55 protein-coding genes and 1 pseudogene (1 of these 56 only partly in view) are annotated in these 55,737 nt (G+C 73.5%); 37 read left to right on the top strand and 19 right to left on the bottom strand.

Annotated elements, in window-relative coordinates:
• From ACH5HR_RS11280 to ACH5HR_RS11375, 20 genes and pseudogenes are all read left to right on the top strand, one after another.
• The coding region (locus tag ACH5HR_RS11280) for an adenosylhomocysteinase (protein WP_416477908.1) at positions 1–1,234 on the top strand (1,234 nt) is incomplete at its 5' end.
• A gap of 440 nt (positions 1,235–1,674) precedes the next feature.
• A complete protein-coding gene (locus tag ACH5HR_RS11285; RefSeq protein WP_416477909.1) occupies positions 1,675–3,132 on the top strand; it encodes an FAD-dependent oxidoreductase in 1,458 nt (485 codons plus the stop codon).
• Positions 3,129–3,785: an HAD family hydrolase gene (locus tag ACH5HR_RS11290; RefSeq protein WP_416477910.1), complete on the top strand. Its 657-nt coding sequence runs from the start codon at positions 3,129–3,131 to the stop codon at positions 3,783–3,785. The genes ACH5HR_RS11285 and ACH5HR_RS11290 overlap by 4 nt, the downstream gene beginning before the upstream one ends.
• Positions 3,785–4,213, top strand: coding sequence for a type II 3-dehydroquinate dehydratase (locus ACH5HR_RS11295; RefSeq protein WP_416477912.1), 429 nt, complete (start codon positions 3,785–3,787; stop codon positions 4,211–4,213). The genes ACH5HR_RS11290 and ACH5HR_RS11295 overlap by 1 nt, the downstream gene beginning before the upstream one ends.
• Positions 4,210–5,070 (top strand): ROK family protein, encoded by an 861-nt coding sequence (locus ACH5HR_RS11300; protein ID WP_416477913.1) that lies wholly within the window; start codon positions 4,210–4,212, stop codon positions 5,068–5,070. Before ACH5HR_RS11295 ends, ACH5HR_RS11300 begins: the two co-directional genes overlap by 4 nt.
• Positions 5,067–6,359 (top strand): hypothetical protein, encoded by a 1,293-nt coding sequence (locus tag ACH5HR_RS11305; RefSeq protein WP_416477914.1) that lies wholly within the window; start codon positions 5,067–5,069, stop codon positions 6,357–6,359. Before ACH5HR_RS11300 ends, ACH5HR_RS11305 begins: the two co-directional genes overlap by 4 nt.
• Positions 6,356–6,859, top strand: coding sequence for a shikimate kinase (locus ACH5HR_RS11310; protein ID WP_416477915.1), 504 nt, complete (start codon positions 6,356–6,358; stop codon positions 6,857–6,859). The genes ACH5HR_RS11305 and ACH5HR_RS11310 overlap by 4 nt, the downstream gene beginning before the upstream one ends.
• A complete protein-coding gene (locus ACH5HR_RS11315) occupies positions 6,849–8,024 on the top strand; it encodes a DegT/DnrJ/EryC1/StrS family aminotransferase (protein ID WP_416477917.1) in 1,176 nt (391 codons plus the stop codon). The genes ACH5HR_RS11310 and ACH5HR_RS11315 overlap by 11 nt, the downstream gene beginning before the upstream one ends.
• Entirely contained in the window at positions 8,021–9,094 is a 1,074-nt protein-coding gene (locus tag ACH5HR_RS11320; RefSeq protein ID WP_416477919.1) for a Gfo/Idh/MocA family protein, read from the top strand. Before ACH5HR_RS11315 ends, ACH5HR_RS11320 begins: the two co-directional genes overlap by 4 nt.
• Before the next feature lie 2 nt (positions 9,095–9,096).
• Complete coding sequence (locus ACH5HR_RS11325; RefSeq protein ID WP_416477920.1) at positions 9,097–10,074, top strand: phosphatidylglycerol lysyltransferase domain-containing protein; 978 nt, start codon at positions 9,097–9,099, stop codon at positions 10,072–10,074.
• A gap of 37 nt (positions 10,075–10,111) precedes the next feature.
• Entirely contained in the window at positions 10,112–11,296 is a 1,185-nt protein-coding gene (locus ACH5HR_RS11330) for an acyl-CoA dehydrogenase family protein (RefSeq protein ID WP_416477921.1), read from the top strand.
• Positions 11,286–12,212 (top strand): hypothetical protein, encoded by a 927-nt coding sequence (locus ACH5HR_RS11335; protein WP_416477924.1) that lies wholly within the window; start codon positions 11,286–11,288, stop codon positions 12,210–12,212. The genes ACH5HR_RS11330 and ACH5HR_RS11335 overlap by 11 nt, the downstream gene beginning before the upstream one ends.
• The gene (locus ACH5HR_RS11340) at positions 12,202–14,166 is read left to right on the top strand and encodes an SDR family NAD(P)-dependent oxidoreductase (RefSeq protein WP_416477925.1); all 1,965 of its coding nucleotides are present in this window, start codon (positions 12,202–12,204) and stop codon (positions 14,164–14,166) included. The genes ACH5HR_RS11335 and ACH5HR_RS11340 overlap by 11 nt, the downstream gene beginning before the upstream one ends.
• Positions 14,167–14,170: 4 nt before the next feature.
• Positions 14,171–15,298 carry an MFS transporter gene (locus ACH5HR_RS11345; RefSeq protein WP_416477927.1) on the top strand — a complete coding sequence of 376 codons (1,128 nt, stop codon included), beginning with the start codon at positions 14,171–14,173 and terminating at the stop codon, positions 15,296–15,298.
• 38 nt (positions 15,299–15,336) lie between these two features.
• Positions 15,337–16,656, top strand: a complete 1,320-nt coding sequence (gene aroA / locus ACH5HR_RS11350) for a 3-phosphoshikimate 1-carboxyvinyltransferase (RefSeq protein ID WP_416477929.1) — start codon at positions 15,337–15,339, stop codon at positions 16,654–16,656.
• A 43-nt stretch (positions 16,657–16,699) separates the two neighbouring features.
• On the top strand, positions 16,700–17,215 hold the full coding sequence (locus ACH5HR_RS11355; protein WP_416477930.1) for a flavin reductase family protein: 516 nt from the start codon (positions 16,700–16,702) through the stop codon (positions 17,213–17,215).
• Positions 17,216–17,222: 7 nt separating this feature from the next.
• Positions 17,223–18,455 (top strand): annotated as a pseudogene (locus ACH5HR_RS11360) (adenosylhomocysteinase); the annotation flags it as partial.
• A gap of 101 nt (positions 18,456–18,556) precedes the next feature.
• A complete protein-coding gene (locus ACH5HR_RS11365; RefSeq protein ID WP_416477931.1) occupies positions 18,557–19,921 on the top strand; it encodes a sensor histidine kinase in 1,365 nt (454 codons plus the stop codon).
• Between the two features lie 44 nt (positions 19,922–19,965).
• Positions 19,966–20,643 (top strand): response regulator, encoded by a 678-nt coding sequence (locus ACH5HR_RS11370; protein ID WP_402375917.1) that lies wholly within the window; start codon positions 19,966–19,968, stop codon positions 20,641–20,643.
• 123 nt (positions 20,644–20,766) lie between these two features.
• The gene (locus ACH5HR_RS11375; protein WP_416477933.1) at positions 20,767–21,960 is read left to right on the top strand and encodes an acyltransferase family protein; all 1,194 of its coding nucleotides are present in this window, start codon (positions 20,767–20,769) and stop codon (positions 21,958–21,960) included.
• A 19-nt stretch (positions 21,961–21,979) separates the two neighbouring features.
• On the opposite strand, the gene ACH5HR_RS11380 is transcribed toward ACH5HR_RS11375, so the two are convergent.
• Entirely contained in the window at positions 21,980–22,402 is a 423-nt protein-coding gene (locus ACH5HR_RS11380; RefSeq protein WP_402375843.1) for a hypothetical protein, read from the bottom strand.
• A gap of 67 nt (positions 22,403–22,469) precedes the next feature.
• Positions 22,470–23,291, bottom strand: a complete 822-nt coding sequence (locus tag ACH5HR_RS11385; RefSeq protein ID WP_402375841.1) for an RDD family protein — start codon at positions 23,289–23,291, stop codon at positions 22,470–22,472.
• 73 nt (positions 23,292–23,364) lie between these two features.
• Between ACH5HR_RS11385 and ACH5HR_RS11390 the strand changes: the two genes are divergently transcribed.
• Positions 23,365–24,354, top strand: a complete 990-nt coding sequence (locus ACH5HR_RS11390) for a stage II sporulation protein M (protein WP_416477934.1) — start codon at positions 23,365–23,367, stop codon at positions 24,352–24,354.
• 142 nt (positions 24,355–24,496) lie between these two features.
• Here ACH5HR_RS11390 and ACH5HR_RS11395 read toward each other — a convergent pair whose 3' ends face one another.
• From ACH5HR_RS11395 to ACH5HR_RS11415, 5 genes are read right to left on the bottom strand one after another with little or no spacing between them, the layout of a single operon-like run.
• Positions 24,497–25,870, bottom strand: coding sequence for a DUF58 domain-containing protein (locus ACH5HR_RS11395; protein ID WP_416477935.1), 1,374 nt, complete (start codon positions 25,868–25,870; stop codon positions 24,497–24,499).
• 1 nt (position 25,871) lies between these two features.
• Positions 25,872–27,014: an AAA family ATPase gene (locus tag ACH5HR_RS11400; RefSeq protein ID WP_416477937.1), complete on the bottom strand. Its 1,143-nt coding sequence runs from the start codon at positions 27,012–27,014 to the stop codon at positions 25,872–25,874.
• Positions 27,011–28,225, bottom strand: coding sequence for a DUF4350 domain-containing protein (locus ACH5HR_RS11405; protein ID WP_416477939.1), 1,215 nt, complete (start codon positions 28,223–28,225; stop codon positions 27,011–27,013). Before ACH5HR_RS11405 ends, ACH5HR_RS11400 begins: the two co-directional genes overlap by 4 nt.
• On the bottom strand, positions 28,222–28,899 hold the full coding sequence (locus ACH5HR_RS11410) for a DUF4129 domain-containing protein (RefSeq protein ID WP_416477941.1): 678 nt from the start codon (positions 28,897–28,899) through the stop codon (positions 28,222–28,224). Before ACH5HR_RS11410 ends, ACH5HR_RS11405 begins: the two co-directional genes overlap by 4 nt.
• Positions 28,896–30,110 carry a DUF7847 domain-containing protein gene (locus ACH5HR_RS11415; protein WP_416477942.1) on the bottom strand — a complete coding sequence of 405 codons (1,215 nt, stop codon included), beginning with the start codon at positions 30,108–30,110 and terminating at the stop codon, positions 28,896–28,898. The genes ACH5HR_RS11410 and ACH5HR_RS11415 overlap by 4 nt, the downstream gene beginning before the upstream one ends.
• Before the next feature lie 121 nt (positions 30,111–30,231).
• On the opposite strand from ACH5HR_RS11415, the gene mtrA reads away from it, so the two are divergent.
• The 7 genes from mtrA to secA all read left to right on the top strand — a co-directional run bounded on the left by mtrA (position 30,232) and on the right by secA (position 40,444).
• Positions 30,232–30,912 carry an MtrAB system response regulator MtrA gene (gene mtrA / locus ACH5HR_RS11420; RefSeq protein WP_402375827.1) on the top strand — a complete coding sequence of 227 codons (681 nt, stop codon included), beginning with the start codon at positions 30,232–30,234 and terminating at the stop codon, positions 30,910–30,912.
• A complete protein-coding gene (mtrB, locus tag ACH5HR_RS11425) occupies positions 30,899–32,599 on the top strand; it encodes an MtrAB system histidine kinase MtrB (protein WP_416477943.1) in 1,701 nt (566 codons plus the stop codon). The genes mtrA and mtrB overlap by 14 nt, the downstream gene beginning before the upstream one ends.
• Complete coding sequence (locus tag ACH5HR_RS11430) at positions 32,599–34,320, top strand: LpqB family beta-propeller domain-containing protein (RefSeq protein ID WP_402375823.1); 1,722 nt, start codon at positions 32,599–32,601, stop codon at positions 34,318–34,320. The genes mtrB and ACH5HR_RS11430 overlap by 1 nt, the downstream gene beginning before the upstream one ends.
• A gap of 89 nt (positions 34,321–34,409) precedes the next feature.
• Positions 34,410–35,168: a ComF family protein gene (locus ACH5HR_RS11435; protein WP_402375821.1), complete on the top strand. Its 759-nt coding sequence runs from the start codon at positions 34,410–34,412 to the stop codon at positions 35,166–35,168.
• 187 nt (positions 35,169–35,355) lie between these two features.
• Positions 35,356–36,015 carry a ribosome hibernation-promoting factor, HPF/YfiA family gene (hpf, locus tag ACH5HR_RS11440; RefSeq protein ID WP_402375819.1) on the top strand — a complete coding sequence of 220 codons (660 nt, stop codon included), beginning with the start codon at positions 35,356–35,358 and terminating at the stop codon, positions 36,013–36,015.
• A 47-nt stretch (positions 36,016–36,062) separates the two neighbouring features.
• Positions 36,063–37,346 carry a winged helix-turn-helix domain-containing protein gene (locus ACH5HR_RS11445; RefSeq protein WP_416477945.1) on the top strand — a complete coding sequence of 428 codons (1,284 nt, stop codon included), beginning with the start codon at positions 36,063–36,065 and terminating at the stop codon, positions 37,344–37,346.
• A gap of 155 nt (positions 37,347–37,501) precedes the next feature.
• Positions 37,502–40,444 (top strand): preprotein translocase subunit SecA, encoded by a 2,943-nt coding sequence (gene secA / locus ACH5HR_RS11450; RefSeq protein ID WP_416477947.1) that lies wholly within the window; start codon positions 37,502–37,504, stop codon positions 40,442–40,444.
• Positions 40,445–40,479: 35 nt separating this feature from the next.
• Here secA and ACH5HR_RS11455 read toward each other — a convergent pair whose 3' ends face one another.
• Both ACH5HR_RS11455 and ACH5HR_RS11460 read right to left on the bottom strand, forming a co-directional pair.
• A complete protein-coding gene (locus ACH5HR_RS11455) occupies positions 40,480–41,022 on the bottom strand; it encodes an Rv3235 family protein (RefSeq protein WP_402375814.1) in 543 nt (180 codons plus the stop codon).
• Between the two features lie 53 nt (positions 41,023–41,075).
• Positions 41,076–41,948 (bottom strand): LysM peptidoglycan-binding domain-containing protein, encoded by an 873-nt coding sequence (locus ACH5HR_RS11460; RefSeq protein WP_416477949.1) that lies wholly within the window; start codon positions 41,946–41,948, stop codon positions 41,076–41,078.
• Positions 41,949–42,099: 151 nt separating this feature from the next.
• Between ACH5HR_RS11460 and ACH5HR_RS11465 the strand changes: the two genes are divergently transcribed.
• Positions 42,100–42,651 carry a hypothetical protein gene (locus tag ACH5HR_RS11465; RefSeq protein WP_416477950.1) on the top strand — a complete coding sequence of 184 codons (552 nt, stop codon included), beginning with the start codon at positions 42,100–42,102 and terminating at the stop codon, positions 42,649–42,651.
• 18 nt (positions 42,652–42,669) lie between these two features.
• Here the strand turns inward: ACH5HR_RS11465 and ACH5HR_RS11470 are convergent, their stop codons facing one another.
• Positions 42,670–42,879 (bottom strand): helix-turn-helix domain-containing protein, encoded by a 210-nt coding sequence (locus ACH5HR_RS11470; RefSeq protein WP_402375808.1) that lies wholly within the window; start codon positions 42,877–42,879, stop codon positions 42,670–42,672.
• 199 nt (positions 42,880–43,078) lie between these two features.
• Between ACH5HR_RS11470 and ACH5HR_RS11475 the strand changes: the two genes are divergently transcribed.
• Genes ACH5HR_RS11475 through ACH5HR_RS11485 form a run of 3 tightly spaced genes read left to right on the top strand, consistent with a single transcriptional unit; the run spans position 43,079 to position 45,551 of the window.
• Entirely contained in the window at positions 43,079–43,729 is a 651-nt protein-coding gene (locus tag ACH5HR_RS11475) for an SAF domain-containing protein (RefSeq protein WP_416477952.1), read from the top strand.
• Entirely contained in the window at positions 43,729–45,027 is a 1,299-nt protein-coding gene (locus tag ACH5HR_RS11480; protein ID WP_402375915.1) for a CpaE/TadZ family protein, read from the top strand. The genes ACH5HR_RS11475 and ACH5HR_RS11480 overlap by 1 nt, the downstream gene beginning before the upstream one ends.
• Positions 45,028–45,053: 26 nt before the next feature.
• The gene (locus ACH5HR_RS11485) at positions 45,054–45,551 is read left to right on the top strand and encodes a DUF6912 family protein (protein WP_416477953.1); all 498 of its coding nucleotides are present in this window, start codon (positions 45,054–45,056) and stop codon (positions 45,549–45,551) included.
• 54 nt (positions 45,552–45,605) lie between these two features.
• Here ACH5HR_RS11485 and hisN read toward each other — a convergent pair whose 3' ends face one another.
• The 5 genes from hisN to ACH5HR_RS11510 all read right to left on the bottom strand — a co-directional run bounded on the left by hisN (position 45,606) and on the right by ACH5HR_RS11510 (position 49,611).
• Positions 45,606–46,325 (bottom strand): histidinol-phosphatase, encoded by a 720-nt coding sequence (gene hisN, locus ACH5HR_RS11490; protein WP_402375913.1) that lies wholly within the window; start codon positions 46,323–46,325, stop codon positions 45,606–45,608.
• Positions 46,326–46,427: 102 nt separating this feature from the next.
• A complete protein-coding gene (rsgA, locus tag ACH5HR_RS11495; RefSeq protein ID WP_416477955.1) occupies positions 46,428–47,477 on the bottom strand; it encodes a ribosome small subunit-dependent GTPase A in 1,050 nt (349 codons plus the stop codon).
• Complete coding sequence (aroA, locus tag ACH5HR_RS11500) at positions 47,477–48,799, bottom strand: 3-phosphoshikimate 1-carboxyvinyltransferase (protein WP_416477956.1); 1,323 nt, start codon at positions 48,797–48,799, stop codon at positions 47,477–47,479. Before aroA (ACH5HR_RS11500) ends, rsgA begins: the two co-directional genes overlap by 1 nt.
• Before the next feature lie 50 nt (positions 48,800–48,849).
• Complete coding sequence (locus ACH5HR_RS11505) at positions 48,850–49,395, bottom strand: DoxX family protein (protein WP_416477957.1); 546 nt, start codon at positions 49,393–49,395, stop codon at positions 48,850–48,852.
• Between the two features lie 69 nt (positions 49,396–49,464).
• A complete protein-coding gene (locus tag ACH5HR_RS11510; RefSeq protein WP_416477959.1) occupies positions 49,465–49,611 on the bottom strand; it encodes a hypothetical protein in 147 nt (48 codons plus the stop codon).
• 94 nt (positions 49,612–49,705) lie between these two features.
• Here ACH5HR_RS11510 and ACH5HR_RS11515 point away from each other — a divergent pair, with 94 nt between their 5' ends.
• Genes ACH5HR_RS11515 through rsrA form a run of 3 tightly spaced genes read left to right on the top strand, consistent with a single transcriptional unit; the run spans position 49,706 to position 51,724 of the window.
• Positions 49,706–50,671 carry a helix-turn-helix domain-containing protein gene (locus tag ACH5HR_RS11515; protein ID WP_416477960.1) on the top strand — a complete coding sequence of 322 codons (966 nt, stop codon included), beginning with the start codon at positions 49,706–49,708 and terminating at the stop codon, positions 50,669–50,671.
• Between the two features lie 49 nt (positions 50,672–50,720).
• Positions 50,721–51,446 carry a sigma-70 family RNA polymerase sigma factor gene (locus tag ACH5HR_RS11520; protein ID WP_416477961.1) on the top strand — a complete coding sequence of 242 codons (726 nt, stop codon included), beginning with the start codon at positions 50,721–50,723 and terminating at the stop codon, positions 51,444–51,446.
• A complete protein-coding gene (gene rsrA, locus ACH5HR_RS11525; protein WP_416477963.1) occupies positions 51,443–51,724 on the top strand; it encodes a mycothiol system anti-sigma-R factor in 282 nt (93 codons plus the stop codon). Before ACH5HR_RS11520 ends, rsrA begins: the two co-directional genes overlap by 4 nt.
• A 152-nt stretch (positions 51,725–51,876) precedes the next feature.
• Here the strand turns inward: rsrA and ACH5HR_RS11530 are convergent, their stop codons facing one another.
• Positions 51,877–51,951 carry a 50S ribosomal protein bL37 gene (locus tag ACH5HR_RS11530; RefSeq protein ID WP_402375911.1) on the bottom strand — a complete coding sequence of 25 codons (75 nt, stop codon included), beginning with the start codon at positions 51,949–51,951 and terminating at the stop codon, positions 51,877–51,879.
• 100 nt (positions 51,952–52,051) lie between these two features.
• Between ACH5HR_RS11530 and ACH5HR_RS11535 the strand changes: the two genes are divergently transcribed.
• Positions 52,052–52,846 (top strand): DUF4097 family beta strand repeat-containing protein, encoded by a 795-nt coding sequence (locus ACH5HR_RS11535; RefSeq protein ID WP_416477964.1) that lies wholly within the window; start codon positions 52,052–52,054, stop codon positions 52,844–52,846.
• Positions 52,847–52,849: 3 nt separating this feature from the next.
• On the opposite strand, the gene ACH5HR_RS11540 is transcribed toward ACH5HR_RS11535, so the two are convergent.
• Both ACH5HR_RS11540 and ACH5HR_RS11545 read right to left on the bottom strand, forming a co-directional pair.
• The gene (locus ACH5HR_RS11540) at positions 52,850–53,461 is read right to left on the bottom strand and encodes a GDSL-type esterase/lipase family protein (RefSeq protein WP_402375787.1); all 612 of its coding nucleotides are present in this window, start codon (positions 53,459–53,461) and stop codon (positions 52,850–52,852) included.
• Positions 53,462–53,638: 177 nt separating this feature from the next.
• Positions 53,639–54,571, bottom strand: coding sequence for an aldose 1-epimerase family protein (locus ACH5HR_RS11545; RefSeq protein ID WP_416477966.1), 933 nt, complete (start codon positions 54,569–54,571; stop codon positions 53,639–53,641).
• Positions 54,572–54,646: 75 nt separating this feature from the next.
• Here ACH5HR_RS11545 and ACH5HR_RS11550 point away from each other — a divergent pair, with 75 nt between their 5' ends.
• A complete protein-coding gene (locus tag ACH5HR_RS11550; RefSeq protein ID WP_402375783.1) occupies positions 54,647–55,642 on the top strand; it encodes an aldo/keto reductase in 996 nt (331 codons plus the stop codon).
• A gap of 71 nt (positions 55,643–55,713) precedes the next feature.
• Here ACH5HR_RS11550 and ACH5HR_RS11555 read toward each other — a convergent pair whose 3' ends face one another.
• Positions 55,714–55,737, bottom strand: partial view of a multifunctional oxoglutarate decarboxylase/oxoglutarate dehydrogenase thiamine pyrophosphate-binding subunit/dihydrolipoyllysine-residue succinyltransferase subunit gene (locus ACH5HR_RS11555; RefSeq protein WP_416477967.1) — the final stretch only. Its footprint extends 3,795 nt past the window's final position; only the last 24 of its 3,819 coding nucleotides appear in the window; the start codon falls outside the window, past its right edge; the stop codon is at positions 55,714–55,716.

Consider the following 55,737-nt stretch of genomic DNA (forward strand, 5'->3'; position numbering starts at 1 on the left):
CGTCGTCGGCCCCGAGGGGACGCCCCAGGACCCCCAGGGCGTGCCCGTGTTCGCCTGGAAGGGCGAGTCGCTCGAGGAGTACTGGACCTGCACCGAGCAGATCCTCGTCTGGCCGGCCGGAGAAGGCCCCAACCTCATCCTGGACGACGGCGGCGACGCCACGATGCTGGTCCACCTCGGCCTGCAGTACGAGCGCGCGGGCGTCGTGCCGCCGAACACGCTGCCGGGCGAGCCCGACCACACCCAGGAGATGAACGTGGTGCGCGACCTGCTGCGCAGCGCGCTCGAGGCCGACCCGCTGCGCTGGACCGGCGTCGCCGAGCAGATCGGCGGCGTCACCGAGGAGACCACCACCGGCGTGCACCGCCTGTACCACCTGGCGGAGGCGGGCGAGCTGCTCTTCCCGGCGATCAACGTCAACGACTCGGTCACCAAGTCCAAGTTCGACAACAAGTACGGCATCCGTCACTCGCTGCCGGACGGCATCAACCGCGCCACCGACATTCTCATCGGCGGCAAGGTCGCCTTCGTCGCGGGCTACGGCGACGTCGGCAAGGGCGCCGCGGAGGCGTTCCGTGGCCAGGGTGCGCGCGTCGTCGTCTCCGAGGTCGACCCGATCTGTGCGCTGCAGGCCGCGATGGACGGCTTCCAGGTCGCTCGGCTCGAGGACGTCCTCGACCACGCGGACTTCTTCATCACCACCACCGGCAACTTCGGCGTCATCACCGCCGAGCACATGCTCGCGATGAAGGACAAGGCCGTGGTCGGCAACATCGGCCACTTCGACAACGAGATCGACATGGCGGGCCTGGCCGAGGTGCCCGGCGTGGTCAAGACCGAGATCAAGCCGCAGGTCCACGAGTGGACGATGCCGGCCGGCAGCGGCCCGGCCGGCGCGGACGGGCCGCGCGCCGAGCGGTCGATCATCGTGCTGTCCGAGGGGCGCCTGCTCAACCTCGGCAACGCCACCGGTCACCCGTCGTTCGTCATGTCCAACTCGTTCGCCAACCAGGTGATCGGCCAGCTCGAGCTGTTCGCGGACATGGCCCGCCCGGCCGAGGATCGGCAGTACGAGCGCCAGGTCTACCGACTGCCCAAGGTCCTGGACGAGAAGGTGGCGCGCCTGCACCTCGACGCGCTCGGCGTGCGCCTGACCGAGCTCAGCAAGGCCCAGGCCGACTACCTCGGCGTGCCTGTCGAGGGGCCGTTCAAGCCGGACCACTACCGCTACTGAGGTTCTCCACCGGGCTCCGCATTCAGAACGCCGTCAGGTACCGCTTCCGCACCGGAGGCGGTACCTGACGGCGTTCTCGAAGCGGACCGCATCGCCTGCGGCCGGGCGCTCACCCCTCCCAGCTGAAGCAGGTCCTGTTGAGCGACCCGCACGGATCGTGGCCGGGTTGCCCTCGATGGTGGCCGGTTCATCCTCGGCACCCGCAGCGCTGGGCGCGACCAGCCACTGCTCCTGGTCGGGTCTCACCATACGGGCGCAAAAAACCCCGAATATGTCCCGTTAGTAGCGTCTGTGGCAAGGCCACGCAAAAGGTGTGGACTGGAGAGGCCTACCCGGCGTCAGGGGATTTTCGCGGGGGTTGCGAGCCTGAGGTGGGATCCATCGCCGGTCCTGTCGCGGCCCAGCGGTCCCCTGTGCAGCACAGAGGGGAACGGGAATCGATGCGTGCAGGGTCTGAGGTGTCCGTCGTCGGCGCCGGAGTCATCGCGAAGTCCGTGGCGCTGGCACTCGCCCGGTCCGGCGCGCGAGTCGCGATCTTCGCGCCGACAGGCCTCGCCGCACGGAGCGCGAGCCGCGCGTCCGGTGCGATGCTCGGCGCCTTCGCGGAGTACACGAAGGACAAGGACACCCGCGCGGACCGTGCAGAAGGAGTGCTGCGTGAGGCCGCGGGCCTCCGCTGGCAGTCGTGGTACGACGAGCTGGCCGACGGGACGCCCGCAGCGGGACGGGTCCGCCGGGGGACGTTCATCGTGGCGTCGAACAACGGGCTCGCCGACGTCGACAACATCGAGTTCATCAAGAGCCGCGCCGACGCATCCGGGCAGCGCAGCGAGTGGATCGACGCCCGGGACGTGCCGGGGCTCGAGCCCCACCGGCTCTCCCGGCCGCTGAGGGTGCTGGCCCTGCCGGACGAGGGCTACATCGAGAGCGGGACCGTCCTGGCGGCCCTGGACGCCGCGCTCGAGCGGCATCCGTCGGTCCTCGTCGTCGACGACGCGGTGGAGTCGGTGTCCCTCTCCGGCCCGCGCCCCGTGGTGCGGACCCGCCGGGGCGAGGACCACCCCGCCGACCGCGTCGTCGTCGCGGCGGGTGCCGACACCTGCGGTCTCCTGCGCGACCTCGAGCTGGGGGGCACCCCGCTGCCGGCGATGCTCGGTGGTCGCGGCGCGAGCCTCGTCGTCGAGACCGACGTGCGGTTCGGTGGCGTGATCAGGACGCCCAACCGGGACTTCGCCTGCGGGACGCACGTGGTGCCCATGGCCGGGGGCCGGGCGTACCTCGGGGCCACCAACCGCTTGGAGACCAGCTCCTTCGACCGGCCGCAGCTCAGCCTCGGGGAGCTGCACTCCCTCAGCCACTCGCTCGCCAACGAGGTCAACGTGTGGCTCCGCACGGCGAGCGTGGTCGAGACGCGGGCGGGATACCGCCCGATCGCCTCCGACGGCTATCCGCTCTTCGGCCGGGCCGGCGGCTCCGACGTCTTCGTGGCGACAGCGACCTATCGCAACGGGATGCTCATGGCGCCCGAGATCGCGGACACCGTCGCCCGCGAGGTCCTCGGCCTGGAGGCGGTCCAGGACAACCCGTTCGCGCCGGAGGCGCGGGACGGGCTCTTCGCCGACCGGGACGTCACCGCGACGATGCTCGCCAGCCTCCGGCAGGTGGTCTCGTTCGTGCAGGAGCCGGACGGGAACCTGCCCTTCGACCGGGCGGCCGAGCTCGAGAGCCTGCTCGCTGCCTTCCTCAGCGCCGCGCTCGGGCTCGAGCACGGACGCGACGTGCTCGAGCGGTACGAGCGGCTGACGCGCCAGTACCCCATCAGCGAGGCGATGCCTCTGCTCATGTACGAGATCGCCGGTGCGGCGCGGCCTGCCGCCGCCGTGGCGGCGCACGGATGACGGGGCGACGCGAGGTCGTCGTGTTCGACCTGGACGGGACGCTCGTCGACAGCAGCGCGTCGATGAGGGCGGCCTTCGAGGCCGCGTTCGCCCGGGTGTCGGCGGGTCCCGCGCCGTTCGACGAGCTCGAGGCCCGGCAGGGCCGGCCGTTCGCCGACATCTGCCGCGAGCTGGGATGGCCGGCAGGGCTCGCCGAGGCGTTCACGGCGGAGAGCCGTGCCCGGGCTCACCAGGTGCGCCTCTTCCCGGGGGTCGAGGCGGTGCTCCGCGGGCTGGCGGCCGGCGGGACCCGGCTCGCCCTCCTTACCGGGAAGGACCGGCTGCGCACCGAGGAGCTGCTCGACCTGCTGGGGCTGAGCCAGCTCTTCCGCTGGCTCGTCTGCGGCGACGACCCGTTGCCCGGAAAACCGAGCCCTGACGGTCTCGCGCACCTGATGGCCGTGGGCGGCAGCGAGCCACCTCGCACCCTCTACGTCGGGGACTCGCCGGTGGACCACCTCTGTGCGCAGGCGGTCGAGGTCGACTTCCTGGGTGTCGAGTGGCCGGGGCAGCCCGTCCAGCTCTCGCCGGCGGCCGGGCTCGACATCGTCCGCGAGGCCTCGGGCCTCGCCCGAGCACTTCACCTGGAGGCGCCGTGCGCACCGTCCTGCTGATGAACGGACCCAACCTGGGGCGGCTGGGTGCCCGCCGCCCGGACGTCTACGGCACGACGACCCTCCCCGCGCTCGAGGACCGGCTGCGCGAGTGCGCGGCCCGGCTGGGCGTCGGGCTCGAGTGCTTCCAGTCCGACTCCGAGGCCGAGCTGATCCGGTTCGTCGACACCTGGCGGTCGGCGGACGGGCTGGTGCTCAACCCCGGCGCGCTCATGATGGCCGGCTGGAGCCTGCGGGACTGCCTCGAGGACTTCGCGGGGCTCAAGTACGAGGTCCACATCTCGCAGGTGTTCTCCCGGGAGTCGTTCCGCCACACCTCCGTGCTGGCCGACGTGATGGACGCGTTCATCGCAGGACTCGGGGTGGCGGGCTACGAGGCCGCGCTCTCCGACCTGGCGCGACGGCTCGACGAGGTGGCGCCGGGATGACGCCCGCCGCGACCCCCCTCCGCAAGGGCCTACCGGTGGCGGACGACCTCTTGGCCATCGACCTGGGCGCGACCAAGATCGCCCTCTGCCGCGGACCGGTGGACGGCGTCGTCGTCGAGCGTCCCCTTCCCCGGCTGGGGGACGCCCGGCGGGAGCTGTCCGCTCTTTCCGGCCTCCTCCGCTCGGGGTCGGCAGGCTTCCGGGGCACGCCGGTCGTGGTGGTCGCGCCCGCGGTGCGGGACGGCGTCGTCGGGTCGTGGCCGAACCGTCCGTACTGGGCAGGCTTGCCGCTGGCGGACCTGTTCGCGGAGGCGCTCGGGTCCGACGTCGTGCTCCTCGCCGACGGCGACGCGGCGGCGATCGCGGACGCTTACGCGGTCCCGGGCGCTGACACCGGTGGCGGCGAAGACGTCTGCCACGTCTCGCTGTACCTCGGCACCGGTGTGGCCGGCGGCATCGCCCGTGGCGGCCGGCCGCTGCGCCTCGGCCCCGTGAACCCGGAGCTCGGGCACATCGCCACGCGGCTCGACGGGCCGCCCTGCTCGTGCGGGGCCACGGGGTGCCTCCAGGCGGCCTGGACCGGGTTCGGTGACGGCACGACGACTGCCACGGCCTTCGCCGCCGAGCTCGCCCGGCACCTGCGGACCGTGTCGCGGATTTTTCCGGCGTGCGTCGTCAGTCTCGGCGGACGGTACGTCGACGCGAACCGGCGCGGAGCCGAGGAGCTCCTCGCCCAGGTCCGGGAACGGCTGCCGGACGACGACTGGACACCCCGCCTCCGCCTGTCGACCGCCGGGGCGCACGCGCCGCTCCGCGGCGGACTCTTCTACGCAGCCTGCCTCGGAGGACGACCGTGACACAGCACCCCACCCCCTACCGGATCGTCGTGGAGGGGATCGACGGGGTCGGCAAGACGACCCTCATCTCCGCTCTCCGGGACGCGCTCGCCACGCGGCGCAGCGTCCTGACCGGGACGATGGCTCCGATCACCCTCGATCTGTTCAAGGCGTACGGGCGCGACATGGCCGGCGACCCCCAGAAGTACTGGACGGAGGTCTCCCGCCGGACCAAGACGCAGGTCTTCCTCACGGAGGGCGTCGCCAGGGCGGAGTACCTGGCGCAGGAGCACGCGGCCTACGACGTGCTCGTGCACGACCGGTGGTGGCAGACGTTCCACGCCTACACGGAAGACCCGGCCGACTTCGACCACAGGTGCCGCTTCCTGAAGGACGCGCTGCCCCACGTGGACCTGGTCCTGTACCTCCGTGGCGACGTGGCGGCCTGCGCGGCCCGTCTCGTGGCCATGGACGACTGGCTCGTCCTCCAGACCGGCGAGGACCGGGTCGCCGACTTCCTCCAGGTGCTCCAGGACCGGTACGACGAGGTGTTCGCCGGAGACCCGGCCGTGATCACGATCGACGTCGCCGACCTCTCGCAGGACGCCGTCGCGGCGCTCGTCGTCGAGGAGGTGACCAGCCGGCTCCCGGCACGAAGGCCGTCGTCCCGCCCGCCAGGTGCCTACCCCACGACGCGGACCACCTTCGGGCACCCCTCGCCCGAGGCGCTGTGCGCCGTCGAGGGCGTCGACGGGGCCGGCAAGTCGACGCTCGTCCACGCGGTCGCCGCGAGCGCCCGGACGACCGTCGCTCGCCTGGCCTCCGCGAGCCTCAGGCTGTTCAAGAGCAGCGTCCCGGAGGCGCCGGACGGGTCGTCCGGCATCCGCGCGGCGTTCGAGGACGAGTTCCGCCACCAGACGTACCTCGTCGACGGTCTGGTCGGGCTCAGCTGCCTGGCCGAGGACACCGGGCCGTGGCTCTTCGACAGGTGGTTCCCGCTCTTCGCGATCTACCAGGACGCGATCACGACCGACCGGCCGTTCTTCGACTACCTGCTCTCCCGCTTCCCGACCCCCGCACACCTCTACTACCTCGACCTGGAGCCGGCCGACGCCCTCGCCCGGCTCCGGGACCGCGGGGACTGGATGCCCGCGACCCTGGGTGACGAGGGCACGCTCGACGTCCTGGCCGGCATGCGGGAGCGGCACCGTCCGCGGCTTCTCGCGGCGGGACCACGCGTCACGGTGCTGGACGCGCGGAGATCGCCCGACGACCTGGCCGAGGTGGTCGGTGCGGAGGTTCGTGGATGATCGCCCTCGTCGGGATGCCTGGCGCCGGCAAGACCACGGTCGGGCGGGAGCTCGGCCGGCGCACGTCGCTGGGCTTCGCCGACTCGGACGCGCTGGTCGACGAGAGGTTCGGCGACGTCCTGGGACGACGTCCGGGTGCGGCCGAGTGGCGCGCGTTCCGTGCCTGCGAGCGCACCGTCCTCACGGAGCTCGCCGCACGCCCGGGCGGCATCGTGGCCATCGGCGGCGGCGGCTGGCACGAACCGGAGACCCGCGCCGACTTCGCCGGCTGGCGCACCGTCTACCTGCGGGTCCCGCTGGACACGCTCGTGGTCCGTCATCGCGGGCGCCACCGGGTCATGTTCGCGGAGGGTGACCTCCGCGAGAGGCTGCGCTCCCTGCTCGACGAGCGCGAGGCGGAGTACGCGACCGCCGAGGTCGTCGTCGACGCGCAGCACCCTGTCGACGAGGTCGTCGCCAGGATCACCGATGCCGTGAGGAGAGTTGCGCATGAGGTTTGAGGCGCCGTGCTGGCCAGAGTTCGGGGACCGCGAGGAGGAGACGGTTCTCGCCGCTGTCCGCAGCGGGAGCTGGTGGCGCAACGAGGGGAGCGCGGTCTCCGGGTTCGAGGAGGCGTTTGGAGCCCTCGAGGAGGTCCCGTACGTCATCGGCGTGACGAACGGGACGCACGCCCTGGAGCTGGCGCTCCTGGCGAGCGGGGTGGGCGCGGACGACAAGGTCCTGCTGCCCGCCATGACGTTCTACTCGTCGCTCTCCGCCGTCCAGCGGCACGGTGCGACGCCGGTGATCGCCGACGTCGACCTGTCGACGTGGACGCTGGACGTCGCCGCGGTCCGGGACGCGGGGCTCGACCACGACCTGGCGGGCGTCGTCCCGGTCCATTACGGCGGTGTGCCCGCCGACCTGGGGGCCGTCGCCCGGCTCGCGGCGGACCGCGACCTCGCAGTGGTCCAGGACGCCGCCCACGGTCCGGGTATCCGGCCCCAGGGCGCGAGCCTGATGGGCAGTGGCGGGACGGTCGGCTGGAGCTTCCAGCACTCCAAGCTGCTCCCGGGCGGGGAGGGCGGGGCCGTCGGCTTCGGCGACGAGACCGCCTACCGGCGTGCGCTCGCCCTGCAGAACTGTGGGCGGGTGCCCGGTGCCGCCGGCTACGACCACCAGGAGGTCGCGAGCAACTTCCGGATGCCCGAGCTGACGGGTGCCCTCCTGACAGCCCAGCTGGAGCGGTTCAGCGACCTGGCCGCACGACGACGCCAGGGCGCAGCCCGCCTGCGCGCACGCCTCGCCGAGGTCGAGGGCCTGGAGCTGCAGCGGGCGGCGTCGGCCACGGACGTGGAGTCGTACTACCTGGTCCAGGCGCGTCTCGTGCTGCCGGGTGCGGGGGCGGCGGCACGGGACCGGGTCGTGTCCGACCTGGTCGCGGACGGCGTGCCTGTCTCGCGCACGTACCCGCCGCTGTTCACGCTGCCCGCCTATGCCGGCGCACCGGAGAAGGGCACGTCGCTCGCCGAGCTCCACGAGCGGTGCCCGCACTCGGTGCTGATCGGCGAGACCGGCCTGAGCTTCCACCACCGTGTCCTGCTGGCTCCTGCGGACGAGCTCGACCGGCTGGGTGACCTCGTGGAGGCGGCCGTCCGGGCGGCCGAGGGGGTGGTGACGCGGTGAGGAGCGTCCTCTTCTGCGGTTTCGGGTGGGCCTCGCGCCGGCTCTGGCTGCCGGCCCTCGAGGCCGCGGGCTTCACCGAGTTCGGCGTCCTCGACGAGCACGTCCCGGCGCGCGACCTTGAGACAGCAGGGGCCACGCGGGCCCACCACTCACCCGAGGAGCTCCGTCCCGGCCAGTACGACGTCGCCGTCGTGGCGTCCCCGAACGTCACGCACGCGGACGTCGCACGGATACCGCTCGAGCGGGGGATCCCGACGGTGGTCGAGAAGCCCGTGTGCGTGGACCTCGCAGGCCTGGAGACCCTCCGCGACGCCGCAGCACGGGGCGGTTCGCGCGTGCTCCGCAGCTGGAGCACCCGGTACGACCCGCACGTGGCGCGGTTCCTGGAGCACGTCCGGTCCGAAGGCCCCGCCCGGCTCGACCGCGTGTCGGTCTCGTGGGTCCGCGAGAGCGGCGTCCCCGGCTCGCCGTGGCTCACCCGTGCGGAGCACGCCGCCGCAGGCTCGTCCGTCGACCTGGGCTGGCACCTGCTCGAGTGCGCCCTGGCGCTCACCGGCTACGGACCGGTCGAGCTGCTGTCGGCGAGCTTCGAGCACCTCGGGCCGGGCGCGGGTGGCGCCGGCCACGTCGCGTCGTGGCACGGCCGTCCGGACGGGCCGACGGAGGTCGACGTCGACACCGGTTCCCGGCTCAGCCTGGTATCGGGCGGCACGGCGATCGATCTCCGGACGGCGTGGCGCTCGGAAGGGCCGGGGGACACCGTCACGATCGAGGTGATGGGGCCGGGCTTCCGGAGCCGCCTGACCACGATCCTCGGGATGTCGGACGCCTTGGTCCGGGAGCCCGTCATCGAGACGGCGCGGGACGGGGGCGTCACTCGAACCGCGCTGGATCCCAAACCGCGGGGGACCGCGCACGCGCTGATGGTCGCCGACTTCGTCGCCCGGGGGTTCGACCCGGTGCTGCTCGGCCAGTCGTGGGAGCAGCTCGAGGTGCTCACGTCGGCGGCGTCGGCGGTGGTGGAGGCGCACGGACGATGGCGTGCCGTGGTGCACGCGGGGGTGAGCTGAGTATGCCGACCGACCTCGACCAGCACGTCCGCCGCTACGGGTCCTTCTCGCTCGCAGCGTCTGTCGACCAGCCCGGCATGAAGGTCTTCGGCGACGGCGACGGCGTCATCGCGTTCATGGAGGTACGGAGCGGGTCGCGCACGCTCCGGGTCTGCCTCGGCGAGCCGCTCGCCCCCGAGGAGGCCTGGGAGAGGCTCGTGCGGCGCTTCCTGGGCGCCTCCTCGGGCGTGGTGTTCCTCAACGTGGGTGAGCAGCTCGGGAAGCTCCTCACCCGTGAGGGCATGTACCTGAACCCGCTCGGGTGGGAGGCGCTGCTCGATCTCGGCGGCGGCTACGACCTGTCCGGGCCGAAGAAGCAGAACATCCGCAATGCCGTGCGCCGCGCGACGTCGCTCGGCTTCTCCGTCACGGAGGTGGACGAGGACGACGACGCGGCGTGGGCGCAGCTCCACCGGGTCTCCCAGGACTGGCTGGTCCGGCGCAGCGCCGGCCGGCCCGAGAACCGGCTGGTGACCCGGCCCTTCATGCGCCGCAACAGTCACCAGCGGGTCTTTGCGCTCCGCCACGCGGACGGACGCGTCGTCCACCTCGTCACCATCGACGCGATGTGGCGCGAGGAGAAGGTCGTCGGATACCACTCCAACATCAACCGCGGCCTCGAGGACGCGCCGAAGAACGCCGACTACGTCATCCACGCCGCCCTCGTGGACCGGCTGCGGGAGGAAGGGGTCCCTGTCCTCTCCCTCGGCCTGTGCCCCGACCTCGGCGCGACACCGGCGGGGCGGAAGAGCAACCTCTACACCACCTTCGCGATGGACCTCGTGCGCAGGTACGGGACCGGCGTCTACAACCTCGAGGGCATCGAGCGTCACAAGGCGGAGTTCCGTCCGTCGTCGCGCCGTCCGGTGTTCGTCGCGGCGCAGGAACCCTGGCCGGCCGCGGACGTGCTCGGCATCTTCCGGGCATCGAACCTCGTCTGACCGCGTACCCCCACCCGCAGCAACGAAGGAAGAACCCATGCTCCTGACAACGGAACTGAGCGGTCCCCGGCCGGGCCTGGACGGCCTGGACGAGGTCGCCGCGCTGGCCGACGAGGCGGTGGCCTCAGGCGACACCGGCCCCTTCTACCAGGCTCTGCGCGCGAGCGAGCTGCCCTACCTCCTCAAGCACTACCGCGACGACCCGCACGGCCTGCTGCTGGCCACCGTCACGGCCCTGCACACGATCGGCGCACGCTCGCCGGGGTTGGCGCTCGGCGTGTCGCAGCACCTGTCCAGCATGCTGGCGTTCGGGATCGGCCGGTCGGTGCTCTCCGGCGACGACGCGGCAGGCAAAGTCGTCCGGGGGCTGCTCGACGAGACGTTCGACCGCCGGCTTCTCATCGCCAACACGACGTCGCAGGGCGGCGGCAGCACCATCGGCGCCAGCGGGTCGCGCATCGTCGACGCGGGCGGTGCCTTCCGTGTGGACGGGCACTCGACCTACATGTCGCTGGCCACCGAGGCTGACAAGGTCGTCTTCCTCACGTACGACGCGGGCAGGAACCCCGTGGGCGTCGTGACCGACCTGCGTGGCAACCCCGCCCTCCAGGTCGCGGGGGACCTGCTCTTCGGTGATCACCTGGTGCTGGCGGACACGCGACGGCTCACGTTCGCCGGGCTCGAGGTGCCGCCGGAGTCGGTCTTCGGTCCCGACCCTACGCTCAACGCCTTCTACAGCCTGCAGCTCATGTGCCACAACCTGTGCGTCGCCGCCCTGTACCTCGGCGGCGGGCACCGCATCCTGGAGGAGACGGCCCAGCACGGGAGGTCCACGACCCTGCCGTCCGGCGAGCCCCTCAGCCGGTCCGACTCCTTCGCCGCGAACGTCGGACGCGTTGCCATCTCGTACACGAACTCGCTGGACCTCATCCTGGCCCAGGCGCCGACGTTCCGGGACCTCGCCACGGCGGACGTCCTCGACGCGGGCGGGGTCGCGCGAGGGCTGCTCCGCGTGTCGACCGCGAAGTACACCGTGGCCAAGAACGTCGAGACCATCGCCGCGGAAGGGCGCAAGCTCATCGGCGCCCGCACGTTCATGCAGGACCATCCCGTGGCGCGCATCGGCGCCGAGGTCGTCTTCGCGGCGCTCGGCCCGGCCACCGAGAAGCTCATCGAGCGCAACTTCGGCACCCGTTACCTGGAGGCAGAAGGTGGGAAGTAGCTCAGGAAAGCAGTCGTCGGCCCGTCTGACGGAGCTGCGCGGCAAGGACGAGGTGCTGGCGTTCCTCAGGGCGTCGGGATTCGACGTGGCGGCCGCGGCCCGCGCGCAGTTCGGGGACGGCGAACCGGTCGGGGCCCTGCTCGTGGGCTCGGTCGCGGAGGGGTACCAGACGGCGTCCTCCGACGTGGACATCCTCTTCCTCACCTACGCCGAGCGCGACGACCTCAGGACGAGCTCCAGCCTGCTCATCGAGTCGGGCCGGTCCTTCGAGACCCTGACGTACGCCGACGGGGTGGAGGTGAACACCGAGGTCATCTGCCGGGACGACTACGACTCGCTGGCCGATCGCCTCGACCACGTCGCGGGCGCAATGGCTGTCGGCGCCCAGATGAGCAAGCTGCCCATGATCGACAACTACAGCCTCCGGTTCCTCCACCGGCTCCGGACGGGCATCGTGCTGTTCGGGGACGACGTCGTCGACGAGTTCCGGGTCGACTTCCACGTGCAGGCGCTTCCGCTCTACCTGTCGGTGAAGTACCTGGTCCTGGCTCGTGAGTCGCTGGAGGACGCCCGCTCCGCCAGCCATGCCACGCCTGGCCTGGTCGAGTTCATCTGCCGGGACATCCTCGAGCACTGCCTCCTGGCGCTCGCGGCGGGCCAGGGCTTCACGTCGCAGAGCCGGCGCTTCGTGATGAACTGGCTCGCGGACGCGGCGCCCGACGCACCGCACGGCGAGTGGTTCCGGGCCCTGCGGTCCCGGCTCCTGACGAGGACCGTGGTGGGGTCCGACGCGAAGCAGGCCCTGGTCGACGAGGCGTCGGAGGCGTTCGAGTACGTCCGGTCCGCGCTGCGCGAGGACCCGGTGCGGCGCCGCGTCGTCGACCAGGTGTTCGCGAGGATCACCTATGCCGACTGAGGCTTCCGAGGTCCGCCTTGTCACCGGCGCGGCGGGCTTCCTCGGCAGGCAGCTGCTCCTCGAGCTCGGCGACCGGCATCCCGCCGCGACGATCCTCGCGGTGGTGCGTGGCGGCGTGGAGGACGAGCTCCGCGCGTGGCTCACCGAGCGGAGGGGCAGGACAGAGAGGCTCGAGGTCGTCGTCGGCGACGTGACCCAGGAGCGGTGCGGCCTCGACGCCCGCACCGTGGCGCGGCTCGCCGCCACGAAGACGTACGTCTACCACTGCGCGGCGCGGTACGACCTCGAGAGGCCCGACCCAGAGCTTGACGCCCAGGTCAACGTGGACGGGACGCGCACCGTGCTCCGCCTCGCGGAGGAGGTCGGTGCTGCAGGCTTCTCCCTGATGAGTTCCGTCGCGGTGGCGGGGACGTACCACGGCGTCTGGACGGAGGAGCACCTCCACGAGACGCACGCGTGGCGGAGTAGCTACGCGAGCTCCAAGCACCGCGCCGAGGTGCTCGTCCACGAGAGCACCCTCCCGTCACGGAGCGTCTTCCGGCTCGGCGTCCTCGTCGGCGACGAGCTCACCGGCACCTACTTCAAGCCCGACGGCGTCTACAGCTTCTTCGGTGCCATCCGGAAGATCCACGAGGCGGTCCCCCTGGGCGTCCCGCTGCCGACCATCGGGTGGGGGGCGATCCCCCTCTGCCCTGTGGACCACGCTGCCCGGGCCGTCGTCGCGCTCGCGGCCGCGCCCGACGACGGCCTCACCGTGCACCACGTCTTCGAGGACGAGGTCCTCCGCGCGGGCGACATCATGCGGCTGGTGCTCGAGGCCGCGGGCCGGCCACGCTCGGCGGAGGTGAGCTGGCTCGGCCACCTGGTGCAGGGGTTCAACGAGCGCGCGGAGCACGACGGCGTGCTGACGCAGCTCAAGAACGACGCGATCGACATCCTGCACGACGTCGGTGTCCCGCGGTACCTGGTCGGCGAGCTCAACCAGCCCACCCAGTTCAGCAACGCTGCCACGTCCGCCCGCCTCGCGGCGCTCGGCATCGGCTCCCCGGCATTCGAGCAGTATGCGTCCCGGACCTGGCACGGCTGGCTCGCGCACGAGGCCCGCGCGCCCGGCCGGCGCGAACTGGAGTTCTTCCGCGGCAAGCATGTCGTCATGACCGGGGGGAGCTCCGGGGTGGGGGCGGGGATCCTGCGCAGGCTCCTGGAGCACGGCGTCGCCTCGGTCGTGGTTCTGGGACGGAACCGCAAGCGCCTCGACGATGTGCTGGAGTACCAGCCAGGGGCCGAACGCGTCGAGCTCGTCGACTGCGACCTGCTCGACGACGCCTCCGTGGGCGCGGCGATCGACCGGCTCGCCCAGGCCGGGCGGGAGGTCGACCTGCTGGTCCTCTCCGCGGGGCTGTCGATCGACCGTCCGCTGCGTGACATGTCGGCGGACCTGGAGGAGCTCAGCAGGATGACGCAGGTAAACTTCGTCGCGCCGATGCGCCTGGTCCGAGCCCTCGTGCCGCTCATGGCCGACCGGCCCGACGCCCGTGTCGTCACCCTCTCGTCGATCGCGACGCAGCTCGACGTGCCGGGCTTCAGCATGTACTCGGCCACGAAGGCAGCGCTGGACCAGGCGTTCGCCGTGCTGCCGTCGGAGCTCACCGGCTCGGGGGTCTCCTTCGTGTCGGTCCGGCTCCCGCTGGTCAAGACCCCCATGACGAACGTGAACATCCGGCTGCGGAACGTGCCCATGCTGTCCGTCGGTGCGGCCGTCGACATGGTGGTCGCGGCGACGGTCTCGGGCCGACGGTCGGCCGGCGGTGCGGTCGGCCGATCCTTCGAGGTGCTGAAGCTGTGGCACCCGGTGCTCGCGTCCGTCGTGGGCAACCTCGGATGGAAGGGCTACGTGCGGGTGCCGTACTTCAGCCGGGTGGTCGAGGCCTACCTCGGTACGGGACGGAGGTAGGCCGGTGCCCGGATGGCGCGTCCTGGTCGCGGCGGTGCTGCTCGCATCGCTGTCGCAGGTGGCCGCCTACGTCATCGTCCCGGCGATCCCGCTGGTCTCTGTCGGTGGCGGTGCGGTCAACGGTGAGTCGCTCGTAGCGGTGTACCTGACGGTCGTCGCCGTGATGCAGCTCGTCTGGGGGCCCGTGAGCGACCGCCTCGGCAGGCGGCGGACCGCGGCGCTGGGGATCGCCGTCGGTCTGGCCGGAACCGTGGTGTGCGCAACCTCGGCCACCGTCGCCGTCCTGCTCACGGGGCGGCTGCTCCAGGCGGTCGGCTTCTCGAGCTGCCTCGTCGGCTCGCGCGCGGTGGTCCGCGACGCGTCGGCTCCCGACCACCTGCCGCGAGCCCTCGCGGTGACCACCGTGTGGATCGCCGTGATCCCGGCCGTCACGCCGGTCCTGGGAGGCCTCCTCGCGGCCGGGTACGGCTGGCGTGCGCCGTTCGTCCTCACGGCGGTGCTGGCAGGGGCCGTCCTCGTCGCCGTCCTCCTTCTGCTGGCGGCGGACGGGCCCCCGACGGCGCAGCCGCTCCCCGCCCTGCGCACCCTCACGGCGGACCGCGCGCTCCTCCTCGGTAGCGTGGCAGCGGCGTTCCACTTCGGCGCCCTCAGTGCCCTGACCGTCGGCATGCCGCGCCTCGTTGAGCGCGCGGCCGGGCTCGACGCCGCCGGAATCGGAGCCCTCATCAGCGCGATGACCCCGATGTTCATCCTCGGAGCGGTCCTTGCCCGGTCCCGGCCGGGCAGAGTCCAGGCGCGCCCGGTGCGCTGGGCCATCGCTGGGCAGATCGCCTGCGCCGCCGGTGGCGCGGTCGCCGTTGCCGCGGGCGGCCGGTGGCTCGGGGCCGCGCTCGCCTGCTGCGCCCTCTACTGCATCGCCCAGGGTGCGCTGCTCCCTGCCCTCACGTCGCGCGCGATCGGAGACGCGCGGAGCGGCTCGGGAGTCGCGTCGTCCGTGTTCGGCGCCGTGCAGCTGCTCGGTGGCGGAGCCGGTGCCGGGCTCGTCGCCTGGGTGGGCAGCGGTGCTGTCTGGGGCGTGGGAGCCGTCATGGTGGCGGCCCTCACGGGGGCCTTCCTCGCGGTCCGCACCTGATCCCGGCGCAACAAGATCCGTCCCCACCAAGGAGCACCATGAACGACAACGAGCACGTCACGATCCCGCCGATGAAGGCCCCGGCCGCCGGGTCCGTCCGGGTTCCCGGGAGCAAGAGCTTCACCAACCGGGCGATCATCCTCGCGATGGCCGCCGACGGGGTGAGCACGATCGCCGACCCGCTGGAGAGCGACGACACCCGGTTCGGCCTGGCGGCCGCGCGGGACCTCGGCTGCGAGGTCGACGTGGACGGCGGGTCCGTGCGGGTCCGCGGCCTCGGCCGGCGGCGCCCGGTCCCGCAGGCCACGCTCTCCGTCGGCTCCGCGGGGACCGTGGCGCGCTTCCTGCCCTGCCTGCTCGCCTTCGGCGACCCGGGGACGTGGCGGCTCGAGGCCAGCCCGCAGATGACGGCGCGGCCGATGAGCGGTCTGCTCGACGCCCTCGAGCACCTGGGCGGGCCGGTCGTCCCGGTGGGCGAGCCCGGACACTACCCGCTCGAGGTGCGCGGCGGGCAGACGGTGGGCCGGGAGGTGCGCGTGGACGGCAGCATCTCGAGCCAGTACCTCTCCGGCCTCCTGCTCAGCGCGCCGCTGCTGCCCGAGGGGCTGCGCCTCACCACCGAGGGCAGCGCGGTCCAGTCCGCGTACGTGGACATGACGATCGACTGCATGCGCCACTTCGGCGCAGACGTGACCGTCACCGGGGAGCTCGCGGCGATCGACGTCGCACCCACCGGGTACCGGCCCGCGGACATCGACGTCGAGGCGGACGCGTCGACCGCGTCCTACTTCGCCGCGCTGCCCGCCGTCGTGGGCGGGCAGGTCACGCTCGAGAACCTGGTGCGCCACAGCCGGCAGCCCGACACCCGGTTCGTCGAAATCGTCGAGCAGTTCGGGTGCGACGTCGAGTGGCTCGGCGACCGGGGGGTGCGCGTGACCCGGCCCCCGCACCTGACCGCGCTCCGCGGCGGCCACGACCTCAACCTGCGCGACTGCTCCGACGTGGCGCTCACCGTCGCCGCGATGGCCGTGTTCGCCGACGCGCCGGTGACCGTGCGCGGCGTCGAGCACATCCGGAGCCACGAGAGCGACCGGATCTCAGCCATGGCCACCGCGCTGCGGGAGCTGGGGATCGCCGTCGACGAGCGGCCCGACGGCTGGCGCATCCATCCCGGTAGCCCTCGCTTCGCCGAGGTGGCGACCCAAGACGACCACCGGGTCGCCATGTCGCTCGCCCTCGTGGGGCTCGGCGGCGACGGGGTGGGGCTGGACCAGCCCCGCTGCGTCGACAAGACCTGCCCGAAGTTCTACGACCTGATCGCCGGGCTCGGCGCCGAGGTGCAGTGGGACGGGGCGTGACGACGCCGGGCAGGGCGAGGGACTGCCGGGAGCTGTGCCGCTGATGAGGGGAGAGGCCCCGGAGGGGCAGGCGGACGTGCTGTCCGAGGACTTCCGGAGCGCGTTCCGTGGGCATCCCGCGGGCGTGGCGATAGTGACCGGTCGTGACGCGGCGGGGCCCGCCGGCCTGACAGTGTCCAGCGTCGCCTCGGTGTCGCTCCGCCCGCCTGCTCTCGTGTTCTCCGTGACCGACAGCCGAGCCGCGGGCCGGGTGCTCTCCGGACCCTCGCTGACCGTGAACCTGCTGCTTGCGCGTGACGTGCCCCTTGCGCGCGAGTTCGCGATGCCCGGAGGCGCCCGTTTCACGGCGGACCAGCCGTGGGAGTACGCGGACGGCGGACCGCCGTGGCTCACCACGGCTGCGGCGGCCCTGCTCTGCAGGCCCCTCGCCGTCTCGGCCGTGGGCGCGTCGAGGGTGGTCGTGGCCGAGGTGGTGCGCCGACTCGCGAGCTCCGAGGGGAACCGGCTGGTCTACTGCGACCGGACCTTCCACCGGCTCACGCCCGCCTCGGTCATCTGACCGGCCCGTCGTCGGCCCCGAGGGGACGCCCCAGGACCCCCAGGGCGTGCCCGTGTTCGCCTGGAAGGGCGAGTCGCTCGAGGAGTACTGGACCTGCACCGAGCAGATCCTCGTCTGGCCGGCCGGAGAAGGCCCCAACCTCATCCTGGACGACGGCGGCGACGCCACGATGCTGGTCCACCTCGGCCTGCAGTACGAGCGCGCGGGCGTCGTGCCGCCGAACACGCTGCCGGGCGAGCCCGACCACACCCAGGAGATGAACGTGGTGCGCGACCTGCTGCGCAGCGCGCTCGAGGCCGACCCGCTGCGCTGGACCGGCGTCGCCGAGCAGATCGGCGGCGTCACCGAGGAGACCACCACCGGCGTGCACCGCCTGTACCACCTGGCGGAGGCGGGCGAGCTGCTCTTCCCGGCGATCAACGTCAACGACTCGGTCACCAAGTCCAAGTTCGACAACAAGTACGGCATCCGTCACTCGCTGCCGGACGGCATCAACCGCGCCACCGACATTCTCATCGGCGGCAAGGTCGCCTTCGTCGCGGGCTACGGCGACGTCGGCAAGGGCGCCGCGGAGGCGTTCCGTGGCCAGGGTGCGCGCGTCGTCGTCTCCGAGGTCGACCCGATCTGTGCGCTGCAGGCCGCGATGGACGGCTTCCAGGTCGCTCGGCTCGAGGACGTCCTCGACCACGCGGACTTCTTCATCACCACCACCGGCAACTTCGGCGTCATCACCGCCGAGCACATGCTCGCGATGAAGGACAAGGCCGTGGTCGGCAACATCGGCCACTTCGACAACGAGATCGACATGGCGGGCCTGGCCGAGGTGCCCGGCGTGGTCAAGACCGAGATCAAGCCGCAGGTCCACGAGTGGACGATGCCGGCCGGCAGCGGCCCGGCCGGCGCGGACGGGCCGCGCGCCGAGCGGTCGATCATCGTGCTGTCCGAGGGGCGCCTGCTCAACCTCGGCAACGCCACCGGTCACCCGTCGTTCGTCATGTCCAACTCGTTCGCCAACCAGGTGATCGGCCAGCTCGAGCTGTTCGCGGACATGGCCCGCCCGGCCGAGGATCGGCAGTACGAGCGCCAGGTCTACCGACTGCCCAAGGTCCTGGACGAGAAGGTGGCGCGCCTGCACCTCGACGCGCTCGGCGTGCGCCTGACCGAGCTCAGCAAGGCCCAGGCCGACTACCTCGGCGTGCCTGTCGAGGGGCCGTTCAAGCCGGACCACTACCGCTACTGACCCCCACCTGGTTGCGGGGGGAGGTTGCGGGGGGTAGCCCCCGGGCACGACGGCGGCACACACCCTGGGCAGCAGCCGCTGCCGGTCGGGAGGATGGCACCATGACCACCCTCACGCCTGCCCCGCGGTTCCGCACGGCGCCGTTCGCGCGGCGCACCTGGCGCGCCTACGGATTCCTCTGGCTCGCCCTGCCGCTCGCCCCGTTCGCGCTCGCCTACGCGGTGCTCACCACCGTGCTGACGGTCGGGCTCGCGGCGACGGTCGTGGGGCTGTTCGTCGCGGGCGGTCTCGTGCTCGGGGCGCGCGGCTGGGGCGGGATGTACCGGCGGATGGCACGCCGCTTCCTCGACATGGAGATCGCCGATCCCGCACCCCGGCAGCCGCGCCGAGGGTTCTGGCGTCGGCTCGGCAGCACGGCCGGCGACGCCACGGGATGGCGCGCGATCCTGTACATGGTGACGACGTTCCCGCTGTCCCTCGCGTCCTTCGTGGTCTCCACCGTGTTCCTGGTCGCGGCGCTGGGCAGCATGACCCACTGGGCCTGGTCGTGGGTGCTCCCGCTGCAGGAGGCGCCGGACGGCACGATGCACCGCGGCTTCTCGATCATGGCGGGGGACTGGTACTGGTTCGCCGACACCCCGGCCCGGCAGGTGCCCCTCGTCGTGGCCGGGGTGGTGCTGTTCTTCCTCTGGCCGCTGGTCCAGGCGCCGTTCGTCGCCCTCGTCCGCCTCCTGGCCGGTGCCCTGCTCGGCCCGACGCGCGCGAGCCTGCGCGTCACCGAGCTCGAGCGCACCCGGGCCGGTGTCGTCGAGGACGCCGACGACCGCCTGCGTCGCATCGAGCGGGACCTGCACGACGGCACGCAGGCGCGCCTCGTCGCGGTGGCCATGCAGCTCGGCGAGGCACGGGACCTGCTCTCGGGCGGCGGCGACGACGTCACCCTGGCCGAGGACCTGGTCGGCACCGCCCACGACTCCGCCAAGGAGGCGCTGGCCGAGCTCCGCGAGATCGCCCGCGGCATCCACCCGCCCGCCCTGGACAGCGGCCTCGCCGTGGCGCTGGAGACGCTGGGGGCGCGGGCGGCGCTGCCGGTGACGGTCGACGTCGACCCGGACGTGGAGGCAGGCGGCCGGCTCGCCCCCGCGGTGGAGTCCATCGCCTACTACACGGTCGCCGAGCTGGTGACCAACGTCGTCAAGCACGCCGAGGCCTCGGGCGCCTACGTGATGGTCCAGCGCACGGCCGACGGTCTGCGGGTCCGCGTGCGCGACGACGGCCGGGGCGGCGCCGTCGTCGTCGCACCGGACGGCAGCGGGCACCGCACCGGGCTGGCCGGCCTGATCGACCGCGTCCGGGCCGTCGACGGCACCCTCGACCTGTCCAGCCCTGTCGGCGGGCCTACGGTGGTCAGCGTGCTGCTGCCCACCCACACCCGCCCGGCGACACCCACCCGGCCACGCTCGTGAGCGCCGGACCGGGCTCGCGCCGTCCGACGCCCCCGGCTCCGCACCTGCGCGTCGCGATCGCGGAGGACTCCGCCGTCCTGCGGGACGGCCTCGCGGCGCTCGTCGAGCGACGCGGCCACACGGTCGTCGCCGCGGTGGCCGACGGCGCCGCGCTCGAACGGGAGGTCGCGCTGCAGCACGACGCGGGCGAGCTGCCCGACGTCGTCGTCGTCGACATCCGCATGCCGCCCACCTTCACCGACGAAGGGCTGCGCACCGCGCTCGCCCTCCGTGGCGACCATCCGGGCCTCGGCGTGCTGCTCTTCAGCCAGTACGTCGAGACCCGCTATGCGGGACGCCTGCTCGCCGGGAGCTCGCGCGGCGTGGGCTACCTGCTCAAGGACCGGGTCGCGGACGTGGGTGACTTCCTGGACGCCCTGGTGCGCATCGCGGACGGCCAGACCGTGCTCGACCCCGAGGTGGTCTCCCAGCTCATGGGAGCGTCGTCCGGCGACGACGGGCTGTCCCGGCTCACCGGTCGGGAGCGGGAGGTCCTGGACCTGATGGCCCAGGGGCGGTCCAACGGTGCGATCGCGGAGCTGCTCTACCTGTCGTACGGCGCGGTGGAGAAGAACGTCGCGTCGATCTTCGCCAAGCTGGACCTCCCGCAGGACGCCGCCGACCACCGCCGGGTGCTCGCCGTGCTGCGGCACCTCGGCATCTCTGCGCAGAGCCCCGAGTAGGGACAACCCCCGAGATCTTTCGGGGGTTCTCGGCGCGAAGACCGGGGGAACCACCCATGGTCCGCGTCGCCGCAGGTCAGCAGGCTGGAGGGGTCACCACGACCTCGACCTGCGGAGCCTGTCATGACCCAGACCACGACCCTCGTGCCGAAGGCGCCGCCCGCGCCGGCAGCGCCAGCCCCGAGTGCGGCAGCGGTAACCGAGCGGGCCGAACCTCGCCGGCCCGGGCGGGACGGGTTCGTCGACGCCGTCCGGGCGCTCGGCATCGTCGCCGTCGTCATGCTGCACTGGCTGATGGCCGAGGCGACCTGGGACGGCAGCACCCTGCGGATCGGCAACGCCCTCGGCCACGGCGCGAGCTGGACCGTGACCTGGCTGCAGACCCTGCCGCTGCTGTTCCTCGCCGCGGGTGCCGCGGCCGCCTACCGCAGCTCGCGCACGGTCGGGCTCCCGGGCCGCTGGTGGCGCGCCCTGGGCGGGAGCCTGCTGGGCGCGGCGCGGCCCGTCGTCGTGCTCCTGGGTGTGTGGGCGGTGGCGGTCGTGGCCATGCTCGCCGTCGGCGTGCCCGACGCCGCCGTGTGGCGCCTGGTGCGGATGGTGCCCCAGCCGCTGTGGTTCCTCGGCGTGTGGGTGGTCCTCGTGGCCCTCGCCCCTGTGCTCCAGCGCGCCTGGCGCCGGTGGCGGTGGGGCGCGGCCGGCGTCGTCGTGGCCCTGCCGCTCGCCGTCGACGCCCTGCGGTTCGGGGCCGGTCTCGACGGACCGGCAGGGGCCAACGTGCTCCTCGCGTGGGCCGTGCCGTTCGGCGCGGGCGTCGCCTACGCGACCGACCGCCGCGACGGACGCCGGGCGGTGCCGCACGGCCGGGCGCTGCTGGTCACCGGTGCGGTGACCGCGCTCACCGGTGCCGCGGCACTGATCGCCGTCGGCCCCTACCCGGCGAGCCTGATCGGGATGCCGGGAGCCGAGATCTCCAACCTCGCGCCGCCCACCGCGCCCGTGGTGCTGCACGCCGTGGCGATGGTGTGCCTGGCGCTCGCGGTCCGGCCCGCCCTGGCCCGGTGGTCCGAGAGCACGGGCCGCAGCACGGTCCGGTGGTTGTCGCAGCGGTCCATGACCGTCTACCTGTGGCATCTGACCGCGATGTTCGCCGTCGTCGGCGCGGTCCTCCTGGGGCTCGGGCAGAGCCTCCCGGAGCCGTGGAGCACGGACTGGTGGGCGAGCCGGCCCGTGTGGTTCGGGGCGACGTTCCTGGTCCTGGCCGGTCTGGTGCGCCTGTTCGGCCGGTCCGAGTCCTCCCGTGCCGGGATGGCGTCGTGAGGCGCTCGTGCGCCGTGGGTCAGGAGCAGTTCGCGGTGGAGTACTCGTCGAGCTCGTCGGTCGCGTTCGAGAACTCCTCGCTCGTGAACGAGTTGGTCGCCTCGGTGAGCACGGAGGGGTCGGCGTTCGCCGGGTCGTCCAGGGCGCCGGAGATCGTGTCGCTGAAGCTGCGGAACGCGGAGCTGACCACGGCGTAGGAGTCCGCGATCTCCTCGGGGGCCTCGATCGACTCGATCTCCGTGGTCAGCTCCTCGAGGGAGGCGGCCGCGGCGTCCGGGTCGCTGAGGTCGACGCTCTGCAGGTCGGCGGACAGGTCCTCGACCGAGGTGAAGGAGTCGCAGAACGCCTGCGCCGACTCGTCCGAGCCTCCGCACGCGGCCAGGGAGAGGGTGAGCACACCGGCGGCGGCCAGAGCGGTGGTCCGGGAAAGGTGGGTTCGCATGCCGTCACCCTAGAGGCCGCTCCGAGCCGGGACACAGCCCGTCTCCAGGAACGAGACGGTGCGGCGTTCAGTCCCGCGGGTCGGCGACGGCGTACGGCAGGCGGTGCAGCACCTCGGCCTGCTGCGTCGCGCGCTCTCGCTCGGCCCGCCCGCGCACCAGCTCACGGTCCCGGCGCTCGTGCAGCACCGCGTGCAGGAACGCCTCGGGCGGGGTGCCCGACGGCGGCCCGGGGGCCACGTAGGCCTCCACCTGACCCGCGAGCTCGTCCGTGAGCCGCACCCGTGAGGACGGGGCGAGGCGAGGGGCGCGGTCGAGGACCTGCCGAGCCCGCAGCGCCAGGCCGTCAGGCAGGCGGCGGATGTCGGCGGTTCCCGCCCAGCCGGCCAGGTCCGGTGCCATGACCAGCGGCCGCTCCCAGCCGCGGGCGCCGCGCACCCGCACCGAGTAGGTCCCCGCGAGCAGGTCGCCGAGCCGCTTGCCGCGAGCGTTGGCCAGCGAGGTGATCACGGCGACAGCGCCGAAGGTGAACCACAGCTCGAAGACGCCGACCAGCGCCCGGACGAACGCGTGCCGGAACCGCACCGGGCCGCCGTCGTCGCGCACCACCCGCAACCCCGTGGCGAGCTTGCCGAGCGAGCGACCGCGGCTGAGCGTCTCGATCGCGACGGGCAGCGCGACGAGGAACGTCACCAGCAGCACGATGGCGAGGGTGCTGCCCCACTGCTGGTTCAGGCGGTCGAGCGTGGTGCCCAGCACCACGACCAGGGTGACGAAGCCCAGTGCCAGCGTCGCCAGAGCGTCCAGCAGTGAGCCCACCGCCCGCGACGCGAACGACGCCGGGCGGGAGTCCAGCACCACGCCCTCTCCGATGAGGATTCCGTCCTGCACCGTGCCTCCGTCTCGTCGGTTCCTTCTGTGGGCGCGTCCTCACGACGCCCCCTCCTGTGGCAGGGTAGCGGGCGTGGACCTGGATGCCTTCACCGCCGTGCACCGCCCGGAGTGGGACCGCCTCGACCGTCTCGCGAAGCAGCGCCGGCTCGACGGCGCCGAGGCCGACGAGCTCGTCCGTCTCTACCAGGCGGTCGCCACCCACCTGTCGACGGTGCGCTCCGCCGCGCCCGACCCCGTGCTCGTCACCCGGCTCTCCGAGCTCCTGAGCCGGTCGCGCACTCGGATCGCGGGAGCGCACGAACCGGCGTGGTCCGACGTCGTCCGGTACGCCACCGTGACCGTGCCGGCCGCGCTGTACCGGATCCGGTGGTGGACGTTCTGGGTGACCGCCGCCTTCCTCCTGGTGGCCCTGGTCGCCGGCGTGCGGGTCGCCGTCGACCCCGACGCGCTCGCCGCGATGGGTACGCCGTCGCAGCGCGAGGAGTACGTCGACGAGGCGTTCGCCTCGTACTACGACCCGCAGACGTCGTTCGCCGCGATGGTGTGGACGAACAACGCGTGGATCGCCGCGCAGATGATCGCTTTCGGCGTGACGGGGGCCTGGCCCGTGTGGGTGCTGCTCCAGAACGCCGTCAGCATCGGGGCGACCGGCGGGATGATGGCCGCCTACGGCGAGCTCCCCCTCTTCTTCCAGCTCATCACGCCGCACGGGCTGCTGGAGCTGACCAGCATCTTCGTCGCCGGGGCGGCCGGTCTGCGGCTGTTCTGGGCCTGGGTGGACCCCGGAGCGAGACCTCGGGCGACGGCGCTCGCGGCCGAGGGGCGCGCGCTCTTCACCGTCGCCGTCGGGCTCGTGGGGGCGCTCGCGCTGTCGGGGGTCGTGGAGGGGTTCGTCACGGGGTCCGGGATGGCGTGGTGGCTCAAGATCGTCATCGGGGCGCTCGCGCTCGGCGTGTTCCTCGCGTACTACCTCGTGCTCGGGCGGCGCGCCGTGCGGGCAGGGGAGACGGGCGACCTGGACGTCGACCGCGCGGGCGCCGTGCTGCCCACCGCCGGCTGACCGCGCCGCACCCGCCCGACCCCGCCGCGCCCGCCCGACCCCGCCTGAACGGTTGTGGGCGCGATTTCTGGGCGCGAGACCCGTACAGACCGGGCGAATCGGGCCACGAATCGCGCCCACAACGCTCGGAGCGGGGGCGGGGTCAGAGACGGCCGGCGGCCTTGAGGGCGAGGTAGGTGTCGGCGAGCCGCGGCGCGAGCTGGTCGGGCAACGCCTCGAACACCTCCGCCCCGTGCTGGCGCAGCACCGCCGCGACGGCCGAGCGCTCGAGGTCGCCTCGAGCCGCTGCCGCCGCACCGTAGACCTCCTCGACGTCCTCGCGGCCGGCGCGCATCGCCGCCACCTCCGCGTCGGCGACCGCCGCGACCACCACCTGGTGCGTCCCGGAGAGCTGGTCGATGACGGGCAGCAGCCCTGTCTCCACCACCGCGGGATCGAGGGACGTCAGCAGCACGACCAGCGCACGCTGCGAGACGCGCGTGCGCACCTGGGCCACGAGGCCGGTCCAGTCCGTCTCCAGCAGCACCGGTTCGACGGCGGCGAGCGAGTCCGCCATCGCGGGCAGCAGCCGCGGTCCGGACGCACCGGCGACCCGGGCCCGCAGCACCCGGTCGTAGGCCAGCACCTGGAAGCGGTCGCCCGCGCGGTCGGCCAGCGCCCCGAGCAGCAGCGCCGCCTCGACGCTCGCCTCCAGCCGGGTGCCGCCCGTGTTCAGGGACCCGTCGGACGAGGTGCCGATCCGCGCCGCCGACGTCCGGCCGGTGTCGAGCACGACCACGACGCGTCGGTCGCGTTCCGGGCGCCACGTCCGCACGACGACGTCACCGCCGCGCGCCGTCGCCCGCCAGTCGATCGAGCGGACGTCGTCGCCCACCACGTACTCGCGCAGCGAGTCGAACTCGGTGCCCTCGCCGCGCACCTGGACCGCGGCGCGCCCGTCCATCTCGCGCAGCCGCGCCAGGCGGCTCGGCAGGTGCCGGCGCGACGCGAACTCGGGCAGCACGCGGATCCGGCCGCCCACGTCGATCGAGGCCTGCCGCCCCGCCAGGCGCAGCGGCCCCAGGGTGCGCAGGGTGACCGCGCCGGCGATGCGTTCGCCACGCCGGGTGGGCAGCAGGGGCGTGCGCAGCCGCGCCGACTCCCCGGGGGGAAGGTCCACGGCGTGCCGGGCGGTCCGAGCGGGCTCCGCGGGGTCCGTGTGCGGGCGCAGGCCGCCGTCGTCGCCCCGCGCGGTGGCGAGCGACGGGGGCCAGGCGTCCCGCACGAGGGCGCGCAGCCTGCGGCGGCTCGCGTTCGTCAGCACCACCTGCGACGTCGTCGGGGTACCGAGGCGCACTGACGACGGCACCGTCCGCTGCACCGTCACCTGCCGGGGAGAGGCCGCCAGCGCGACGTCGAGCGCGCAGAGGACCACGACGACGGCGGCCCAGAGCAGCACCGTCCCGGGCACCGGCCAGATCGCGACCGGCACCAGGCCGAGCGCCGCCAGCACGACGGCGCGCCAGGACAGCGCCATCTCAGCGCGGGACCGGGACGGCGGCCAGGACGGTGCCGAGCACCGACTCGGCCGTGACGCCCTCGAGCTCCGCCTCCGGACGGAGCTGGACGCGGTGCCGCAGCGTCGGGTGCGCGAGCGCCTTGACGTCGTCGGGCGTCACGTACATGCGGCCCGACAGCCAGGCCCAGGCCCGGGCCGTCGCGAGCAGCGCGGTCGCCCCGCGGGGGGAGACGCCGAGCTGCAACGACGGCGACTGGCGCGTCGCCCGGCACACGTCGACGGCGTAGCCGAGCACCTCCGGAGCGACCTCCACCTGACGCACCTCGGCCCGGGCGGCGGCGAGCACGCCCGGGTCCGCGACGGGGCGGACGCCCGCCGCACCGAGGTCGCGCGGGTCGAACCCGCCTGCGTGGCGGGCCAGCACCTCGATCTCGGAGTCGCGTTCGGGCAGGGGCAGCAGCACCTTGAGCAGGAACCGGTCGAGCTGCGCCTCCGGGAGGGGATAGGTGCCCTCGTGCTCGACGGGGTTCTGCGTGGCGATGACGACGAACGGCTCCGGCAGGGGGCGCGGCTGACCGTCCACGGACACCTGGCGCTCCTCCATCGACTCCAGCAGCGAGGCCTGCGTCTTGGGGGGCGTCCGGTTGATCTCGTCGGCGAGCAGCAGGTTGGTGAACACCGGGCCCTGACGGAACGAGAACTCGGCCGTGCGGGCGTCGTAGACCAGCGAGCCGGTGACGTCGCCGGGCATGAGGTCCGGCGTGAACTGCACGCGCTTGAAGTCGAGGTCCAGCGAGGCGGCGAGCGAGCGGACGAGGAGCGTCTTGGCCACCCCCGGCACGCCCTCGAGCAGCACGTGCCCGGAGCACAGCAGCGCGATGAGCAGGCTGGTCACGGCGGAGTCCTGCCCGACGACGGCCTTGCCGACCTCGGTGCGTACGGCCGCCAGCGCGCGGCGCAGCTCGAGCGACGGCTGCGACGGCTCGGGCGGAGCCGGCTCGCCGGCCGGTGCCGCCGAGGCCGGTGCCGCCGCGTGTGCGACCCCGGTCGTCGGCGCGCTCTCGGTCGTCGGCGCAGCGGGTGCCTGCGACGAGTCGTCCGTGCGTGCCTCCGAAGCTCCGGGTGCGGCGGGTGCCGGCTGGTTCTCGTCAGGGTGGGTCACGGTCGGTGAACCTCGCTCTCCAGGGTGTCGAGCCGGCGGGCGAGCTCGCTGAGCGCGGCGTCGTCGGCGGGTGGGGGGCCGTAGATCAGGTCGGCGACCTCGTGCGGGTCGCGCCCGGAGGCGCGCACGACGGCGTCGACCACGGCGTCGGGGTGGGCGGACCGGGCCAGGCCGAGCCGGTGGGCGACGGCCTGGGCGGTCGAGGCCCGCAGGCCGGCCGCCGCGTGCCCGCGCGAGCGTGCGCGGCGGTAGAGCCGGGCGCGCCCGCGCGCCGACTCGGCGGAGGGCACGACGACAGGCAGCCGTTCGGTGACGAGCCTGCCGAGGCGTCGGCCCCGCCAGACGGCGACGACGAGGGCGACCAGGACGGCCCACCACAGCGCGGCGCCGAACCAGGCCGGCAGCACGGCCTCGGGCTCCGGCTCGGCGGTCTGGTCCCCGGCGACGGTCGAGTCGGCCGGGTCGGGCACGAGCCAGACCAGCCGGTCCTGACGCCCGAGGAGGTGCAGCGCCAGTGCGGCGTTGCCCTCGGTGAGCACGTCGTCGTTGCGCAGGAACGCCGGGTCGTCGACGGCGACCACCTGGCGACCGCCCTGCTCGACCGCGGCGAGCACTGCCGAGCCGTCCGGGCTCGACCAGCACGTCGTCACGGCGGGCGAGGTGGCCTCCAGCCCTGCCTCGAGCATCGAGGGGCCCGCGGCGACCGCGGCGGGGAGGTCGCACCCCGGCTCGGTCGCGGACGGCGGAGCGGAGGCCCAGGAAGAGCGCTGGACCTGGTCTCCGGTCGCCGCCCGCAGCAGGCCGTCGTCGGCGCCCGCCAGCACGACGTCGGCGTCGACGGCGGAGAGCGCGGTGACCTGCTCGGGCAGCATGTACGGCGCGGGGACGACCAGGAGCGTGGTGCCCGCAGCGGCGGCCTCGACGGCGTCCGCCACGTGCGTCACGTGCTCGATCTCGACGCCCTGGCGCTCGAGGACGTGGGCGAGGGCCTGCGAGCCGTCCGGTCGGGTGTTCTCGGGGTCGTACGCGACGAGCGAGCCCGCAGGGCGCAGCAGGGCGAGGGCCACGACCGCGAGGAGCATCGCGGCGACACCGCCGACGAGCCACCGAGCGGCCCGCCAGCGGCGTCGGCTGCGGGAGCCGAGCGTCGTGCCGTCGCCGGTGACCGCTGCCGAGCTCCAGGTCGCCGTGGGGGCGGCGGGCGCGCTCACAGCGCCTCCTCCGGGGTTCGCGACGCCGGCGGGCTGGGCCGGGTGGACGACACCCGGTCGTCGAGCGCGCGCATCGCGGCGTCGTCCGCGGGCCCGGCCGGGAGGTGGCCGTAGCGGACCCCGTCGAACCGGCCGGCGGCCGTGTGCAGATCGGCGGAGAGGTCGGGCATCCGGGCGCTCGCGGCCTCGGCGGCCTCGCGAGCGGTCCGGCCGGGACGTTCGTCGAGCACCACGCGCTCCTCCAGCCCGCGCACCACGGCGCGGAAGCGTTCGATCACGGCGAGCGGCCAGTCCTGCCGGCCGGCGGCGTCGTCGGCGGCGGCCCGCATCTGCGCGGCGGTCCGGGTGTCGTCGTCGTGCACGACGGCGGAGCTGCCGGCGGCGTGGCGCCGCAGCCGGGCGGGGCCCGCGACGAACAACGCGACCGCCACCACGACGACCAGCACCACGGCCAGGACGACCGCGAGCCGCCACGGGCTGATGTCCACGGTGCCGATGTCGCCGAAGACCCTGGCGAGCCAGTCGAGCAGCCGCATGAGGACCGACGGGTCCTGGGAGTACTCGGGGCGGGCGAGCTCCTCGACGAGCCAGTCGCGGGCCGTCTCACGGTCCGGCACGACGGGCACCTCGCCGGTGACGCCGTGCAGCAGCCCCACCGTCGTCGCTGCCGTCACCACTGCGGGGTGCCTCCGGGCGGCGGCTGCATCCCGGCCGGGCCGGCAGGCCTGTCGGGCGGCTGGTTCGCCACGCGCTCGGCGGCTGCGGCGAGCTGGACGTCGAGCCCTTCGCGGCGCATCCGCACGTCGGTGTAGACCAGTGCGACGACGCCGGAGACGAACACCAGGTAGAGCATGCTCGCGATCACCGACGCGACGACGGAGCTGACGATCATCCCCCAGCCGAAGTCGCCGCCGTCGACGAGCAAGCCGAGCATGCTGAGCGGGTAGGACACGACCTGGCCGGCGACGCCCGCGATGATGCTGGCGAGCAGCACGGTCCCGAAGACTCGCCAGTACGCGCTGCGGGTGAGGCGCCACGCACGGGCGATCGTGCGGCCCAGCCCGGTGCCCTCGAGCACGAGCGCCGGCGCGACGAGCATGAGGCGGACCCACAGCCAGGCCGCCAGGGCGACGATCGCAGCCAGGCACAGCAGGGCGACGAGCACGGACAGCACCGCCGAGTCGGTCGCGACGGCGACGGCGCTGACCAGCAGGATCGCCCCGAAGAAGACGACGAACGTGGCGACGCCGAGGCCGATCGTCCGCAGCAGCATCCAGCCGATGAGGACGGCGAGCCGCGGACGGACCTTCTGCCAGACCTCGCTCACCGACATCTTGCGGCCGATGACGGACTGGCTGACCGAGACGGTGATGAACCCTTCGGTGACGGGCTGGGCGATCAGGAGGGTCAGGGACAGCGCGCTCGACACCGCCACGATCTGGGCGAACCAGCCGGCGTCGGCCGCGGTGAAGCCGGTGAGCTCGGCGTCGGTGCCGAAGGGCTCGGCGAGCAGGTCGGTCAACGGCGGGACCGCGAACTGCGCCAGCAGCGCCGCGAGCAGGGTGGCGGTGGCGACGACCACGGCCACCAGGCCGAGCATGACCGCAGGGTTGTGGCGGACCGCGCTGAACGCCCCGTCGAAGATCTCCCCGAGCGACAGCGGACGCAGGGAGACGATGCCGGGTTTGGACGCGGACGGGCCGTAGGGGTCGGGCCCCACCGGGCCGGGCCGTGGCGCTCCCGGGGGGGTGCCGCCGCCGGCCCCGGGCTGACCCGGGCCGTACCGTCCGGACCCGTACTGCCCTGGCCCGTACTGCCCGTAGGCGGGCGGCCTCGGAGCCTCGCCCCACCCGGAGGGCGGCGTCGGCTGGTCGGGCGTGCTCATGCTGCTGCCTCCTGGGGCACGGCTGGCTGGACGGGTGCGTGACCGCCACGACCCTATAGCGTTCACGGCCCTCAGGGCGCGGCCCGGCCCGGAACGCTGTGGACCCTGGCAGACTGTGCGCATGAAGTCCCGCGTCCTGGTGGTCGACGACGACACTGCCCTCGCCGAGATGATCGGCATCGTCCTGGAGTCCGAAGGGCTCGATCTGAGCTTCTGCTCGGACGGCGATGCCGCCATCGGCATGTTCCGGTCGACCCAGCCCGACCTCGTCCTGCTCGATCTCATGCTGCCGGGCAAGGACGGTATCGAGATCGCTCGGGAGATCCGTGCCGAGTCCGGCATCCCGATCATCATGCTCACCGCGAAGACGGACACCGTCGACGTGGTTCTCGGCCTCGAGTCCGGTGCCGACGACTACGTCACCAAGCCGTTCAAGCCCAAGGAGCTCGTCGCCCGCGTGCGGGCCCGGCTGCGCCGTTCCGACGAGCCCGGTCCGGAGCGCCTCAAGATCGGCGACATCGAGATCGACGTCACAGGGCACACCGTCACCCGCGACGGGGAGCGGATCAGCCTCACCCCGCTCGAGTTCGATCTGCTCGTCGAGCTCGCGCGCAAGCCCTGGCAGGTCTTCACCCGCGAGGTGCTCCTCGAGAAGGTCTGGGGATACCGGCACAGCGCCGACACCCGCCTGGTGAACGTCCACGTGCAGCGCCTGCGCTCCAAGATCGAGAAGGACCCGGAGAACCCCGAGGTCGTGCAGACCGTGCGCGGGGTGGGCTACAAGGCCGGTGCCGCCCGCTGACGTCCGTGCGACCGACGCCCTCGTCCGAGGTGCCCGGTCGCTCGTGCACCGCTGGCGCTCCTCGATGCAGGTGCGCGTGGTCACCTCTGCGGTCGCGCTCGGCGTGCTGGCCGTCGCCGTCCTCGGCGTCTACCTGTCGTTCTCGATCCGGGACGGTCTCTTCGACCAGCGCCTGGACCAGGTCGAGCGCGAGAACGCCGCCGTGATCCAGGAGGTGCGCACCCGGCTCGCCGCGACGGCCGCGACGCAGACCGGCGAGCAGCAGGCCCTGCTGCGCGACGTCATCCTGTCGTTGAGCGCCGGGGGCTCGAGCGCGCAGGACTACTTCCTGCGCCAGGCGCCCGAGCAGCAGCTGCCCCTCGTCGACTCGTCGTCGCGCCAGGGACTGGCGGTCAGCGAGGTCGTCACCCCGGAGCTGCGCGCCGCGACGCTCGCCACGGGGGACCAGGTGCTGCAGTCGGTGCCGATCCCCGCCGACTTCACGGGGTCGGGTGCCGAGGAGCCCGGCGTCGTGGTCGGGGCCACCGTCGACCTGCCGTCGGCCGGCACCTTCGAGCTCTACGCGCTCTACTCGCTGGCCTCGGAGCAGGAGACGTTGGGGTTCGTCCAGCGGACCCTGGCGCTCGGCTCGGTGGTGATCCTGGCCATGATCGGCCTGCTGACGTGGACGGTCACCCGGCAGACGGTCGCCCCCGTGCGCCGGGCCGCCACCGCGGCGGCCCGGCTGGGCGAGGGGCACCTCGACGTCCGTGTCCCCGGGTCGCGGGGCCAGGACGAGCTGGCGACGCTCGCGCGGACGTTCAACGAGATGGCGGACAACCTCGAGGAGCAGATCGCCCGGATGGAGGAGCTGTCCGCCGCGCAGCGACGGTTCGTCTCCGACGTCTCGCACGAGCTGCGGACCCCGCTGACGACGATCCGCATGGCGGGCGAGATCATCCACACCGCGCGCGCCGACCTCGAGCCGTCCGCGCGACGGTCCGCGGAGCTGCTGCAGACGCAGCTCGACCGGTTCGAGGAGCTCCTGACCGACCTGCTCGAGATCAGCAGGTTCGACGCCGGCGCGGCCGTGCTCGACGTCGAGCAGCAGGACCTGCGCAGCGTGGTCACGGCCGTCGTCGACACGTGCGCCCCGCTCGCCGAGCGCAAGTCCGTCTTCCTCTCGGTGGACATGCCCGACACGCGCACGACGGCGGACATCGACCCTCGCCGGGTCGAGCGGATCCTGCGCAACCTCGTGGTGAACGCCATCGAGCACGCGGAGGGCAACCCGGTGGAGATCACGGTCGGCCAGGACGCCCGGGCCGTCGCGGTCGTGGTGCGCGACCACGGCGTGGGTCTGACCACGGAACAGCTCAGCCGCGTCTTCGACCGGTTCTGGCGGGCGGACCCGGCACGGGCCCGGACGACGGGCGGCACGGGTCTCGGCCTGTCCATCTCGCAGGAGGACGCCCGGCTGCACGGCGGACGTCTGGACGCCTGGGGGCGGCCCGGCCACGGCGCGAGCTTCCGGCTGACCCTGCCGCGGCGCGCGGGGATCGAGATCGACCGCCCGCCGCTGCCGGTCGAGGGGCCGTCGCGCTCCGGCGGGCAGCACGTCCCCACGGGCCAGGTGCCCGTCGTGAACCCGCCGACCGGTCCCACGCCCACCGCCATCCCCGACCTGCCGTCCGAGGAGGAGTCCTGATGAACCACGGGATCCGCCGGCGCCTCGCGCGGGCCCTCTGCGCCGCCGTGCTGGTGTCGTCGGTCGGGGCGTGCGCGAGCATCCCCACCACGGGCGGCGTCATGGAGGGTTCCGCCGAGGTCGACAGCGCCAGCGACCTGGGCTTCGACGTGCAGGGCCCGGCGATGGACGCCAGCCCCGAGCAGATCGTCCAGGGGTTCGTGAGCGCGGCCCAGTTCGGTCCGGCGTCGGCCGCGACGCTCGACATCGCGAAGGAGTACACGACGCCGGTGGCCTGGTCCGCGTGGGACGAGTACACGCAGGTCCTGGTGCTGTCGGAGTACCCCCGGTGGACCGTCGAGGAGTTCGACGAGTCCACCGTCGAGACGTCGGTGCGCGGCGAGGCCACCGTCGTCGCGTCCCTCGACGAGTCGGGCGTCTACTCGGAGCTGGCCGAACCCAGCGTCGTCGAGGTGGCGTTCGACCTGACACGGGGCGACGACGGACAGTGGCGCATCAGCGGGCTCGAGGACGGGATGCTCGTGCTGGCCGACTTCCTCGGGAACGCGTTCCACCGGACCTCGCTGTACTACCCGACGTCGGACCGCGAGTGGTGGGTCCCCGACGTGCGCTGGTACCCGGGGCAGTCGTGGCGAACCGGCGCGACCCAGGCGATCCTCGACGGACCGCCGGAACGGCTCGCGCAGTCGACGATCTCGGTGGTCCCTGACGGCGCCACCCTGGCGATCGACGCGGTGACGGTCGCGGACGACGGCACGATCGACGTGAGCCTCACCTCGGCGATCACCACCGCCCCGCCGGACGACAGGGCGCTGCTCGTGGCCCAGCTCGAGGCGACCCTGCGGGAGGGAGACGGCCGCACGGTGGTGCTCTCGTCCGGCACCTCGCCGCTGGCGGCGACGTCGGCGGCCGAGCCGTCGCGGCCCGTCACCGTGGGGGACGCGGTCGCCGTGCTGGACACCGAGGAGGGCCAGGCGCTGCGCCGGGTCGTCGGCCGTGAGCTGACGGACCTGGCCGAGCCGCAGGACGTCGCGGGGCTCGACGTGACCGCCGTCGCCGTGGGGACCGGCGGGTCCATCGTGGTGCGGGACGGTTCCGTACGGCTGGTCCGGCTCGGCGAGGAGGGCCGGTCCGAGCTGCTCGCCGGGCCCGAGCTGGTCCCGCCGTCGGTCGACCGCTTCGGGACGGTCTGGACGGCTGTGGGCGGCGACCTGCGGGTCGCCCTGCCCACCGGTGGCGTGGTGCCGGTCGAGGCCGAGTGGTTGGCCGACCTGTCGGTGCGTTCTCTGCGCGTGGCACCCGAGGGCGCCCGCATCGCCCTCGTCACCGACGGGCCCGACGGGCCCGAGGTCTGGGTCGCGGCGATCGAGCGCGACGCCGAGGACGTCCCCACCGGGTTGTCGGCACCCGTGCGCGTCGGCGGGCCGGTGGCCTCCGCCGAGGCTGTCGACTGGTCGGAGGAGTCCACCCTCCAGCTGCTGGCACGGGACCCGGACGGCACGCGGGGACTGTTCGCCGCGGGCGTCGGCGGTCTCGCCGGGTCGAACGACGGGCTGACGCGCCCGTTGGCGACGACGGCCGTGCCCACGGCGCTCGCGGCCGGCGTCGGGGCGAGCCCGACGCTCGCGCTGGACGCCGACGGGACGCTGTTCGTGCGGCAGAGCGCGGCCCTCTGGCCCGTGGTCTCCGAGGACGTCGTGGCGGTCGCCTACCCGGGATGACCGGGCCGGAAGCCGTCCACGGTCGCCCGCCGTCCACCGTCCGGTGCCAGAGCCGCCCGGTGCGGCGCGGTGCCGCGCACCCTGGCGTCATGCTCACCCGACTGGCTCGCCTCGTGGTCCCCGTGTCGTGCCCGGGCTGCGGGTCCTACGACGTGCGGTGCTGCTCCTCGTGCGCGGCGGCCGTCGTGGGCATGCCGCTGCGCCGTGTCGAGGACGGCGCCCCACGCCTCGACCGCATGGACGGCGTCCCGCCACTGCCGGTCTGGGCCGTGTGCGACTACGCGGGTCCGGTGCGTGACGTCGTCGTCGCCTGGAAGGACCGGGAGCGCGCCGACCTCGACGCTCTGCTCGCCCCGGCGCTGCACGACGCCGCGGCAGAGTTGGCACCGCTCGTGCGGTCCGCCGTCGGCGACGCGGGCGTGCTGGTCGTCCCGGCGCCGTCGGCACCGGGGGCGCGGCTGCGCCGGGGCCGGGAGCCGGTCGGCGTGCTGGCCGGCGCGGTCGCGGCCGGGCTGCGCACCGGCGGGGTGGGCGCCGCCGTCGTACCGGGGCTGCGACGCCGTCGTTCGACGCGCGACCAGGTCGGCCTGGGGGCGCGCGCCCGCGGACGCAACCTCGACGCCTCGGTCGCCGCGCGCCGACGCACCGAGGGATCGCTCTGCGTCCTGGTCGACGACGTCCTGACCACCGGGGCCACCCTCGCAGCCTCCGAGCGGGCGCTGACCTCGGTCGGCGCCGTCGTCCTGGCCGGTCTCGTGCTGGCCGCGACACCACCGCCGGGGGCTGTCACCGAATCTCCCCACGACGCGACGTCGCCAGAGGTTCACCCCGTCGACGCGTTGGGATAACCTGGGAACCCGACGGCGAGCGGACCGCGAGAGCGGAGCGATCGCCGCATCCCACGAGCGGGCCGGGCAGGTGATCCGGCGACCGGGAGGTGGTGCCAGGACCGGCACCCACCGCGGTGCCCAGAAGCACACGAGGGCCGCCCGAAGGATGCAGCAGGAGCGGCCCACGACGAAGTGGAGCAACACGATGGAGATCGCCGTCGTCGGCAGGCACACGGACGTCACGGACCGGTTCCGTGACCACGTGGAGGACAAGCTCGCCAAGGTCACGCAGCTCGCGCCGAACGCGCGCCGCGTGGACGTGGAGGTCACGCACGAGAAGAACCCACGACTCGCCGACCAGAGCGAGCGGGTGGAGCTGACCGTGCGGGACAAGGGGCCCGTGATTCGGGCGGAGGCGGCCGCGGACGACCGCTTCGCCGCTCTCGACCTCGCGATCGACAAGCTCAGCGAGCGGCTCCGCCGCTCCCGTGACCGGCGCAAGGACCACCGTCGCCGCGGACCGGGCGTCTCGCCGCCGGTGGACGTGCGCCCCTACGACGAGGTCCTGGCCGCGCAGCCCGAGCCGCGCACCGAGCCGGCCCCGCTCTCCACGCCGGGGGACTCCGTCGAGTACCAGCTCGGCGACTCGCCCGTGGTGATCCGACAGAAGCTCCACCGCGGTGAACCGATGACCGCCGACGAGGCCGTCGAGCACATGGAGCTCGTCGGTCACGACTTCTTCCTGTTCATCGACAAGGAGTCGGCCCGCCCGGCCGCCGTGTACCGACGCCGCGGCTGGACGTACGGCGTCATCGAGCTCGACGCGACGTGCAGCGGGGCGGCGCCGGTGTCCTCGCTGACGTGATGACGTGAACCCGGCTCCGTGTCGGTGTCGGGTTGCAGGATGCCGGCATGGAGTCGATGTCGATCACCGAGGCCCGTCGGGTCGCGCTGCGGGCGCAAGGTCTGGACCGCGGACGACCCGACGGGCCGGTCACGATGCGGCGTCTCACCGGCGTCGTGGACCGGCTGAACCTGCTGCAGATCGACTCGGTCAACGTGCTGGCGCGCGCCCACCTGGTCCCGGTGTTCTCCCGGCTGGGTCCGTACGACACGGGGCTGCTGGAGCGGGCCGCCGGGCGAGCGCCGCGCCGCCTGGTCGAGACGTGGGCGCACGTCGCCTCCTACGTCCCCACCTCGACGTACCCGTTGCTCGAGTGGCGTCGGCGGGCGTACGAGCGGGAGGCGTGGGGGGCCATCTCCGCCGTGCCGCAGGCCCACGCGCACGAGCTCGACCTGGTGCGTTCGCTCGTCAGCGAGCTCGGCCGCGTCACCGCGAGCCGGATCCACGACGAGCTCGAGAAGGCCGGCCGGACGGCCCCGCGCTCCCGGCTCGAGTGGGGTTGGAACTGGACGACGGCGAAGCGCTGTCTCGAGTACCTGTTCTTCACCGGCGAGGTCATGTCGGCCCGGCGCAACGGTGCGTTCGAGCGCTGCTACGACCTGTCCGAGCGGGTGCTGCCCCCGGCCCTGCGTCACGCACCTGAGGTCTCCGACGACGACGCGGTGCGTCGGTTGCTCGAGCTGGGCGCCCGTGCGCACGGCGTCGGCACCGCCCGGTGCTTCCGTGACTACTTCAGGCTGCGTGGCCCCCGCGCGCAGCGAGCGCTCGAGGACCTGGTCGACGCCGGTGTCCTCGTCCCCGTGACCGTCGACGGCTGGGCGGAAACCACCTACCGGCACCGGGACGCCGTGGTGCCACGACGTGCCGCGGGGGCTGCGCTGCTCAGCCCGTTCGACCCGCTCGTGTGGGAGCGCCGTCGGCTCGAGGCGCTCTTCGACGTGTTCTACCGCATCGAGATCTACGTCCCCGCGCCGCAGCGCAGGCTCGGCTATTACGTCCTGCCGTTCCTCCAGGGCGAGCAGATCACCGCGATGGTCGACCTCAAGGCCGATCGGTCCGCCGGCGTCCTGCGGGTGGTCGCCGCGCACAGGACGCCGCACGGCGACGGCTCGACGCCGGCCGCGCTGGCGGCCGAGCTCAGGCTCCTGGCCACCTGGCTCGGACTGCCCGAGGTGGCCGTGGCACCCGCCGGCGACCTCGCCGCCGGGCTCACCGCGGAGCTGAGCGACGTCCGCGCGTCGTCGGCGTCGTCGCCGCCCGCGGCGCACGGGCAACCGGCGGCCGAGGCCTAGATTTTCGTCGGCCGCGAACCTGGCCCCACGCCTCGGCCCGGGGGAATAGGATGGCATGCGGTGCGACCGGGACGACGGCGCCGTCGTCCGGCCCGGTTGCCGCCACCGAACGGGCTCGGGAGGCTTCCCGGGCACCACCGACACGGGAGAACTGCGTGCCTGCGATCCTCGAGAAGATCCTCCGCCTGGGCGAGGGCCGGATCCTCAAGAAGCTGACCGGACTCGCCGAGCAGGTGAACCGGCTCGAGCCGAGCTTCACCGAGCTCAGCGACACCGAGCTGCAGGAGGAGACGGCGCGGTTCAAGGAACGGCTCGAGCACGGCACGACGCTCGACGACCTGCTTCCCGAGGCGTTCGCCACGGTCCGCGAGGCGTCCCGGCGGACGCTCGGCCAGCGACACTTCGACGTGCAGCTCATGGGCGGCGCCGCCCTGCACCTCGGCAACATCGCCGAGATGAAGACCGGTGAGGGCAAGACGCTGGTCGCCACGACGGCGGCCTACCTCAACGCGCTGACCGGCAAGGGCGTGCACGTCGTCACGACGAACGACTTCCTCGCGCGGTACCAGGGCGAGCTGATGGGCCGCGTCTTCCGGTTCCTCGGGATGACGACGGGCGTGATCGTCTCGGGTCAGAACCCGACCGAGCGCCGCGAGCAGTACGCGGCGGACATCACCTACGGCACGAACAACGAGTTCGGCTTCGACTACCTGCGCGACAACATGGCCTGGTCGCCGGACGACCTGGTCCAGCGCGGTCACCATTTCGCGATCGTCGACGAGGTCGACTCGATCCTCATCGACGAGGCGCGGACGCCGCTCATCATCTCGGGGCCGTCCGCCGGCGACGCCAACCGCTGGTACGTCGAGTTCGCCAAGGTCGTCAAGCGGTTGCAGGTCGAGAAGGACTACGAGGTCGACGAGAAGAAGCGCACCGTCGGGGTCCTCGAGCCGGGCATCGAGAAGATCGAGGACTACCTCGGCATCGACAACCTCTACGAGTCGCTCAACACCCCGCTCATCGGGTTCCTGAACAACGCCATCAAGGCCAAGGAGCTGTTCAAGCGGGACAAGGACTACGTCGTGCTGAACGGCGAGGTCATGATCGTCGACGAGCACACCGGCCGCATCCTTGCGGGGCGTCGCTACAACGAGGGCATGCACCAGGCCATCGAGGCCAAGGAGGGCGTGCAGATCAAGGCGGAGAACCAGACTCTCGCCACGATCACCCTGCAGAACTACTTCCGCCGGTACGACAAGATCGCCGGCATGACCGGTACGGCCGAGACCGAGGCTGCCGAGTTCCAGGGCACCTACGAGCTCGGCGTCGTCCCGATCCCGACGAACAAGCCGATGATCCGCATGGACCAGCCCGACCTCGTGTACAAGAACGAGGAGGGCAAGTTCAACGCGGTGGTGGCCGACATCGTCGAGCGGCACGCCAAGGGCCAGCCGGTCCTCGTGGGCACCACCAGCGTCGAGAAGTCCGAGCTGCTGTCGAAGCTCCTGAAGAAGGCCGGCGTCCCGCACGACGTCCTCAACGCCAAGGAGCACGAGCGCGAGGCCTCGATCGTCGCGCAGGCGGGCCGCAAGGGCGCCGTCACGGTCGCGACCAACATGGCCGGCCGTGGCACCGACATCATGCTCGGCGGCAACGCCGAGTTCACCGCGGTCGCCGAGATGGCGGCGCGCGGCTTCGACTCCACCGAGGACCCGGAGGCGTACGAGGCGGCCTGGCCCGAGGTCCTGGCCAAGGCGACCGAGTCGGTCGCGACCGAGCACGAGGAGGTCGTCGAGCTCGGCGGGCTCTACGTGCTGGGCACCGAGCGGCACGAGTCGCGGCGCATCGACAACCAGCTGCGTGGTCGTTCCGGCCGTCAGGGAGACCCGGGGGAGTCGCGCTTCTACCTGTCGATGCAGGACGACCTGATGCGCCTGTTCAACTCCGGGCTCGCGGAGTCGATGATGGGCCGGGCCGGCTTCCCGGACGACATGCCGCTCGAGTCGAAGATGGTCACCCGCGGCATCCAGAGCGCGCAGTCGCAGGTCGAGTCACGCAACTTCGAGATCCGCAAGAACGTCCTGAAGTACGACGACGTGCTGTCTCGCCAGCGCACCGTCATCTACGACGAGCGCCACCGGGTCCTCGAGGGCGAGGACCTGCACGAGCAGGTGCAGCACTTCGTCTCGGACGTCGTCACGGCGTACGTGGACGGCGCCGCCGACGACGGCAACGCCGAGGGCTGGGACCTCGACGGTCTCTGGACCGCTCTGCGCTCCGTCTTCCCGGTCTCGATCACGGTGGACGACGTCGTGGCCGAGGCAGGGGGCCGCGACCGCCTGACGCGGGAGATGCTTCTCGAGGAGCTGCTCTCCGACGCGCGGGTGGCCTACGCGGCCCGCGAGGAGTCGCTGGGTTCCCCGGCCATGCGGCAGCTCGAGCGTCGCGTCGTGCTGTCGGTCCTCGACCGCAAGTGGCGTGAGCACCTCTACGAGATGGACTACCTCAAGGAGGGCATCGGTCTGCGCGCCATGGCCCAGCGCGATCCTCTCATCGAGTACCAGCGTGAGGGCTACCAGCTGTTCCAGGCCATGACCGAGGCGATCAAGGAGGAGTCGGTCGGCTACCTCTTCAACCTCGACGTCGAGGTGAAGCAGGCCGGTGACGAGTCGGCGGACTCGGGCGACGAGCCGACGATCTCCGTCAGCGCCGCCGCGGCGACGGCGGGCACGCCCGCCGCGCAGGCGATCGGTGCCGGCGGAGCGACCGTCGTCGGGGCCGACGCCGCCGAGGAGTCCTCGGACGACGAGCCCGAGTCGGCGGGACTTCCCGCGGCGTTCGGCGGCGCGGAGGAGCCGGTCCTGGTCGCGAAGGGTCTGGACGCCCCGAAGCCGCCGCAGAACCTGCAGTACTCCGCTCCGGGCGAGGACGGGTCGGCCACCACCGGCGGGGACTCGCGCGCGGCGCGGCGTGCTCTGCACGGCGAGGCGTCGTCCGCCAGCGCCGACGGTCGGACGTTCCCCGGCACCCCGCGCAACGCGCAGTGCCCCTGCGGGTCGGGCAAGAAGTACAAGATGTGCCACGGCGTCAACGAGTGACCCGCCCGGTGGCGTAGCGGTCTCGGGCGAGCTTCTCAGCCGAGCTCGAGGACCGCGACGCGCCACACGCCGCGCCGTGCCTCGAGCCGGACGGCGGCCGCCCGGACGCGACCGTCGTCCTCCAGGACGACGGTCGCCTCGGCGGTGCTGTCGCCGAGGCGGACCGTGCGGATCCGTCGGACCGACACGGGGACCGCCGTGTGCGGCCCGCGGCGCCGTGCCTGGACGAGCCGTGCACGGTGGACCAGCTGGTCCAGCACCTGCGGGGTCACCCAGCGCGCGATGTGGGCCGCGGGACGCTCGCCCCGCAGGACCTCGACCGCGGCGCGCACGACCGACCCGCACATCGCCGTCGGGTCCGGCAGCCGCGACGGCGCGGCCGGTGCGGAGGGCAGGGGACGACCGGGCACCGGCACGGGATCGGACGGGACGGCGCCGACACGCAGGCGCCGCGGGGACTCCGGGCGGCGGGACGCGCTCGGGGGAGCCGCCGGACGACGACCCCGTGGCGGGCTCGCGACGCGCAGCCGGCGGGAGGCGGCCGTCGGGTCGGGGTTCTCTGAGGTGGTCGTGGTCATGGGGCACTCCGTGTCGGGTAGGGCCGGGCAGGTCGACGTCGGTGGGCGGTCCGTCAGGGCGCGCGGAGCACCTGACCAGGGAGGATGACGTCGGGGTCGTCCCCGATCACGTCGCGGTTGGTCTGGTGCCACGAGGTGACGGCTCGCAGGACGTCGCCGGGGGAGGCGTCGTCCGGGAGCTCGCGGCCGGCGATGTCCCACAGCGTGTCGCCGCGCTTCACGACCACCTCGTGCGCGCCGTCGTCCTGGTGCGACGTCCGCTGGGCGCTGGTGACGGTGGGCGACACGTCATCGGTGGTCTGGGCCGGCTCAGCGGGCTGCGCCGGTTGGTCCGGCTGTACCGGTTGGTCCGGCTGCGAGGGCTCCGCCGACTCCGCAGGTCCAGCAGGCTCGGCGGGTTCGGCGTCGGGTTCGGGATCGGCGGTCCGGGGAGGTGCGGGCAGCGTCTCGTCGGCCGCTCCGGTCGTGTTCCCGGTCGTCTCCCAGCCGAGCTGCAGCACGACGGCCGGCGTGGTCTCGGGCACGGGCGGCTCGTCGGCGAGCGCGGCGCTGGGCGCGAGCGCGAGACCCGCACCCACCCCTGCCCCGACGGCTCCCCGGGCGAGGCGGCGGACGATCGCCGGCGCCCACCGGCCCACGATCGTCTCGGCGGTGCGGTCGGAGCGACCCCGCCGGACGGCGGCGACCCCCGCGAGCGCGGCGAGGACGCTCAGGAGCATCCATGCGGCGCCGGCGGTCCCGCCGGTCAGGACCAGCAGCTCGACCCACGTCTCGACGCGCGCGGAGCGCACGGCGTCGGCGTCGGTCGGCACGACTGCGCGGAGCCGCAGGGCCAGCAGGAGCAGGGCACCCACGGACGCGACGAGCACGGCGAGGAGCCCCGCCATGCTGCGTGCCGGTCGTGGCGTCGTCGTCGCACGTCCCATCTGCGACCTCCATCGGGTCTTCGTTGATGCGTGTTGGTATCAGTTGATGATGTCTGATGGTGGATATTGAAGCGTAGTGTGGCTCTCCTGTCCAGGGCACGGCATCCTGGGCCGCGGCCCGACCCGGGCCGGGAACCGGAAGGAGACGCGGGTGACGCCGTCGGACACCTCGCGCTGGACACTGCTCTTCGCAGACCTGGAGGCGCAGCTCGCGGCCGAGGAGGCCGCCGAGCGAGAGGGAGCCGTCGCCGAGCTGACGCGCGCGGAGCAGGCGTCCGTGCCGCTCGTCGACCGGCTGCGCGCGGCCCGGGGCAGGCCGCTGCGCCTCGACCTGCGCGACGGCGAGTCGCTCGAGGGGCGGCTCGAGCGGGTCGCGGAAGAGTGGGTCCAGGTCGACGCGCGGTCCCCGCGCGGCGGTCGGTGGCAGCACGTCGTGCCGTTGTCCGCGGTCGTGGGCATCGCGGGCCTGGGGCGTCACGCGGCGCCGTCGGCCGCTCGCACGGACCGGCTGGGCCTGGGCACGGCGCTGCGCGGGCTGCAACGAGACCGTGCGCGCGTGCAGGTCCGCACGACGGCGCACGTCGTGCTCGGCAGGATCGCGCGCGTGGGCGCCGATCACCTCGACGTCGAGGAGCTCGACTCGGCGCGTCCCGCCGTGCGCGTCGTGCCGTTCGCCGCGCTGGTCCGGGTCAGCGAGACCTGAACGGTCCCGGGCGACCGGTCAGAGGTCGCCCGCGTCGATGCGCTGTCGGGTGCGGTCGTACTGCTGCGCGATGTACTCCTCGAGCTTCGCGGTCTCGACCCGCCAGACCTTCTTGGGGCCCACCTGGATGGCGGGCAGCTCGCCGCTGCGGACGAGCGAGTAAGCCTGGGCGGCGGAGATGCTGAGCGTCTCCTGCACCTCGGCGAGGGAGAGGAAGCGGCTGGCCATGGCTCGATCCTCCCACAGGGGTCGTTGTTCGTGCCGGTTGTCCACAGGTGATGCGAGATGCTGTCGCGACGGCGTCTCGTCCCGGATGATGGATCGCGCCACCGGCACCCGTCGGGGATCGCTAGCGTGCGAACCGCCCGACGGACAGACCGCCCGTACCGGACGCAGAGGCGCTTCCGGCCGACTCCGAAGGACCACCGTGAGCAACGAAGCAAACCCCGCCCCGGCCGCACCACGCCTGCGCCGGCCGACGTGGCGGGACCCCCGGCTCGTGATCGGGGTCGTCCTGGTGGCGGTCGCGGTCGCGCTGGGTTCGTGGGTCGTCTCGAACGCCGACCGCACCGCACCGGTCTACGCCGCCGCCGGCACGTTGACGCCCGGTGAGCCCGTCGACGAGTCGCAGCTGCGCGTGGTCGACGTCAACCTCGGGGCCGAGGCGGACCGGTACATGCGAGCCGACGCCGCCGTCCCGGAGGGCCAGGTGGCCCTGCGCGTCGTCTCCGAGGGCGAGCTGGTCGCCGCCACCGCCGTGGGTGACGCCGCCACCGTCACCGTGCGATCCGTCGCGGTGCCGGTCGGTGCCGGGCTCTCCGAGCGCATCCACGAGGGCGCCGTCGTCGACCTCTGGTTCGTCCCGGCGGCACAGCAGGGCGCCGACGGCGACGCGGGGGAGCCGGAGCCGATCGTGACCGGCGTCGTCGTCGAGCAGGTCGACGCCTCCGAGGGTGGGCTGGTCGTGAGCGACCACGGCACGCTGCACGTCCTGGTGGGCGCCGACGACCTTCCCGCGGTGCTGTCGGCGCTCAGCGCCGAGGGATCGGTGACCGTCGTGCCGGTGGCGGGCGCGTGATGCCCGCCGAGGTCATGGTCCTGTGCGCGGTGAGCGGGCCGTACGAGACCGACGTGGTGCTCGCGCTCGGTGCCCCCGGCGCGGGGACGAGCGTCACGCGGCGCTGCGGGGACCTCGCCGAGCTGCTCGCGGCGGCCGCCGCCGGCGCCGGGACGGTGGCCGTCGTCTCGGCCGACCTCCCGGGCCTCGACCGCGAGGCCGTCGGCCGGCTGCACGGCACGGGGACCCGCGTCGTCGCGATCGCCGACGACGGACCGGCGGAACGCCTCCAGGCGCTCGGGTTCGAAGCGGTGCTCGATGGTGCCGCCGACCCGCGGCTCCTCGACGCGGTCCGTGACACCGCCCGGGTCGACGACCCCCTGGCCACCCACGAGATGGACCTCTCGGCGCTGTCCGGACGCACGCCGGGCGCGCCGGAGCGCCCTGGGGCCGTCGTCGCCGTCTGGGGACCCGTGGGAGCGCCGGGGCGCACGACGACGGCGGTCGAGCTCGCCGCCGAGCTGGCCGGTCTCGGTGGGCACCGCGCCGGGCGTCGCCGACGGCGTCAGGAAGCAGCGCGCCCGCCCGAGGAGTCTGCGCTCCTCGTCGATGCGGACACCTACGGTTCGTGCATCGCCTCCCGGCTCGGTCTGCTCGACGACGCTCCAGGGCTCGCGGCGGTCGCTCGGGCGGCGGGTCACGGCACCCTCGACGTCCCCACGCTGGCACGCCACGCGCCGGTCGTGGAGGGCCGGCTCCGCGTGCTGACCGGCATCACCCGCGCGGCCCGGTGGCCCGAGCTGCCCGCCAGCGCGCTCGAGGTGGTGCTCGAGCGCGCACGGTCGCTGGCTGACTGGACGGTGGTGGACTGCGGACCGCTGGTCGAGGCCGACGAGCTGCTCATGTACGACACGCACGCCCCGCAGCGCAACGGTGCGACGCTCGCCGCGCTCCAGGCCGCAGACGTCGTGGTGGCGGTCGGGGCGGCGGACCCGGTGGGGATCCAGCGCCTGGTGCGAGGGCTCGAGGAGCTCGCCGAGGCCCCCGTGCCGGTCTCCGCCACGCGCGTCGTGGTGGCGAACCGTCTGCGGTCCTCCGCCGTCGGGCCGGACCCGGAGCGAGCGGTCGGCGACGCGCTCGTGCGGTACGCCGGGGTCGCCGAGGCGCACCTGGTGCCGGACGACGGCGCCGCTCTCGACGCGGCGCTGCTCGCTGGGCGGACGCTCGCCGAGCATGCTCCGTCGTCGTCCGCCCGGCAGGCCTTCGCCGGGCTCGCGGCGCTGGTGCGCGAGCGGGTCGGCGCGCCCGCCGCGGCCTGACGCCGGGCTCCGGGCACACTGGGGGCATGCGCCTCTACGTGCCCGCGACCCTCGCCGATCTCGACGCCGTCACGGTGACGACGCGCGTCGGGTGGTGGGACGTGCCGCCCCGGGGCGCGCACGCCGTCACCGCCGCCCTGGTGTCCGCGCTGCCCGACGAGGACGACGAGGCCCGGGAGTACGCCGCGTTCCTCGCGGCGGCGGACGCCTCGCTCATGCTCGTCGCCGGGAGCGCCGACGCCGTGCCGCTGCGCGTGGTCGTCACCGTGGAGGTCCCGGAGCACGCGGTCTCCGACTCGGCGGGCGACGTGCCGCCATCCGGTGTCGACGTGGGAGAGGTGCCCGGCACGAAGGTCGAGGCGATCCACGTCGACGAACCGGAGGCCGCTGCCGACGTGCGAGCGGTGCTGGCCGCGGTCGACGCGGACGACGACGCGGCGCTGGAGTCGGCGACCGAGCGCGTCGACCAGCGGGACCTGCTCTGGTACCACCCGACCGAGGCGCACCAGGTGCCGCGTCCGTAGGCCCGCCCCTCTCACCCGCCTCGGTCCGGGGTTGTGGGCGTCGGGGGTCTCGCGTCAGCCGAGGTAGACGAGGGCCTTGTCGTGCAGGTGGCCGTTGGTCGCCAGCGCGTTGCCGCCCCAGGGGCCGTCGGTGCCGTCCAGAGAGGTGAACCGCCCGCCGGCCTCGGTGACGATCGGCACCAGCGCGGCCATGTCGTACAGCTCGAGCTCGGGCTCGGCCGCGACGTCGGCGGCGCCCTCGGCCACCAGCATGTACGACCAGAAGTCGCCGAAGCCCCGCGTCCGCCAGCACTCGCGGGTCAGGTCGAGGAACCCGTTGAGCTTGTCCCGCTCCTCCCAGCCTGCCAGCGAGGAGTACGCGAAGGAGGCGTCGGACAACGACTGCACGCCGGACACGTGCATACGGCTCGCGGCCGCGATGGACTTGCCGGTCCAGGCGCCCGAACCCTTGGCCGCCCACCAGCGCCGGCCCAGCGCCGGGGCCGAGACGAGCCCCATGACGACCTCGTCGCCGTCGGCCAGCGCGATGAGCGTGGCCCACACGGGCACGCCGCGCACGAAGTTCTTGGTCCCGTCGATCGGGTCGATGATCCAGCGCCGCGCCCCGCTGCCCGCCTCGCCGAACTCCTCGCCCACGATCGCGTCCCGCGTGCGGGCCCGCGCGAGCTGGGCGCGGATGAACTCCTCGGCGCCCCGGTCGGCGTCCGAGACGGGGGAGTCGTCCGGCTTGGTCTCCACGTGCAGGTCCACCGCCTTGAACCGCGACATCGTCATCGAGTCGACCTGGTCGGCGATCACGTGGGCCAGGCGCAGGTCGTCCTCGTACGTGCGTCCGTGCCCGTGCTGGCTGGAGGTCTGCTGGAAGGTGGCCACGAGTCACACGGTAGCGGTCCGCGAGGCCAGGAGGCGCCGGAACGACGTCAGGCGTGCCGTGCGTGTCGCGCGGGTCGCCTCGTCCGGGGCGTCGGCGGCCCACTCGTCGAGCGCGCAGTCGGGAGCGTCCGCCAGGTGGGTGCAGCCTCGGGGGCACCGGGCCGCGACCTCGTCGAGGTCCTCGAAGGCGGCGAGCAGGTGCCCCGCCTCGACGTGGGCGAGGCCGAAGGAGCGCACGCCCGGGGTGTCGATGACCCAGCCGTCGTGGACGCGCCCGGTGGTCCCGTCGGCCACGGGCAGCCGGAGCGCGACGGCGGAGGTGGAGGTGTGGCGCCCGCGCCCGGTCACGTCGTTGACCACGCCGGTCGCCCGGTGGGCGTCCGGGACCAGGGCGTTGATGAGGGTCGACTTCCCGACGCCGGAGTGCCCGACCAGCACGGACGTGCGGCCGAGCAGGCGCTCGCGGACGGACTCGACCGCGTCGGGCGCGTCACGCCGGGTCACGACCACCTCGACGCCCAGCGGGGTGTAGAGGTCGCGCAGCTCGTCGGGGGAGGCGAGGTCCGCCTTCGTCAGGCACAGCAGGACGTCCATGCCGGCGTCGTACGCCGCGACGACGCAGCGGTCGATCATGCCGGTGCGCGGCTCGGGCTGGGCGAGCGCGGTGACGACGACGAGCTGGTCGGCGTTGGCGACCACGATCCGCTCGTAGGGGTCGGTGTCGTCCGCGGTCCGGCGCAGCACCGAGGTGCGCTCGGTGATGCGGACGATCCGGGCGAGGGTCCCCTCGTCCCCGGAGGTGTCGCCGACGACGTCCACCCGGTCGCCGACGACGGCGCGGGTACGGCTGAGCTCGCGCGCCTTCATGGCGAGGATCTCGCGCTCGTCGGGTCCGCCGTCGTCGAGCACGAGGGTGTAGCGACCTCGGTCGACGCCGACGACCAGGCCGGTCACGGCGTCGGCGTGCTCGGGTCGCTGCTTGGTGCGTGGCCGAGAACCGTGCTTGGAGGGGCGCGCGTACCGCGCGTGCTCGTCGCGGACCCGGCGGGCCATCAGCCCTGGTCCTCCGCCGGGCGGCCGAGCATGCGCAGCCACATCGCGTCGAAGCCGGGCAGCGTCTTGGCGGTGGTGGCGACGTCCTGGACCTGCAGCCCTGGCACGCGCAGGCCGAGCAGCGCGGCCGACGTCGCCATGCGGTGGTCGGCGTAGGTGCGGAACACGTCGCCGTGCAGGGGGCGCGGGGTGATGACGAGCCCGTCGCGGGTCTCCTCGCAGCGACCGCCGACGCGCGTGATCTCGGTGGCGAGCGCGGCCAGGCGGTCCGTCTCGTGCCCGCGCAGGTGCGCGATGCCGCGCAGCCGGCTGGGGGAGTCGGCGAGGGCGGCCAGGACGGCGAAGGTCGGGGCGAGCTCGCCACCCGCGTGCAGGTCGACGTCGACGCCGTGGATCTCCCCGGTGCCGGTGATCGTCAGGACGTCGCCGTCCACGGTGGCGGTGCCACCCATCTGCTCCAGCAGGCCGGGGACCATCGCGCCGGGCTGGGTGGTCTGCTCCGGCCATCCCGGCACGCGCACGGTGCCGCCCGCGACGAGGGCGGCGGCGAGGAAGGGGGCGGCGTTGGACAGGTCGGGCTCGACGCGGACGTCGCGCGCGGCGATCGGCCCGGGGGTCACCTGCCAGATGCCGTCGCGGGAGTCGTCCACCTCCACGCCCACGTCGCGCAGGGTCGCGACCGTCATGGCGATGTGCGGCAGGCTCGGCAGGGTGGCGCCGATGTGGCGCAGCACCAGGGGCCGCTCGAACCGCGGCGCGGCGAGCAGCAGCGCGGAGACGAACTGCGAGGAGCCGGAGGCGTCGACGTCGACGGCCCCGCCGGCGACCCGGCCCCGCCCGCGCACGGTGAACGGCAGGTGCGTGGGGAAGTCCGGCCCGGCGCCGGTCACCTGGACGCCGAGGCTGCGCAGCCCCGCGAGCACCGGCAGCATGGGGCGCACCCGCGCCTCGGGGTCGCCGTCGAACCGGACGTCGCCGTCGGCCAGCGCGGCCACGGGCGGCAGGAACCGCATGACGGTCCCGGCGAGGCCGCAGTCGACGTCGGCGTCGCCGGTCAGGGCGCCGGGCGCGACGTGCAGCGTGCTGGCGTGGTCGCCCTCGGTGATGGTGGCGCCCAGGGACCGCAGGGCCTCGATCATCAGGTCGGCGTCGCGCGAACGCAGGGCGCCGCGCAGCGTTCCCTCGCCGTCGGCCAGGGCCGCGAGGACGAGCAGGCGGTTCGTGAGCGACTTGCTGCCCGGCACCTCGACCGTCGCGTCCAGGGGGGCGTCCGCCACCGGGGCGTCCCAGAGCGATGTGGTCCTGTCGGGCGCTGTCGTCATGGGTTCGAGCCTAGTTGACCCGGCCCGACGCAGGACGCCGCGTCCGGACGTCAGGACACCTTGGCCCGGGCCTTCGCCACGGACGCCTTGGCGTGCTGGGCGGCGGCCTTGGCGTCCTTGGTCGCGGACTCCACGGTGTGCTTCGCCGACCGGGAGGCCGTGGCGCGCGTCTGCCCGATCCGGTAGCCGACGCCCGGGCGGCCCTCGAGGTCGATCCCGGCGATGACGGCGGCACCGACGGCGCCGAGGTTCCGCACGAACTTCGCCGTCTTCTCCTTGCGCAGCTCACCCTTGGACGTGAAGGGCTCGTTGACGACGGCCAGGGGGGCGCTGAGCGCCGCCAGCGTGAGGGCGGCGGTCCGTGGCGCGCGGCCGACGGCGAGCAGCAGCCCGGCGGCCACGGTGACGGCCCCGTGGGCGCGCACCAGCAGCGACACCTGGGTGTCGTCGAGCCGGTCGACCCCGAGGCTCTGGGTCACGCGGTCGGCGCCCTCGCGCGCGGCCGGCGTGTGCTCGGCGGGGTGCAGCGCGGCAGAGAGCCCGTCGTACACGAACGGGGCGGCCAGCAGGGGGCGGGCGAGTCGTCGCAGCAGCATGGGTTCACTCTGGCAGAGGCCGCGGATGCATGCGCGCCGACGGCGGTGGCGTGTCGGGACCGCCGCCGTTCAGCCCGACGAGGGCTCGTCCCACCAGGCGGGGTGGGAGCACGGGGGCTGTCGGGTCCCGAGGCCGTCGCGCCGGACGGTGCGGCCGAGCGTGACGACCCAGGCGGCGAGGAGGAGGGCGGCGAGGAGCAGCAGCAGGATATCCATGGCAGTAAGTCTTCGCCCGTGTACTTCCAGCCACCAGTGGCAGGTATGTCAATGAGCGTCGACTTTCAGCCAGCCTCGTGGCAGCATGGCAGGCATGATCCACAAGGTCGCCGCCGTCGTGGTCCCCGGGGTCGCCCCGTTCGAGCTCGGCATCGCCTACGAGGTCTTCGGGATCGACCGCCGCTCCACGGGCGGGCCGACGTTCGACTTCACGCTCTGCACCCCGGAGCCCGGGATGATCCCGACCAAGGGCGGCTTCCCCGTCGGCGTCGAGGCCGGGCTGGACGCCACCGCCGACGCCGACGTCGTCGTCGTGGTCGCCTACGACGTCATCTCCGACGACGGCCGGATCGAGGTCCCACCCGCCTACCTCGAGGCCGTCCGCGACGCCCACGCCCGCGGCGCCTGGATCCTCTCGCTGTGCTCCGGCGCGTTCGTGCTCGCCGCGGCGGGGCTCCTCGACGGCCGCCGCTGCACCACCCACTGGATGTTCTCGGACCGGCTCGCCGCGGCCGCACCCCGGGCCGAGGTCGACCCGGACGTGCTCTACGTCGACGACGGCCGCGTCATCACCAGCGCCGGGACCGCCGCCGGCATCGACGCCGCGCTGCACCTCGTGCGCACCGAGCTGGGCGGGGAGGCGGCGCGGTCCGTCGCCCGCAGGATGGTCGTCCCGCCCCAGCGCGACGGCGGTCAGGCGCAGTACGTCATCGACCCGCTGCCCTGCGAGGCCGACTCCCTCTCCGACCTGCTCGCCTGGATGCGCGAGAACCTGGCCGAGCCGCACACCGTCGCCGCCCTGGCGCGCCGTGCCGTGCTCTCCGAGCGCACGTTCGCGCGGCGGTTCCGCGACGAGACCGGCACCACGCCCGGCGCCTGGCTCACGCGCCAGCGCGTCGCCCGCGCGCAAGAGCTCCTCGAGTCCACCGAGGCGTCGGTGGACGAGGTCGCCCGCCTCGTGGGATTCGGCAGCGCCCCCGTCATGCGGCACCACTTCGCCCGTCGGTTGGGCACCAGCCCCGTCGCCTACCGGCGGCGCTTCGCGGCGGTCGCATCATGACGCCCGCGGCGCAGGGAATGGGACCGGACCTCGTGTCGTTGCACCGACCGTGGCCACGCTTGCACCAGAACGACCGGCCGCCGTCGCGCTGGCTGAACTAGGCTCGACGGTGATGACCGACGAGACCGAGCGCACAACAGGTGCGCACCCGACCGCGGACGAGATCGGCGAGGACACCGAACGCGCTCCGGAGGAGACGACGGCGGACCGCGCCGCGCGCTTCGAGCGTGACGCGTTGCAGTACCTCGACCAGCTCTACTCGGCCGCCCTGCGCATGACGCGCAACCCTGCCGATGCCGAGGACCTCGTGCAGGAGACGTTCGCGAAGGCCTTCGCGGCGTTCCACCAGTACAAGCCCGGGACGAACCTCAAGGCCTGGCTGTACCGCATCCTCACGAACACCTTCATCAACAACTACCGCAAGAAGCAACGACAGCCCCAGCAGTCGCAGACGGAGGACATCGAGGACTGGCAGATCGCGCGAGCCGCGACGCACACCTCGCAGGGGCTGCGCTCGGCAGAGGTGGAGGCGCTCGACCGTCTTCCCGACTCCGACGTGAAGCGGGCGCTCGCCGAGCTGCCCGAGGACCGTCGCATGGTCGTCTACTACGCCGACGTCGAGGGCTTCCCGTACAAGGAGATCGCGGAGATCATGGGAACACCGATCGGGACGGTGATGTCCCGGCTGCACCGTGGACGACGCCAGCTGCGCGAGCTGCTCGCCGACTACGCCGCGGACCGGGGCCTGGCAGCAGCACGCGGAGGGAAGTCATGAACGCCGACATCACGCCGGTTCCGCACGAGGCCGCGGAGGGCGAGAGCGACTGTCAGCACATCCTCACGCACCTGTACGAGTACCTCGACTCCGAGATGACGCCGGACGACGAGCACCGCATGCGCGCCCACGTGGCGCACTGCTCGCCGTGCCTGGCCGAGCTCAGCCTCGAGGAGCTCGTCAAGAAGCTGGTCAAGCGGTCGTGCGCCGAGCGGGCCCCCGCGGAGCTGCGCGTGCGCATCCATGAGCAGATCACGGTCATGGCAGTGGCTGACTGACCCTGCCGCGGGCGGGGGGCCCCCGCTCGCCCGGCGGGGGGGCGCATGGGCCGGCCCCCCCGGGGGGGGCGGACCGCCGGACGCGGCAGGGGACGACGAAGGGCCGGACCCCCGTGGGGTCCGGCCCTTCCGTTCGGCTCAGGCCCGGCGGCTCAGGCGTTGGGGCGCTTGCCGTGGTTGGCGGCCTTGCTCTTGCGGCCGCGCCGCTTGCTTCCGCGCTTGCTCATGGCTGTCTCCTCGGGAGAAGGTTGACGGGGGGTCGCTCCATGATCCCACACGGGCGGTCGCCATCGCGGCGCCCTGGCGGTCCGGCACCACGGAGGCACCATGAGCAACGAGTCCTGGGCGGTCGCCGCCCCGCAGACCCTCGACGTGGGCAGGGTCGCCGCGGCGTCCCTGCGGATGCAGGGTGGCCGGGTCGACGTCGTCGTGGACCCCGCCGCCGGACGGACCGTCCTGGAGATCGTCGAGGTCGGCAAGAAGCCCTTGCAGGTGGTGCGCGAGGGCGACCGGCTCCGGGTGGCCTACGAACGGTCGCGGGTCGAGGCGTTCGTCGCGCGGGTCAAGTCCCTGGGAGACTCCGAGCGCGCCGTCGTGCGGCTCGTCGTGCCGCCGGGCGTCAGCGTCGACGTCGGCACCGCGGAGGCCGACGTCGACGTCCGCGGCACCACCGGGACCGTCGTCAAGTCCGTCACGGGCGCGATCCGGACCAGCGACACGAGCGGCTCGCTCTACCTCAGGTCCGTCTCCGGCGACGTCGCGGCATCGGCCCACGCCGGCGACGTCTCGGCGCAGGTCGTCTCCGGGGCGCTCGCGGTCGACGGCGCCCTGGGCCGGGTCTCGGCCAGCACCGTCTCCGGGGCGGTGGCGGTCACCGCGACCGGGACCGCGCCGATGGTGACGGCCAAGACCGTCTCGGGCGACGTAGCGCTGCGGCTCGACCCGGACGTCGAGGTCAGCCTCAAGGTACGTGGCGCGGCCGGGCAGGTGGTGCTCGACGGCGAGGTGCAGCCCTCGACGGCGCGGACCCTCGCCGTCGACCGCTCCGCGACGGGCGAGGGGAACGTCGCCTACCTGACGGCGAACGTCACCTCCGCGCGCGTCATCGTCTCGCGCGGCTGACGGTCACGAGCCGTCGGCGTCGTTCGGCAGTCCCAGCCAGGCGTGCCACCCCGTGTGCAGCACGAGCCACGCCATGAGCCCGTAGCCGGCCTGGCCGGGATAGGTCGCCCCCGTCGTCGCGAGATCGGCCAGCCACTGCTCGTGCTGGGCGAGCGGTGTGTACGTGTCCACGTAGGGCACGCGGCGCCGGTTCGCGACGTCCGCGAACGCCGCCGAGAGCTCGGCGATGCGGTCGCCGTCCTCGGGACGTCCGGGCGGGGGCCCGACGACGAACGTCGCCAGCCGGCGGTTGTCGGCCACGTCGAGGATGTTCGCCAGGTTCAGCCGCGACCGCGCCACGGAGAGGTCGGCGTCCAGGTCGTGCCGGCCCAGCGCGACCACGAGGCGGTTGTCGTGGGTCGACTCGGGGCCGAAGCGGGACTCCGTCTCGGACTCCCAGCGCGCGCCGAGGGCCGACGTCGTCTCCCCGGGCACGGCGAGGACGAACGACATCGCCGGCCGGTCGAACCTGGTCCGCGCGAGCACCCGGCCCGTCCAGCCCAGGGCACGGGCGTCCCCGACGCCCACGCCGAGCTCGTCGCCCACCACACAGATGCGCACCTCGCGCTCCGTCACGAACCTTCACCACCCTGCTGTTCCCGTTGGCGCCGCCATTGTTCCGTGCTCGGACGCGGCACCGCATGATCCCACGCCGTCCGGTAGCGCGTCCTGGCGGCCCGCTCGACCACCCGGGTCGCGCCCGCCAGGACGAGGGAGAGCCCTGCGTCCACGCTGATACCCCCCGGGCACCGCTCAGCGCAGCGTCGCACCCCAGCGCACGGTGTGCGAATCGCCGGGGGACAGGCGCACCAGCCGGTCACCGGTGTTGAAGGCGTCGGCGTAGCAGCTCATCGGCTCGGCGGCGAGGCCCAGCCGGCGGTGCCCGGCGATGTGGTCCGCGGAGCACACCTGCCAGCAGTCCATCGAGTCGTCCATCCAGACCGCGGGGGTCCGGCCGTCGGGGCAGCCGAGGAGGCACCACGAGAGGCCGTCGGCGTCGCGCGTCGCGCCGACCCAGGCGTCGTCGAGGTCCAGGCCCGCGAGGGAACGGGTCTCGCGCAGGTCGTGGTCCCCGGTGACGGGCTCGACGCCGGTGGGCAGCAGGCGCTCGTCGACCCGCACGTGCTCGGTGGCATCCAACCGGACGGTGCACATGTCGAGGTCGGCGCCGCCGGGGGACAGCCACGGGTGGAAGCCCACGCCGTAGGGCGCGGTGCCGCTGCCGACGTTGCGGGTCGTCACGCGCACCTCCAGGCCGTGCTCGGCGTCGAGGGAGTACCGGACCTGGCTCGTGAGCTGGAACGGCCAGCCCTTCTGGGCCGGCAGGGCGAGCTCGAGCGTCACCGAGTCCTCGGACACCTCGACGGGGGTCCAGCGGTACCAGCAGCCGAGCCCGTGCAGAGCCGTGCCACGGTCCGGCTCGCTCACCGCGAGCTGGTGGGTCGCGCCGTCGGCCTGGTAGCGGCCGTCCCGGAGGCGGTTGGGCCAGGGCAGCAGCACGGCGGCGTTGAAGACGGGCGCCGGTTCCGCCTCGTCGAACGGGACGAAGACGTCGCGCCCGCCCACCGTGTACTCCCGGACCATGGCGCCGACCTCGGTGATCGTGGCGGCGTGCGTCCCGGCGGTGAGGCGGTACTGGGTGCCCGACGGCGCCTCGGGCGCAGCGGGGTTCGAGGTCGTGTTCACGGTCACACCGTAGTCGCCGCGCCGATGGGCCCACGTCCGCGTACCGTGTGGTGGTCACTTCAGAGGGGAATTCACATGGATCAGCGGGTACTCGGCCGGACCGGACGGATGGTGTCGGTGGTCGGCCTGGGAACCTGGCAGCTCGGCGCGGACTGGGGCGAGGTCGGCGACGACGAGTCGCGGGCCGTGCTCGAGGCGTCGCTGGAGGCCGGGGTCAGCTTCTACGACACCGCCGACGTGTACGGCGACGGCCGGAGCGAACAGGCGCTGGGGCGGTTCCTCGCGGACCATCCTGGCGAGGGCATCACCGTGGCGACCAAGATGGGCCGTCGAGCGGACCAGGTGCCGGAGAACTACGTGCTGCCGAACTTTCGCGAGTGGACCGACCGGTCGCGGCGGAACCTGGGTGTCGACCGGCTGGACCTGGTGCAGCTGCACTGCCCGCCGACGGCCGTCTACTCCGACGACGAGGTGTACGACGCGCTCGACACCCTGGTCGAGGAGCAGGCGATCGCGGCCTACGGCGTCTCCGTGGAGACGGTCGACGAGGCGCTGACCGCCATCGCCCGTCCCGGCGTCGCGACCGTGCAGATCATCCTCAACGCGTTCCGGCACAAGCCGCTCGAGGACGTCCTGCCGGCGGCCTCCGAGGCGGGCGTCGGGATCATCGCCCGGGTGCCGCTCGCCTCCGGACTGCTCTCCGGGCGCTACACGAAGGACACGACGTTCGCGGAGAACGACCACCGCACGTTCAACCGGTCCGGCGAGGCCTTCGACGTCGGTGAGACGTTCTCCGGCGTGCCGTTCGAGGCGGGCGTCGAGGCGGCGCAGCGGTTCTCGGCCCTGGTCGCGTCGGCCCTGCAGCAGGACCTGACGCCCGCCCAGGCCGCGCTCGCGTGGGTGTGGCAGCGTGCGGGCGTCTCGACCGTGATCCCCGGGGCGCGCAACCCGGAGCAGGCACGCCTCAACGCGGCCGCGGGCGACGCCGACGTGCTGGGACCGCTCTTCGTCTCCGGCGTGCGGGAGCTCTACGACGAGCTGATCAGCGAGCACGTCCACGACCGGTGGTAGACCACCGTCGCTGACGACGAGAGGCCCCGGTCACGCGCTCGGCGTGACCGGGGCCTCTCGTCGTGCGGGCCTCAGCGGGTGAAGACCTCGTCGAG

The organism is Isoptericola maris, assembly GCF_048065335.1.
Lineage (GTDB): Bacteria > Actinomycetota > Actinomycetes > Actinomycetales > Cellulomonadaceae > Isoptericola > Isoptericola rhizosphaerae.

What these genes read in the sequence shown, in the direction of transcription:
- rsgA (WP_416477955.1), bottom strand. Translation starts at nt 47,477, where the DNA reads ATGGCCCGCCGGGTCCGCGACGAGCACGCGCGGTACGCGCGCCCCTCC.
- ACH5HR_RS11365 (WP_416477931.1), top strand. Translation starts at nt 18,557, where the DNA reads ATGACCACCCTCACGCCTGCCCCGCGGTTCCGCACGGCGCCGTTCGCG.
- ACH5HR_RS11415 (WP_416477942.1), bottom strand. Translation starts at nt 30,110, where the DNA reads ATGAGCACGCCCGACCAGCCGACGCCGCCCTCCGGGTGGGGCGAGGCT.
- hpf (WP_402375819.1), top strand. Translation starts at nt 35,356, where the DNA reads ATGGAGATCGCCGTCGTCGGCAGGCACACGGACGTCACGGACCGGTTC.
- ACH5HR_RS11355 (WP_416477930.1), top strand. Translation starts at nt 16,700, where the DNA reads ATGAGGGGAGAGGCCCCGGAGGGGCAGGCGGACGTGCTGTCCGAGGAC.
- ACH5HR_RS11290 (WP_416477910.1), top strand. Translation starts at nt 3,129, where the DNA reads ATGACGGGGCGACGCGAGGTCGTCGTGTTCGACCTGGACGGGACGCTC.
- aroA (WP_416477956.1), bottom strand. Translation starts at nt 48,799, where the DNA reads ATGACGACAGCGCCCGACAGGACCACATCGCTCTGGGACGCCCCGGTG.
- ACH5HR_RS11435 (WP_402375821.1), top strand. Translation starts at nt 34,410, where the DNA reads ATGCTCACCCGACTGGCTCGCCTCGTGGTCCCCGTGTCGTGCCCGGGC.
- ACH5HR_RS11445 (WP_416477945.1), top strand. Translation starts at nt 36,063, where the DNA reads ATGGAGTCGATGTCGATCACCGAGGCCCGTCGGGTCGCGCTGCGGGCG.
- ACH5HR_RS11315 (WP_416477917.1), top strand. Translation starts at nt 6,849, where the DNA reads ATGAGGTTTGAGGCGCCGTGCTGGCCAGAGTTCGGGGACCGCGAGGAG.
- ACH5HR_RS11460 (WP_416477949.1), bottom strand. Translation starts at nt 41,948, where the DNA reads ATGGGACGTGCGACGACGACGCCACGACCGGCACGCAGCATGGCGGGG.
- aroA (WP_416477929.1), top strand. Translation starts at nt 15,337, where the DNA reads ATGAACGACAACGAGCACGTCACGATCCCGCCGATGAAGGCCCCGGCC.
- ACH5HR_RS11455 (WP_402375814.1), bottom strand. Translation starts at nt 41,022, where the DNA reads ATGACCACGACCACCTCAGAGAACCCCGACCCGACGGCCGCCTCCCGC.
- ACH5HR_RS11325 (WP_416477920.1), top strand. Translation starts at nt 9,097, where the DNA reads ATGCCGACCGACCTCGACCAGCACGTCCGCCGCTACGGGTCCTTCTCG.
- ACH5HR_RS11395 (WP_416477935.1), bottom strand. Translation starts at nt 25,870, where the DNA reads ATGGCGCTGTCCTGGCGCGCCGTCGTGCTGGCGGCGCTCGGCCTGGTG.
- ACH5HR_RS11470 (WP_402375808.1), bottom strand. Translation starts at nt 42,879, where the DNA reads ATGGCCAGCCGCTTCCTCTCCCTCGCCGAGGTGCAGGAGACGCTCAGC.
- ACH5HR_RS11550 (WP_402375783.1), top strand. Translation starts at nt 54,647, where the DNA reads ATGGATCAGCGGGTACTCGGCCGGACCGGACGGATGGTGTCGGTGGTC.
- ACH5HR_RS11285 (WP_416477909.1), top strand. Translation starts at nt 1,675, where the DNA reads ATGCGTGCAGGGTCTGAGGTGTCCGTCGTCGGCGCCGGAGTCATCGCG.
- ACH5HR_RS11330 (WP_416477921.1), top strand. Translation starts at nt 10,112, where the DNA reads ATGCTCCTGACAACGGAACTGAGCGGTCCCCGGCCGGGCCTGGACGGC.
- hisN (WP_402375913.1), bottom strand. Translation starts at nt 46,325, where the DNA reads ATGACGATGTCGCGGTTCAAGGCGGTGGACCTGCACGTGGAGACCAAG.
- mtrA (WP_402375827.1), top strand. Translation starts at nt 30,232, where the DNA reads ATGAAGTCCCGCGTCCTGGTGGTCGACGACGACACTGCCCTCGCCGAG.
- ACH5HR_RS11510 (WP_416477959.1), bottom strand. Translation starts at nt 49,611, where the DNA reads ATGGATATCCTGCTGCTGCTCCTCGCCGCCCTCCTCCTCGCCGCCTGG.
- ACH5HR_RS11505 (WP_416477957.1), bottom strand. Translation starts at nt 49,395, where the DNA reads ATGCTGCTGCGACGACTCGCCCGCCCCCTGCTGGCCGCCCCGTTCGTG.
- ACH5HR_RS11375 (WP_416477933.1), top strand. Translation starts at nt 20,767, where the DNA reads ATGACCCAGACCACGACCCTCGTGCCGAAGGCGCCGCCCGCGCCGGCA.
- ACH5HR_RS11430 (WP_402375823.1), top strand. Translation starts at nt 32,599, where the DNA reads ATGAACCACGGGATCCGCCGGCGCCTCGCGCGGGCCCTCTGCGCCGCC.
- ACH5HR_RS11310 (WP_416477915.1), top strand. Translation starts at nt 6,356, where the DNA reads ATGATCGCCCTCGTCGGGATGCCTGGCGCCGGCAAGACCACGGTCGGG.
- ACH5HR_RS11535 (WP_416477964.1), top strand. Translation starts at nt 52,052, where the DNA reads ATGAGCAACGAGTCCTGGGCGGTCGCCGCCCCGCAGACCCTCGACGTG.
- ACH5HR_RS11485 (WP_416477953.1), top strand. Translation starts at nt 45,054, where the DNA reads ATGCGCCTCTACGTGCCCGCGACCCTCGCCGATCTCGACGCCGTCACG.
- ACH5HR_RS11380 (WP_402375843.1), bottom strand. Translation starts at nt 22,402, where the DNA reads ATGCGAACCCACCTTTCCCGGACCACCGCTCTGGCCGCCGCCGGTGTG.
- ACH5HR_RS11480 (WP_402375915.1), top strand. Translation starts at nt 43,729, where the DNA reads ATGCCCGCCGAGGTCATGGTCCTGTGCGCGGTGAGCGGGCCGTACGAG.
- ACH5HR_RS11515 (WP_416477960.1), top strand. Translation starts at nt 49,706, where the DNA reads ATGATCCACAAGGTCGCCGCCGTCGTGGTCCCCGGGGTCGCCCCGTTC.
- rsrA (WP_416477963.1), top strand. Translation starts at nt 51,443, where the DNA reads ATGAACGCCGACATCACGCCGGTTCCGCACGAGGCCGCGGAGGGCGAG.
- ACH5HR_RS11300 (WP_416477913.1), top strand. Translation starts at nt 4,210, where the DNA reads ATGACGCCCGCCGCGACCCCCCTCCGCAAGGGCCTACCGGTGGCGGAC.
- ACH5HR_RS11340 (WP_416477925.1), top strand. Translation starts at nt 12,202, where the DNA reads ATGCCGACTGAGGCTTCCGAGGTCCGCCTTGTCACCGGCGCGGCGGGC.
- ACH5HR_RS11295 (WP_416477912.1), top strand. Translation starts at nt 3,785, where the DNA reads ATGAACGGACCCAACCTGGGGCGGCTGGGTGCCCGCCGCCCGGACGTC.